This window comes from Rossellomorea aquimaris, from assembly GCF_001877785.1.
Classification (GTDB): Bacteria; Bacillota; Bacilli; order Bacillales; family Bacillaceae_B; genus Rossellomorea; species Rossellomorea aquimaris_A.
Genome location: NZ_MINN01000085.1, coordinates 1 through 56,505, shown reverse-complemented (window position 1 = coordinate 56,505; position 56,505 = coordinate 1). Strand labels below are relative to the sequence as shown.

71 protein-coding genes, 1 tRNA gene and 1 pseudogene (1 of these 73 only partly in view) are annotated in these 56,505 nt (G+C 39.1%); 10 read left to right on the top strand and 63 right to left on the bottom strand.

Going from position 1 to position 56,505, the window contains the following annotated elements; genetic code table 11:
* The 8 genes from BHE18_RS10165 to BHE18_RS10130 all read right to left on the bottom strand — a co-directional run.
* Positions 1–44, bottom strand: the beginning of a protein-coding gene (locus BHE18_RS10165) for a type II secretion system protein (protein ID WP_071618465.1). 274 nt of this gene lie to the left of the window's left edge; only the first 44 of its 318 coding nucleotides appear in the window; the start codon lies at positions 42–44; the stop codon falls past the left edge of the window.
* Positions 28–492 (bottom strand): competence type IV pilus minor pilin ComGD, encoded by a 465-nt coding sequence (gene comGD / locus BHE18_RS10160; protein WP_171910694.1) that lies wholly within the window; start codon positions 490–492, stop codon positions 28–30. Before comGD ends, BHE18_RS10165 begins: the two co-directional genes overlap by 17 nt.
* Positions 467–784 (bottom strand): competence type IV pilus major pilin ComGC, encoded by a 318-nt coding sequence (comGC, locus tag BHE18_RS10155; protein WP_071618463.1) that lies wholly within the window; start codon positions 782–784, stop codon positions 467–469. The genes comGD and comGC overlap by 26 nt, the downstream gene beginning before the upstream one ends.
* A gap of 23 nt (positions 785–807) precedes the next feature.
* Positions 808–1,863 carry a competence type IV pilus assembly protein ComGB gene (comGB, locus tag BHE18_RS10150; RefSeq protein WP_141771854.1) on the bottom strand — a complete coding sequence of 352 codons (1,056 nt, stop codon included), beginning with the start codon at positions 1,861–1,863 and terminating at the stop codon, positions 808–810.
* Complete coding sequence (locus BHE18_RS10145) at positions 1,814–2,209, bottom strand: ATPase, T2SS/T4P/T4SS family (protein ID WP_071618461.1); 396 nt, start codon at positions 2,207–2,209, stop codon at positions 1,814–1,816. The genes comGB and BHE18_RS10145 overlap by 50 nt, the downstream gene beginning before the upstream one ends.
* Before the next feature lie 137 nt (positions 2,210–2,346).
* Positions 2,347–3,177, bottom strand: a complete 831-nt coding sequence (locus tag BHE18_RS10140; protein WP_071618460.1) for a hypothetical protein — start codon at positions 3,175–3,177, stop codon at positions 2,347–2,349.
* A gap of 20 nt (positions 3,178–3,197) precedes the next feature.
* A complete protein-coding gene (locus BHE18_RS10135; protein WP_083573698.1) occupies positions 3,198–4,079 on the bottom strand; it encodes a S8 family peptidase in 882 nt (293 codons plus the stop codon).
* A gap of 191 nt (positions 4,080–4,270) precedes the next feature.
* Positions 4,271–4,531: a DUF4190 domain-containing protein gene (locus BHE18_RS10130; RefSeq protein WP_071618459.1), complete on the bottom strand. Its 261-nt coding sequence runs from the start codon at positions 4,529–4,531 to the stop codon at positions 4,271–4,273.
* 182 nt (positions 4,532–4,713) lie between these two features.
* On the opposite strand from BHE18_RS10130, the gene BHE18_RS10125 reads away from it, so the two are divergent.
* Entirely contained in the window at positions 4,714–4,905 is a 192-nt protein-coding gene (locus BHE18_RS10125) for a hypothetical protein (protein ID WP_071618458.1), read from the top strand.
* A gap of 62 nt (positions 4,906–4,967) precedes the next feature.
* On the opposite strand, the gene BHE18_RS23210 is transcribed toward BHE18_RS10125, so the two are convergent.
* Both BHE18_RS23210 and BHE18_RS10120 read right to left on the bottom strand, forming a co-directional pair.
* Entirely contained in the window at positions 4,968–5,135 is a 168-nt protein-coding gene (locus BHE18_RS23210; RefSeq protein ID WP_171910693.1) for a hypothetical protein, read from the bottom strand.
* Between the two features lie 24 nt (positions 5,136–5,159).
* On the bottom strand, positions 5,160–6,029 hold the full coding sequence (locus BHE18_RS10120; RefSeq protein WP_071618457.1) for a hypothetical protein: 870 nt from the start codon (positions 6,027–6,029) through the stop codon (positions 5,160–5,162).
* 251 nt (positions 6,030–6,280) lie between these two features.
* On the opposite strand from BHE18_RS10120, the gene BHE18_RS10115 reads away from it, so the two are divergent.
* Together BHE18_RS10115 and BHE18_RS10110 are read left to right on the top strand one after the other, a co-directional pair.
* Entirely contained in the window at positions 6,281–6,469 is a 189-nt protein-coding gene (locus BHE18_RS10115; protein WP_071618456.1) for a hypothetical protein, read from the top strand.
* A gap of 201 nt (positions 6,470–6,670) precedes the next feature.
* Positions 6,671–6,940 carry a hypothetical protein gene (locus tag BHE18_RS10110; protein ID WP_071618455.1) on the top strand — a complete coding sequence of 90 codons (270 nt, stop codon included), beginning with the start codon at positions 6,671–6,673 and terminating at the stop codon, positions 6,938–6,940.
* A gap of 209 nt (positions 6,941–7,149) precedes the next feature.
* Here the strand turns inward: BHE18_RS10110 and BHE18_RS22715 are convergent, their stop codons facing one another.
* The 4 genes from BHE18_RS22715 to BHE18_RS10095 all read right to left on the bottom strand — a co-directional run bounded on the left by BHE18_RS22715 (position 7,150) and on the right by BHE18_RS10095 (position 8,836).
* Positions 7,150–7,734 (bottom strand): hypothetical protein, encoded by a 585-nt coding sequence (locus BHE18_RS22715; protein ID WP_083573696.1) that lies wholly within the window; start codon positions 7,732–7,734, stop codon positions 7,150–7,152.
* 61 nt (positions 7,735–7,795) lie between these two features.
* Positions 7,796–8,218 carry a hypothetical protein gene (locus BHE18_RS22710; protein ID WP_083573695.1) on the bottom strand — a complete coding sequence of 141 codons (423 nt, stop codon included), beginning with the start codon at positions 8,216–8,218 and terminating at the stop codon, positions 7,796–7,798.
* A 52-nt stretch (positions 8,219–8,270) separates the two neighbouring features.
* Positions 8,271–8,543 (bottom strand): phage holin, encoded by a 273-nt coding sequence (locus tag BHE18_RS10100; RefSeq protein WP_071618454.1) that lies wholly within the window; start codon positions 8,541–8,543, stop codon positions 8,271–8,273.
* A 14-nt stretch (positions 8,544–8,557) separates the two neighbouring features.
* Entirely contained in the window at positions 8,558–8,836 is a 279-nt protein-coding gene (locus BHE18_RS10095) for a hemolysin XhlA family protein (protein ID WP_440480388.1), read from the bottom strand.
* 114 nt (positions 8,837–8,950) lie between these two features.
* Here BHE18_RS10095 and BHE18_RS10090 point away from each other — a divergent pair, with 114 nt between their 5' ends.
* Complete coding sequence (locus BHE18_RS10090) at positions 8,951–9,142, top strand: hypothetical protein (protein ID WP_071618453.1); 192 nt, start codon at positions 8,951–8,953, stop codon at positions 9,140–9,142.
* Between the two features lie 4 nt (positions 9,143–9,146).
* Here BHE18_RS10090 and BHE18_RS10085 read toward each other — a convergent pair whose 3' ends face one another.
* The 33 genes from BHE18_RS10085 to BHE18_RS09915 form a co-directional block, all read right to left on the bottom strand.
* Positions 9,147–9,284 (bottom strand): XkdX family protein, encoded by a 138-nt coding sequence (locus BHE18_RS10085; protein WP_083573693.1) that lies wholly within the window; start codon positions 9,282–9,284, stop codon positions 9,147–9,149.
* Position 9,285: 1 nt separating this feature from the next.
* Entirely contained in the window at positions 9,286–9,477 is a 192-nt protein-coding gene (locus BHE18_RS10080) for a hypothetical protein (RefSeq protein WP_071618452.1), read from the bottom strand.
* Positions 9,440–9,838, bottom strand: coding sequence for a hypothetical protein (locus tag BHE18_RS10075; RefSeq protein WP_071618451.1), 399 nt, complete (start codon positions 9,836–9,838; stop codon positions 9,440–9,442). The genes BHE18_RS10080 and BHE18_RS10075 overlap by 38 nt, the downstream gene beginning before the upstream one ends.
* A gap of 13 nt (positions 9,839–9,851) precedes the next feature.
* Positions 9,852–13,301, bottom strand: coding sequence for a phage tail spike protein (locus tag BHE18_RS10070; RefSeq protein ID WP_071618450.1), 3,450 nt, complete (start codon positions 13,299–13,301; stop codon positions 9,852–9,854).
* 12 nt (positions 13,302–13,313) lie between these two features.
* Positions 13,314–14,819, bottom strand: coding sequence for a distal tail protein Dit (locus BHE18_RS10065; RefSeq protein ID WP_071618449.1), 1,506 nt, complete (start codon positions 14,817–14,819; stop codon positions 13,314–13,316).
* Positions 14,820–15,144: 325 nt separating this feature from the next.
* Positions 15,145–17,412, bottom strand: coding sequence for a hypothetical protein (locus BHE18_RS10060; RefSeq protein ID WP_071618448.1), 2,268 nt, complete (start codon positions 17,410–17,412; stop codon positions 15,145–15,147).
* Between the two features lie 4 nt (positions 17,413–17,416).
* The gene (locus tag BHE18_RS10055; RefSeq protein WP_071618447.1) at positions 17,417–17,758 is read right to left on the bottom strand and encodes a hypothetical protein; all 342 of its coding nucleotides are present in this window, start codon (positions 17,756–17,758) and stop codon (positions 17,417–17,419) included.
* A gap of 26 nt (positions 17,759–17,784) precedes the next feature.
* A complete protein-coding gene (locus BHE18_RS10050; protein ID WP_032087710.1) occupies positions 17,785–18,174 on the bottom strand; it encodes a tail assembly chaperone in 390 nt (129 codons plus the stop codon).
* 62 nt (positions 18,175–18,236) lie between these two features.
* The gene (locus tag BHE18_RS10045) at positions 18,237–18,779 is read right to left on the bottom strand and encodes a phage major tail protein, TP901-1 family (RefSeq protein WP_032087709.1); all 543 of its coding nucleotides are present in this window, start codon (positions 18,777–18,779) and stop codon (positions 18,237–18,239) included.
* Positions 18,780–18,794: 15 nt separating this feature from the next.
* A complete protein-coding gene (locus BHE18_RS10040; protein WP_032087708.1) occupies positions 18,795–19,184 on the bottom strand; it encodes a hypothetical protein in 390 nt (129 codons plus the stop codon).
* An 8-nt stretch (positions 19,185–19,192) separates the two neighbouring features.
* Positions 19,193–19,534: an HK97-gp10 family putative phage morphogenesis protein gene (locus BHE18_RS10035; protein ID WP_032087707.1), complete on the bottom strand. Its 342-nt coding sequence runs from the start codon at positions 19,532–19,534 to the stop codon at positions 19,193–19,195.
* A 301-nt stretch (positions 19,535–19,835) separates the two neighbouring features.
* A complete protein-coding gene (locus tag BHE18_RS10025; RefSeq protein ID WP_032087705.1) occupies positions 19,836–20,168 on the bottom strand; it encodes a phage head-tail connector protein in 333 nt (110 codons plus the stop codon).
* 4 nt (positions 20,169–20,172) lie between these two features.
* The gene (locus tag BHE18_RS10020; protein WP_058297752.1) at positions 20,173–20,499 is read right to left on the bottom strand and encodes a hypothetical protein; all 327 of its coding nucleotides are present in this window, start codon (positions 20,497–20,499) and stop codon (positions 20,173–20,175) included.
* A gap of 31 nt (positions 20,500–20,530) precedes the next feature.
* Positions 20,531–21,466 (bottom strand): phage major capsid protein, encoded by a 936-nt coding sequence (locus tag BHE18_RS10015; RefSeq protein WP_071618446.1) that lies wholly within the window; start codon positions 21,464–21,466, stop codon positions 20,531–20,533.
* Between the two features lie 16 nt (positions 21,467–21,482).
* Positions 21,483–22,130 carry a DUF4355 domain-containing protein gene (locus BHE18_RS10010; RefSeq protein WP_171910692.1) on the bottom strand — a complete coding sequence of 216 codons (648 nt, stop codon included), beginning with the start codon at positions 22,128–22,130 and terminating at the stop codon, positions 21,483–21,485.
* A gap of 133 nt (positions 22,131–22,263) precedes the next feature.
* The gene (locus tag BHE18_RS10005; protein WP_071618444.1) at positions 22,264–23,214 is read right to left on the bottom strand and encodes a minor capsid protein; all 951 of its coding nucleotides are present in this window, start codon (positions 23,212–23,214) and stop codon (positions 22,264–22,266) included.
* Positions 23,215–23,224: 10 nt separating this feature from the next.
* On the bottom strand, positions 23,225–24,670 hold the full coding sequence (locus BHE18_RS10000) for a phage portal protein (protein ID WP_071618443.1): 1,446 nt from the start codon (positions 24,668–24,670) through the stop codon (positions 23,225–23,227).
* A 10-nt stretch (positions 24,671–24,680) separates the two neighbouring features.
* Positions 24,681–25,967: a PBSX family phage terminase large subunit gene (locus tag BHE18_RS09995; RefSeq protein WP_071618442.1), complete on the bottom strand. Its 1,287-nt coding sequence runs from the start codon at positions 25,965–25,967 to the stop codon at positions 24,681–24,683.
* Positions 25,957–26,394, bottom strand: a complete 438-nt coding sequence (locus BHE18_RS09990) for a terminase small subunit (protein WP_071618441.1) — start codon at positions 26,392–26,394, stop codon at positions 25,957–25,959. Before BHE18_RS09990 ends, BHE18_RS09995 begins: the two co-directional genes overlap by 11 nt.
* Before the next feature lie 139 nt (positions 26,395–26,533).
* Positions 26,534–27,280, bottom strand: coding sequence for a hypothetical protein (locus tag BHE18_RS09985; protein WP_071618440.1), 747 nt, complete (start codon positions 27,278–27,280; stop codon positions 26,534–26,536).
* A gap of 33 nt (positions 27,281–27,313) precedes the next feature.
* On the bottom strand, positions 27,314–27,751 hold the full coding sequence (locus BHE18_RS09980) for an ArpU family phage packaging/lysis transcriptional regulator (RefSeq protein ID WP_071618439.1): 438 nt from the start codon (positions 27,749–27,751) through the stop codon (positions 27,314–27,316).
* A gap of 100 nt (positions 27,752–27,851) precedes the next feature.
* Positions 27,852–28,544 carry a hypothetical protein gene (locus tag BHE18_RS09975; protein WP_071618438.1) on the bottom strand — a complete coding sequence of 231 codons (693 nt, stop codon included), beginning with the start codon at positions 28,542–28,544 and terminating at the stop codon, positions 27,852–27,854.
* The gene (locus BHE18_RS09970; protein WP_071618437.1) at positions 28,541–28,741 is read right to left on the bottom strand and encodes an XtrA/YqaO family protein; all 201 of its coding nucleotides are present in this window, start codon (positions 28,739–28,741) and stop codon (positions 28,541–28,543) included. Before BHE18_RS09970 ends, BHE18_RS09975 begins: the two co-directional genes overlap by 4 nt.
* A gap of 849 nt (positions 28,742–29,590) precedes the next feature.
* On the bottom strand, positions 29,591–30,022 hold the full coding sequence (locus BHE18_RS09965; protein ID WP_071618867.1) for a RusA family crossover junction endodeoxyribonuclease: 432 nt from the start codon (positions 30,020–30,022) through the stop codon (positions 29,591–29,593).
* Positions 30,023–30,028: 6 nt separating this feature from the next.
* Entirely contained in the window at positions 30,029–30,235 is a 207-nt protein-coding gene (locus BHE18_RS09960) for a hypothetical protein (protein ID WP_071618436.1), read from the bottom strand.
* Between the two features lie 4 nt (positions 30,236–30,239).
* Entirely contained in the window at positions 30,240–31,097 is an 858-nt protein-coding gene (locus tag BHE18_RS09955) for a DnaD domain-containing protein (RefSeq protein WP_071618435.1), read from the bottom strand.
* A gap of 12 nt (positions 31,098–31,109) precedes the next feature.
* A complete protein-coding gene (locus tag BHE18_RS23980) occupies positions 31,110–31,373 on the bottom strand; it encodes an AbrB/MazE/SpoVT family DNA-binding domain-containing protein (protein ID WP_058297766.1) in 264 nt (87 codons plus the stop codon).
* Between the two features lie 168 nt (positions 31,374–31,541).
* Entirely contained in the window at positions 31,542–32,399 is an 858-nt protein-coding gene (locus tag BHE18_RS09940) for a recombinase RecT (protein WP_071618433.1), read from the bottom strand.
* Positions 32,399–33,340 carry a YqaJ viral recombinase family nuclease gene (locus BHE18_RS09935; RefSeq protein ID WP_071618432.1) on the bottom strand — a complete coding sequence of 314 codons (942 nt, stop codon included), beginning with the start codon at positions 33,338–33,340 and terminating at the stop codon, positions 32,399–32,401. The genes BHE18_RS09940 and BHE18_RS09935 overlap by 1 nt, the downstream gene beginning before the upstream one ends.
* Before the next feature lie 113 nt (positions 33,341–33,453).
* Complete coding sequence (locus BHE18_RS09930; RefSeq protein WP_071618431.1) at positions 33,454–33,669, bottom strand: YqaI family protein; 216 nt, start codon at positions 33,667–33,669, stop codon at positions 33,454–33,456.
* Between the two features lie 219 nt (positions 33,670–33,888).
* On the bottom strand, positions 33,889–34,137 hold the full coding sequence (locus tag BHE18_RS09925) for a hypothetical protein (protein WP_071618430.1): 249 nt from the start codon (positions 34,135–34,137) through the stop codon (positions 33,889–33,891).
* Positions 34,134–34,652 carry a helix-turn-helix transcriptional regulator gene (locus BHE18_RS09920; protein WP_071618429.1) on the bottom strand — a complete coding sequence of 173 codons (519 nt, stop codon included), beginning with the start codon at positions 34,650–34,652 and terminating at the stop codon, positions 34,134–34,136. Before BHE18_RS09920 ends, BHE18_RS09925 begins: the two co-directional genes overlap by 4 nt.
* 175 nt (positions 34,653–34,827) lie before the next feature.
* Positions 34,828–35,085: a helix-turn-helix domain-containing protein gene (locus tag BHE18_RS09915; protein WP_071618428.1), complete on the bottom strand. Its 258-nt coding sequence runs from the start codon at positions 35,083–35,085 to the stop codon at positions 34,828–34,830.
* Between the two features lie 163 nt (positions 35,086–35,248).
* On the opposite strand from BHE18_RS09915, the gene BHE18_RS09910 reads away from it, so the two are divergent.
* The gene (locus BHE18_RS09910) at positions 35,249–35,635 is read left to right on the top strand and encodes a helix-turn-helix domain-containing protein (RefSeq protein ID WP_071618427.1); all 387 of its coding nucleotides are present in this window, start codon (positions 35,249–35,251) and stop codon (positions 35,633–35,635) included.
* Positions 35,636–35,741: 106 nt separating this feature from the next.
* Here the strand turns inward: BHE18_RS09910 and BHE18_RS09905 are convergent, their stop codons facing one another.
* The 6 genes from BHE18_RS09905 to BHE18_RS09875 form a co-directional block, all read right to left on the bottom strand.
* On the bottom strand, positions 35,742–37,007 hold the full coding sequence (locus tag BHE18_RS09905) for a tetratricopeptide repeat protein (protein WP_071618426.1): 1,266 nt from the start codon (positions 37,005–37,007) through the stop codon (positions 35,742–35,744).
* Positions 37,008–37,193: 186 nt separating this feature from the next.
* Positions 37,194–37,640, bottom strand: coding sequence for a chemotaxis protein CheX (locus BHE18_RS09900; RefSeq protein WP_058297777.1), 447 nt, complete (start codon positions 37,638–37,640; stop codon positions 37,194–37,196).
* Positions 37,641–37,738: 98 nt separating this feature from the next.
* Positions 37,739–38,692, bottom strand: coding sequence for a DNA/RNA non-specific endonuclease (locus BHE18_RS09895; RefSeq protein ID WP_071618425.1), 954 nt, complete (start codon positions 38,690–38,692; stop codon positions 37,739–37,741).
* A gap of 186 nt (positions 38,693–38,878) precedes the next feature.
* Positions 38,879–40,903 (bottom strand): NACHT domain-containing protein, encoded by a 2,025-nt coding sequence (locus BHE18_RS09890; protein ID WP_071618424.1) that lies wholly within the window; start codon positions 40,901–40,903, stop codon positions 38,879–38,881.
* A 705-nt stretch (positions 40,904–41,608) separates the two neighbouring features.
* The gene (locus BHE18_RS09880; protein ID WP_071618422.1) at positions 41,609–42,004 is read right to left on the bottom strand and encodes a hypothetical protein; all 396 of its coding nucleotides are present in this window, start codon (positions 42,002–42,004) and stop codon (positions 41,609–41,611) included.
* Positions 41,997–42,686, bottom strand: coding sequence for an HNH endonuclease (locus BHE18_RS09875; protein WP_071618421.1), 690 nt, complete (start codon positions 42,684–42,686; stop codon positions 41,997–41,999). The genes BHE18_RS09880 and BHE18_RS09875 overlap by 8 nt, the downstream gene beginning before the upstream one ends.
* A gap of 263 nt (positions 42,687–42,949) precedes the next feature.
* On the opposite strand from BHE18_RS09875, the gene BHE18_RS09870 reads away from it, so the two are divergent.
* The gene (locus BHE18_RS09870) at positions 42,950–43,441 is read left to right on the top strand and encodes an ImmA/IrrE family metallo-endopeptidase (RefSeq protein ID WP_235860295.1); all 492 of its coding nucleotides are present in this window, start codon (positions 42,950–42,952) and stop codon (positions 43,439–43,441) included.
* A gap of 54 nt (positions 43,442–43,495) precedes the next feature.
* Positions 43,496–44,956 carry a recombinase family protein gene (locus BHE18_RS09865; RefSeq protein WP_071618420.1) on the top strand — a complete coding sequence of 487 codons (1,461 nt, stop codon included), beginning with the start codon at positions 43,496–43,498 and terminating at the stop codon, positions 44,954–44,956.
* Between the two features lie 59 nt (positions 44,957–45,015).
* Here the strand turns inward: BHE18_RS09865 and BHE18_RS09860 are convergent, their stop codons facing one another.
* Positions 45,016–45,675, bottom strand: coding sequence for a hypothetical protein (locus tag BHE18_RS09860; RefSeq protein ID WP_083573691.1), 660 nt, complete (start codon positions 45,673–45,675; stop codon positions 45,016–45,018).
* Between the two features lie 75 nt (positions 45,676–45,750).
* A pseudogene (gene comGA / locus BHE18_RS09855) lies at positions 45,751–46,461 on the bottom strand (competence type IV pilus ATPase ComGA); the annotation flags it as partial.
* Between the two features lie 529 nt (positions 46,462–46,990).
* Here comGA and BHE18_RS09850 point away from each other — a divergent pair.
* Positions 46,991–47,062, top strand: a tRNA-Gln gene (locus BHE18_RS09850).
* Between the two features lie 361 nt (positions 47,063–47,423).
* On the opposite strand, the gene BHE18_RS09845 is transcribed toward BHE18_RS09850, so the two are convergent.
* Positions 47,424–47,804, bottom strand: coding sequence for a Spx/MgsR family RNA polymerase-binding regulatory protein (locus BHE18_RS09845; protein WP_071618418.1), 381 nt, complete (start codon positions 47,802–47,804; stop codon positions 47,424–47,426).
* 294 nt (positions 47,805–48,098) lie between these two features.
* On the opposite strand from BHE18_RS09845, the gene BHE18_RS09840 reads away from it, so the two are divergent.
* Positions 48,099–48,344, top strand: coding sequence for a DUF2626 domain-containing protein (locus BHE18_RS09840; protein ID WP_032087678.1), 246 nt, complete (start codon positions 48,099–48,101; stop codon positions 48,342–48,344).
* Positions 48,345–48,387: 43 nt separating this feature from the next.
* On the opposite strand, the gene BHE18_RS09835 is transcribed toward BHE18_RS09840, so the two are convergent.
* On the bottom strand, positions 48,388–49,020 hold the full coding sequence (locus BHE18_RS09835) for an MBL fold metallo-hydrolase (protein ID WP_071618417.1): 633 nt from the start codon (positions 49,018–49,020) through the stop codon (positions 48,388–48,390).
* Positions 49,021–49,237: 217 nt separating this feature from the next.
* Between BHE18_RS09835 and BHE18_RS09830 the strand changes: the two genes are divergently transcribed.
* Entirely contained in the window at positions 49,238–49,411 is a 174-nt protein-coding gene (locus tag BHE18_RS09830) for a DUF2759 domain-containing protein (protein ID WP_032087676.1), read from the top strand.
* A 62-nt stretch (positions 49,412–49,473) separates the two neighbouring features.
* Here BHE18_RS09830 and BHE18_RS09825 read toward each other — a convergent pair whose 3' ends face one another.
* From BHE18_RS09825 to BHE18_RS09800, 6 genes are all read right to left on the bottom strand, one after another.
* Positions 49,474–49,788, bottom strand: coding sequence for an MTH1187 family thiamine-binding protein (locus BHE18_RS09825; protein ID WP_071618416.1), 315 nt, complete (start codon positions 49,786–49,788; stop codon positions 49,474–49,476).
* 5 nt (positions 49,789–49,793) lie between these two features.
* Entirely contained in the window at positions 49,794–50,894 is a 1,101-nt protein-coding gene (locus BHE18_RS09820) for a hypothetical protein (RefSeq protein ID WP_071618415.1), read from the bottom strand.
* A 315-nt stretch (positions 50,895–51,209) separates the two neighbouring features.
* Entirely contained in the window at positions 51,210–52,403 is a 1,194-nt protein-coding gene (locus tag BHE18_RS09815; protein WP_071618414.1) for a M14 family metallopeptidase, read from the bottom strand.
* Positions 52,404–52,507: 104 nt separating this feature from the next.
* Positions 52,508–54,382, bottom strand: a complete 1,875-nt coding sequence (locus tag BHE18_RS09810; protein ID WP_071618413.1) for an LTA synthase family protein — start codon at positions 54,380–54,382, stop codon at positions 52,508–52,510.
* Positions 54,383–54,758: 376 nt separating this feature from the next.
* Positions 54,759–55,727: an ROK family glucokinase gene (locus BHE18_RS09805; RefSeq protein ID WP_071618412.1), complete on the bottom strand. Its 969-nt coding sequence runs from the start codon at positions 55,725–55,727 to the stop codon at positions 54,759–54,761.
* A gap of 10 nt (positions 55,728–55,737) precedes the next feature.
* The gene (locus BHE18_RS09800; protein ID WP_071618411.1) at positions 55,738–55,944 is read right to left on the bottom strand and encodes a YqgQ family protein; all 207 of its coding nucleotides are present in this window, start codon (positions 55,942–55,944) and stop codon (positions 55,738–55,740) included.
* Positions 55,945–56,505 lie beyond the last annotated feature (561 nt).

Here is a 56,505-nt window from a genome sequence, read left to right as displayed (position 1 = left end):
ACCAGGCTTTCGGGAAGTGAAAAACCTTTAGAATTCCTGAACATAAAATCTTCCTTGTCCAATTTGAAATGAAAGTTTTATCGTGGTACTCCCGGAATTGAAATACACCGGACCGAACCGGTTTGTATTGCCTGATGCGGTAAAAATGATTTCATTCAGATTATTGCTCTTTGAGAATTTGATGCCGGGAGGAAGAGCCCGCGTAATCATCGTGTTTCCATAATAATCTTTCGCCACATATTTATTTGCATCAGGATAAAACAGCAGGGTCATGGAGGATTGTGAAAAAAAGCTTTGGCTTTGGATGAGGTACAAGTCTGATTGCAGCTGGGAAATGAAAAATTTTTTTCCGGTATGCTCTTTCAGTGGCGCAGTTGAGAAAGCAGCAAACGATAAGAGGACTGTTAGTATCAATATGACCAGGAGCATCTCGATGAATGTATAACCTCCCTGATGCCAAACCGCCTTACTCTGCCGCAACTGTGTCAACATTCCCCTCCGCATCTATGGTCAATGTTTGTCCGTTTGGACATGTTTGATGCTCTTCATTGATATATTTCTTATCAACCAGCTGTGTCATCGTGACCGGTTCCGCATTCCCGTTATCCATCTTATAAGCCTCCACCTGCCCTTCGACCATATTGATGAACGCTTCACATCCTTTCGAATTGATCTTATTGCTCTGACTTGTAACGTTAGGAATGGTAACAAATAAGAGGACTGAGATGACCAATAATACGATCATCATTTCTATCATCGTAAAACCCTTTTCATTCTTTAACATAATGAACCTCCTTCTTGATTCAATTAAATGCCCTGCATCATTTGAAACAGCGGCATCATGATGGAAAAGTAAATGGCCATGATGAATAACCCGACAAATGTGAAGATCGCCGGCTGGATATACTTCAGAAGCCTGTTCCCCTTCTCTTCCAATTCCGAAAAACAAATTTCACTGTACAGCTTCAATTCGTCTGCAAGCCTCCCGTTTTTTTGGCCGTGGGAAACAACATAAGATAGCTCTTCTTGAAAGAAGGGGATCTTAGCGGTGCAATCATACAGCGGCCGGCCTTCTTTAAGTCCTTTCAGCAGGTCCTTTGAAATATACTGCAGGGTCGGACGATACGTCTGCCTCTCAATGATGTTCAGTGATTCAGTGATCGATACGCCGTTTTTCAACAGAAAACTGAGTTCCCTCGCAAAGAAATGTGTCTGCCCATGCTTGATGAAAAAGGACAGCAGCGGGAAATTTGTCAGAAAAGTGATGTGGCCTACCTGGAATAACTTATTTTTGAAAATATAAATGAAGGGGACTGTCATTGATGCAATAAGGATGAACCCCAAAAAATACGAGGGGAAACTTTCGATGAACCAAAAGAGGTAATTGAAATTGTCTGCTTGGTCATAACCTAATGAATGATATAACGATTGAAAGCGCGGAAACAGAATCCTGCTGAGGAGTACCATGAGCATGATAGCAATCAATACCAAAAAGAGAGGATACTGAAGGACCTTCAGTAATTTTTGTCTGCCTTCACTCATTTTCTGCAGATAATCACCCGCTTCTTTAAGGGTGGCACCCATCTCGCCATGATGTTCTGCAAAGTATATCTGTGCTGATACCTGCTTCGGCATGTTGAACTGACGGTCAAATATCGAAGAAATAGGCTCCCCTTTTTGGAGAGAGTTGTTGATCCTCTTTTTTAATTTACCTGAACCGTTCCGGCCAGGCACAAGCAGAAAATCAATTGCTTCTGAAAATGTGTATCCTTTTTCAAGGAGATCACCCGTCCGCTTCAGGAATTTCCCTTGATCATCCATTTTCTTCATGTATCCATTTGCGGAACTCAGAATCCGGAACAAACCCCAATGCCACCCCCTTGTTGATCAGTGTTCGAAGAGTGGGATATTGATAGTATGCATCTTCTCCCCTTGCTTCTTTAATCACTTCCTTAAGAGCACTGCCCGTTACAATTTCATAGACCGATGCCCTTTTCGCCGTTCCTTTGCCTTTACAATCTGCACTGCATTCAGTTTCGCAAATCGCGCATTTGAGTTTTAACAGCCTCTGAGCAGTCACCCCGATCAATGTCTGTTGTATATCATGCCAGTGAACCCCCAGTTCCATCAGCCTGTACACAGCACTTTTTGCGTCTTTAGTGTGTAAAGTTGTTAATACCAGATGGCTAGTGAAAATAATAGAACACAAAATACTTAAAAACTATAGATTCCTTAACAATAACGGTAACAATTTAAATATATACAAAAGACTTAGAGAGTAATTCTCCCTAAGTCTTAATCGGTACCAATAGTTATTTTTTTGTGATGGTTCTTTTAAATCAAATATTAATCCACAAATCTATAGGATTGTTGGACATATGCAGATCTATTAGATTTATTTAAGCTATACAACTTTATTGTACTTGTTAATTCAAAATACTTAGTTCCTGATAACCAACCTAAGCCAGCATGTACTTTATAAGAACCGAAACCATTAATATCGTAACCAACTTTTTCAGCCCGGCTATCAGTTACTTTTACATTAGCATCTTGTATATCAAATAATCCGGAGTAACTCTCCGTTCCACCCTTTGAGACATATCTCATTTTCAAACCATAATCTCCAATTGTGTAATGTGTACCGAGTGATATTTTACCGACTGTTACTCCCCATGAATCGAAAGTAATTGTTGCTGTAAAGCGACGATCACCATATTTTTTAGTGGTGTTTACAAAAGGTGACATTGATTGACCTTGAAGCGAGTATTCCTCACTTTCAGAAATATCACTAACCTGATATTCCACTTTACTACCGTCAGATAAAGTTATTTCAGCGGAGTCAAAACCTGTTTCGTTTACTTTCTCCATATCAATCTTTTCGCTTCCTTTTTTCACTTCATCCATCATTTGCTTATCATATTCTTTTTTAGCTTCTTTGGTAGCATTTTTTAGGATTTCATCAGCAACTTTTACTTTTTCTCCAGTACTAAGGTTTTTAATTTCAGAACTCTTATTAATTTCCTTGATTGTCTGAATAAGTTCATCTTTTGTCTCAATTTTTTCATTCGCTACCAGTTTAGTTTTTACTGAAGGCTCTGCAGAAACCGGTGTGTTTGCAACTAATCCAAATGTTAATGTTAATGTAGATAGACCAATAGCTATTTTTTTAATATTCATCTCATAATTCCTCCCAAATTCTAATTTAATTCAGAGAATGCACTTAAATAATCTTTTTCCTCAATTTCACTTAATAATTTTCTTAGTTCATCATTATTAAGCTCGTTCTTATTATGTTTTTGAAAGTCTTTTATTAATGCAATATAGCCAGTTAGAAGTGCTGTAGCTTGGGATGTGCCTGATGTCATAATTTTTTCTCCATCTAATCCCACCCCCATTATTTCTTCTCCTGGGAAGTTAATAGTTGTGCGAATAGGTGCATTGGTAAAACTCGTAACATCACCATTCTTATCTAATGCTCCAACTGAAATTACCCCTTCATGTCTAGCTGGGAACATCATCTCATCAGTTCCATAATCACCCGAAGAAGCAACTACAGTAATCCCCAAATCTAATGCTTTATCAATAGTTTGAGAAACCAATTTATTAGACTCATAGCTACCCAGGCTCAAATTGATAATAGTACACTTCAAATCTATAGCCTTTTGTATAGCTTCTGCCATCATTGAAGGAGCAATTTCCCCATCTGATTCTATTAATTTAATAGATATCAATTCTGACTCAGGAGCTATTCCTAGAATTTCATTACGTTGACCTTTAATAAGTGAAAACATAATTGAACCATGACCAATGTCATCAATTCCGTTATCAAAACTTGCTATATACTGTATATTTTTTGAATTAGTTTGAAATTTAGAAATCCCACTGTCGATTAATCCAATCTTTTGAGATGAGCCCTTTGAATACCTATGTAGTTCTTCTACATTCAGAAACTCAATATGCCAAGGTTGTTTTTCTTTAACTTTGACTTCTGGATAAACTAAGGGAACTACCAGTCCTAAAATAAATAAAAGTATAAGAAGCTTCGATAATCTGGAAAAACTTTGAAATAATGCGTACATTTAAATTCAATCCTATTGATAGTTACATTTTTAATAGATAAACCTAAAGACCCGTTAAATTTGTCCTGCGCAGAACAGGTATAATATTACACTAATACCATATATATGTAAATAAAAATGTAAAAAAATGTTTATAAAATAACTAATAGCAGATCCTTAAAATGGATCTGCTATTAGTTGCAAATATTTTTTTAAGAAAATAAAGCCGTATAAGCCATTATTCCTAGTAGTAACATAATTGTTTGATATACTGCACCTACAATACTCAACACCAAACCTGCTATAGCAAAGTTCATACCCTTTTCATTTTTATTCTTGATTTCTTTTTTACTAATTACATATAAGATTATTCCTACGATCCCAAAAATAATTCCCCAAATATGAATAAAAAACGAGGCAATGCCTAAAACGAAAGAAATGATAGCTTTACTATTGAAATTTTTATTCTCCATGTTACTCCTCCAAAATCAGTATGAATTTAATAATATCACGTTTAATTTATTTTTTGTACAAAATTTTACAATTAAGAAAGTAAATAGAAAATTTTTATAATGTTTTCAGTTCTTTTAAAGGGACCTGAAGCAAATTAGCGAATCTATTTATATGTAACTCAAGAAAAGGGAGGAATTTGTTAATGAACAAAAAAATGTACTGTCCTAATTGTCAAAAGGCATATTTACCTACTGATCAAGTAGTATTAAACAGAGTAAACACTGTACTCCACATGGATTGTCCAGATATGCAGAATCAACCATACATTGATGAGGGAACGTTTGAAGAAATCGTAAGAAAATATTCATTTTTTGATAATAAACTTCTTAATTAGAAAGAAAAATAAATAAGTTATAATTATAAAAAGAAGGAGAGCATTTAGCTCCCCTCCTTTGATTATTTCTTTTTAGCACTTACAAATATAATTGATGCTAGATATAAAATTGAAACAATTAACCCTAATTGAAAAGATTGTTCGTGGCCAGATGAAATCGATGAAAATGCAACAACGATTATTAAGCCTATGATGAATACAGCTGCTCCCCACAACAAATCTTTAATCATTTATTATCTTCTCCTCTTTTGTCTTTAATAATCAAAAGAATCATATGCTGGCGACGCTTTTTCTAAGTTGGTATTAAAACCTGCTTCCATAGTAACAGATGGAGAAGAGCCTCCACTAAAACCAAGAGTTACATCACTAGCGGATATTTCCAAATGGCCATACTCTGCTACAAGATTTGCTCTCCCTGATTCCTCCGGAGCGCTTACTATTGCCTGAAGTACTACGGCTTCCTCATCTTCACCGAGAACTAAATCTACGTCATACCCTAAACCAGCTTCAGGGTCCACATCATTTCTAATTAATCCGATATAATCTCTTTCTAAATAATCATTACCCATATCTTCTAATGTATAAGCTAAATCATCTTCTAATGTAAAATTATCAGACCATGCAAGTGCAATCACGTCGGTAAATTCATAATTCGGATTTACTTTCCAATCACCCTCCGCATGAAATTGATAAACGTTCTCTCCAACTTGCAAAGCGATTACAGTCATTTCAAAATGCTCTGTTGGCATTGTAAAGGGGACGATTTCTCCCTCTCTAGGACTATTTAACGCATAACTACTTACCTTTTCTACGGATACTATTTCCCCATTAGTATTGTTTAATTCTTGTAAAGACACATCACTCAAATTATATAATTCATCTTTGGAAACTGAATCCGCATATTTAAAATTATCAATAATTTCTTTACGTTCTTCAGCAGTCAAAGACTTCTTTACCTTTCCAGTTTTTTTTATGAGTTTGTTTGCTTCAATTTCTTCTTTTAGTTTTGTTGAGTCCATATTCTTCTCTTCAGTAATTGTTGTGTTTTCTTGTGCACTAACCGAAAAGGTAAAAGGTGAAACAAGAAGTGTAAAAGCAATTGTAGATGCAATTAGTTTTTTCATTTTTTCCCCCAAAATTCAAGTAATTAGTAGCGCTACCGAAAAAATGGTAACATGACAAAAGTTTTACAACAATACCTAGTATGAAAACTAAGCATAAAGTATTATTTCGGGTTTTGCTATTATGGTGAGTATTTGACTACATTTTACAAGTGATTCAATTGACTTGATAAAAAATAACTTACTGGAAATCTTAAATTTATGTGATGAAATTATGATAAAGAAAGAATCTAAACATATTAGAGGTGAGTTAAATGGATATAGTGGATGCATTGGCAGCAAAAGGAGAATTAATAACTCTCAAGGAAAAATTAATTACATTAGGCTTGGAAATAGATGGTGGGAAAGCTAGCAAAGTAGAATTAATAAAACGAGTTGCAAAGTGTGTTGAAAATGTGGAAGAACTAGAGGCAATGGTTAGGTTCGATTACGATGAAAACTAACAAATAGGATTCAGTAAGAAAAATAAAAAATCCCTCTTCAAGTGAAGAGGGTGCAAAAAACATGCCAAGGTTGAAATGTCAACGTGTAACATTTTACCACAAAAACCGACTAATCACATATAGAAACATCACGAATACATCTTGAATTAATTTATTTGGTTAAATGATAATTATACAAAAGACACAGGAGGTAGACATCTTATGAAATTTGAAATGGACTTGAAACTCAGAGTCGATGAAGAAACCCTTTTGATGAAACGTACCTTGGATTGTTCCAAAGAAGAGTTAGCAGAAGAACTATATAAATGGTGCAAGGATTATGAAATGAATGTAGCGGAGTGTGATACAGTGATCGAAAGTTTACTAATAAATGGTGAGGAAGATTTTAAAGAAGAAGTCTTGAAATTAGAGGTGCAACACTTCCTCACCTTACCTGATGACGATGACCCAAACAAAAAACCCCTTCCCTAAAGAAGAGGCAGCACAACTCGTATGCCCATCCGTAGGAAGGGGTTTACTTTGTATGCTAATAGTAGGATAGCCAATCCTACTATTATTCTACCAACAATACTTAATTCACAAACATACTTTTGAGCGTATTTAACCCCTCTCCAATTAGGGAAAGGGGTTTTACTTTATGCCATGTTAGAATTTTGGTGGTGTAGAAATAGTTTTACCCTTTAATAAGCTGTATATTCACCGAACTTGCCTGTAACATATGCGAGATCACCATCATAAATGACTTCCCAGTAACCTGAATCACTGTTTTTTCCTCTCACCGATCCGGTCACCTGGATTGCTCTCCCTTTTCGAATCGTACCGAGATTTTTAGACCTGTGTCGATCTGGGCGATCTTGAATAATAGCAGCTGCAGAAACATTGACGATTTTGATTTCCCCGATTGCTATCGGTCCACTTTTCCTGGATTTAGTCGGCTTCTGCGCGGTAGATGTAGCCGGCTTATGTTCAACCGAAACAAATTTCTCCGACGCTGTGAGATAGTATGTTTCACCTTCGCTGTTCTTGACCTCATACTGCCACGCGTCGCCAACTCTAACTTTACGCACAGCCTGTGGGAATCCGTATCCTTTAGGTAAGTGTCCTGCCACGTCTTTATCCTCCCAGGAAGGCTTTGAGTAATATCTCAAGTCGTCAACCTTCGAACGCACCCAGTTTGTTTTACTGGAATCTGTATTCTCTTCCTTCGCTTCTACGACTGCCGGCTTGTTAGGAGGAATTACGACCTTTGAATCTGTCAGTTCCAAGAGTTCCTTCCACAGGTTAGGATTCGATACCATAGGGGCAGGGCAGTTTTTCCCGGTGACATCAAAGTGGCGAACAAAACGATTTTTGGTGTCTCTCAGTTGTTTGAACTTTCTCTGTAAATACTGATGGACAAGTGCTGTACCCCTCAGGGTAGCGTGAGTCTGTAGCTCTAAGTGTTTGCAACTTTAACCTAGCTGTTCCACCATCATTTGCGCCAAAACACACCTCGTCCAGCGGCACTAATTCGAGAGCTTTGTGCTTATCGACAAAGATATGAGCACTTGCGTATCTTTTATCGCCTTCTGGCAAATCGTCATTTTGGTTTGGAAGTGTCTCGTTAAAGTATTTAAAATGATTCTCCGCTGTCGCTCCATAATTGGCTGTCCAATGATCAACCGCAGCTTGCACCCTCAGTAACTTGATCCCGGTTCTTGTTGTCGGATGCTTTTTTATATGCTTCTCTTTGTAGTTTAACTTAATCACACTAATCTCTCCCTTATTTTTGATATAAGAAAAAGCCCTCCGGAGGAGAGCCCTACTTGTTGCTTGGTTTCACATATGATTTTGCTCTGTTGCTATCCCCAATACCTTTTACAGTTGGATCAGTCACTGCATTAAATACAGACCAGGCGGTGATGGCCAATAAATATGGATTGGTAAAAGCCTTAATGAATAGGTCCCCCACAGATGACCAGGATGTAAGATCCTCCATAGCCAATCCTTGATAAGCCAATAAGGGCAGAAATAGAGCTCCCAATACCTGCAGCAAGAACGTTCTATTGATTAATCTAATTTTCCAGTTAATCAAAATGATCACTCCTTTTAGTTTTGAATAAAGCCATAAAAAATAGCAATCGCTCCCCCGATTACTCCGGAACTGATTGCTGTGATAATGGCACCTGTAATTTTTCTTTTAATCCAAGTGGTATTCTCATCAATTTTATTTAAAGTGTTATTTAAGGTAGTAATCTGCTCATCATGCCTTGTAGTAGTGGTTTTTAGATCACTTACTTCTTTTTCAAGAATTTTGATGTCGCTTTTCATTTCCACAATATCTTTTTCATAGTGGTTCATGGTTTGTGCCTCCTCTGTCTGCTGCAACGGAAACGCCCCCTTTTTTATTTTTCATATGGACTACACCACCTCCTTTTACCAGGTATACTTTTATACACTTCGGAAATTATATGGGTATTCAATCACCAAGGAGAGAAACCCATGAAGAAAACATTACCTTCAATATTTTTAATGATGGTTTGCACATTGGTTCATTACTATTTCACTCATTTGGGACAAGAACGTAATAGAAAACGATTTATAATTAGTGGAATAATACTTACCGTTATTGGTTTGTTTTACTCAACAGCCCAAACTTTGATAATAATTAATTCGGTTAATAAAACAAAATAGAACCTTACGATATAGGGTAAGGTTCTTCAACAATTTCTTCATATTGTGCTGCCGTGATCTTTTCACACTCAACAGCTGTTGCAACTTGCTCTTTTGACCAGAACATCGGATACCACCCTTTTATATACTTGTACCAATCCACCTCACACCACCCCTTTCGTCATCAGGTCATAAATGAGATCTGCCTGCTGCTGCTGACTTTCCTGGAGAGCTGCAGTCGTGGTCATGACTTCGAATGCCAGTTCAGCGTTCTGAGCTTGCAGACGATCTACTTCTTGCGGCAGACTTGTGTCGGACTTAAGATTGCCTTGTTGGATTTTCGGGCTCAGCTTCATCTGGTACCACCCCCGGTTCTACATTTTCTGTTCGGATGACAGGAAAGATCCGGATTTCTTGCTTTAACACATCCACCCAAAGGTGTTTGTGAATTAACCGATTGGTTCCTTCATAAACCGGAAATCCATCAATTGCCTGTATAAGCTCATATGTGTACTCACCTACACTATCTACAATGAACAAGGCATACACTGATTCAGTTCCTTCTGCGATGTCGAAAGTAACCTCTGGAAGCTCATGCCTTCCGGTTTTATCCACGAAAGCCCCGGCAGCCAAGTGGATTTCAGAGTCCAAATACTCCACCTCTAACCCTTCCGTCCACTTTCCTGTATTTTCACATGCCTGTGTGACGATTTCCAATTAATCTCCTCCTTTACGATGGCTCATAAACCACCATCAAGTTAATATCGATCGATATCCCACTTCGGTCACGGTTGGCCGGATTGCCCAGGTACACATCGAAACCCGTGGCGCTTACATTGTATACCCGTGCATTGAAATACGTTGAGTTACCGTTATAAGGTTGAGCCATCACCCAAAAGATATTTTCAGCACCACTGAATGAAAAACTCAACGGTCCAAAGTAATTGCTTGAGGATGATCCAGCCGTAATTTTCGTACGGCCGAACCAAGTCACCAGGTTACCATCAAGTGATCCATGCACGTTTGTAAGTTCAGGTTCAAGCTTTGCTCCTATTGCTGCAAATGAGCCACTTGACTTTGACTTTAATAACGTCTTCATTGGCAAATATGCTCGGTCAGTGAACATTTCGAAGTAGTCCCATCCGTCATCATATGTATCGGATCGGAACATTAACTTACTTGCACCTGTACCGGAACCTGTGTACTGCCAAACCTCGAAACCTGTGCGATGGGTGTTAGCCGGTGATAAGTTGTCACGACCGGTAAGCAAGAGTACATTAGACCAACGAGTACCACCGGAGTCCGTGTAGTTGTTGACACGTATTTCAGGTACATACCCGTTAGCCGTACCACCTTGGTATGTTGATTTTAAAGACAGCGCACCGTCGTCATAGCCAGGACGATTGGCTCCGTATAAGCTAGTAGAGCGCTTATCGTAATCTAATTTTAACCAGTTCTTCGCAATCCCGTCGGAAGACCGGAATCCAAGAACTAAGTGGCTAATGTAACTATGGATGTCAAGTCCAGGGTCTCCGTCTGTAATGTCATAGCCATCACGCATGTTACCTACGAGACTACCGGTTTGATCATATATTCGAAGACCGTCTTCGTCTGCCCGGAGAACCGGTACCCCGTTACGGTATGACTGTAGCACCCCGTCATTTAAGATAACTTTACTACCATTGCCATTATCTGAACTTACTTTTCCATCAAACGTTCCACTGGCCCCAACAAGCTCTCCAGCAAACTTGATGTTTCCGGCAGTATCAAAGTATAGGACATCTTGCCATGATTGGCTGGTTGAGGCTCTTCGCTGGATAACGTATCCCAGAGTAGAATTGGAAACTGTCCGAACCAATCCATCACTTCTGGCAGTTACAAATCCGTCTTGATTCGTAATGCTGACTCCGTTATATGTTTGGCCTTTCATCACAGCGTTTTGATCTGCGTATTCCTCGGCATCTGCTAAAGCATCAAGGTATGCTGCTTCCGAAACTGCATCTGCATGCCCTTTAGCATTCTGCTCTGCGTCTTCTGCTCTTTCGAAGGCGTTGTCTGCTTTTTCCGTTGCTGTTCCGTCCATATCCACACTAACTTCATAGACTGAATATCCAGAAGGAACATTTCCACTTGTCCAGTCAACACCTTCCCAGCCGGTGGTTTGAACGTTCTCAGTAATGTAACAATGAGAACTTGTAGGATATCTGCTTGTATTTACAAAAACCTCAAGATAAACATCATCATAAGTGGTATTTGTTAAGATCCTGGCTTTACTAAAAGGAATGGAAGAACTGTATCGTGAAGAAGAAATAACAGATATCTTCGGATTATTATTGTAATTTACAGTTGCTTCAAAACTAACAGTTTGATGGTTGCCTGAAGTTCGATCGACAAGGATAAACTTCGCGTATGCTCGGCTGCCGTTGTTGACAGCAATTCGATACCAGCCTCCTGCACTTAGTGCATTATGATAATAATAGTTGTTACCGATGGTTGAAAACTTGTCCGAGAAGTTGGTGTTATCGTTGATTTCATTTGGCCCGATCGGTCCTTCCGGGCCCTGCGGTCCACGTTCCCCTTTGATTTTCACCCAATTATACTCGCTTGGATCATTACTATCTGCAGAAGAAAAATCGGTATACGTACCGATATACAATTTATTAGTAGAATCAGAGGTAGAGAACCCCGATGTCCCTGTGGAATCATTCGCCCAAGCTGTATGAAAAAACGGGGTACGACCGTCGTCTCCCGGCTCGCCCGGGATTCCCTGCTCTCCATCAAAAACATTTGTAATGGTAATCCTTCCGATTGAGAGAAGTGAATCTTGAATGACATCTACAGTAAACGTCGCTTTCTCATCAATGTCCGCTGCAGAAACGATGAGGTTTTTCCCGCTATAGTTAAAACCCGATACTGGAATACCGTCTTTATCCCGCTTGTTCCAAACGTAAGTATAATTCGCTCCGTCCTCATCTACTTCTTGGCCAGATAGAAATACCCTGGCTTTTAAAGTAGTAGTTCCGGATCCATTTTTGAAAACTTCTCCGGCACTGGACACCACCGTTGTGACTAACATTCGGGCGAACTTTTTCCTGATTTGATCTTGAATGGAGTTCCAAATGGATTTAACCTCTGCCTCGGTGTATTCAATGTAGTCACCCAGAATGACTTTCTTTTTAGTTTTTTGCGTGATCGATCGTTCTTGGGTATGCACCCGGGCTTCCAGATAAAGAGGAGGATTGAACTTTTCGTCTTTAATTTTGATTATGTCACCGAACCGGATCTTTTGATTCTCGAGTCCTGGCACATGCTCTAAGTCTGTGATTGTCGATTCATATTCCACCATATCCTTAACGCGCTTTTCCAGCTCGTTTTCGGTTAACGCGGTCAGTCTTTCTTCGGTCATGTCCTGATCGGTCGACTGTGGCTCATATGGTTCGATTAAATGCTTCCCGTTCCTTCCCCATCGAGCAAGGGCTTCCTTATCCTCCACCAGGACTTCAAGCCGCGTCCCGTCTTCCCTCTCAGGTCCGAGACCGAGGAGAGCCGTTACCACTTCATCTTTTTCCCGCCGTTTCACTTCGATTAGGTCTTTACCGAAAGTAGCTTCTCTTCCATTCCAATCCCCTACTCTTTCAACCATATCGACATACCGTCCAGTGACTCGATTGCCTTCCGTTTCGATACGAAAAGCAAGTTCTAATCCAAATGTATTGGCAATGCGCTTCAACAGACTGAAAGGATTCGTGTGAGTTTCTATGACAATTTCTTTCGCACCTGCATACGCAATATTCCCGACCTGGTATTCCGTGCCTGATATGGCAAACTGAACATGATTTTCTGCTGAACCGGTCAATGATGTGGGGCTGATTACTTTAGCCTTTTTCAGTTCAAGATAACTTGCTGTAGTATAAACTTCGCTTAGCAAACCCTCTCGGGATCGATACTTTAATGTTTCATTGATGATTAGTTCAACGAATCGATTCTCCTCATCCGGTATGATGACCCGTTTCCGTTTGGTAAGGTGGGAGGCGAACGGCTTATCGGCAAAGGTTGTAAAATCAAATGTCTCCAGGTTATCTTTTAACGATTTCCTGTGTTTGTTGGACAGAATATTTTTTGTCGTAATGATATCTAAAATCTGATCAGTCTGATGCTCTAAAATATGGATCTGCGTCATATTCTACCCTCCTTACTTGTATGACTCTCTATAAGTACCGGAAACATTAAAAGAATTGCTTGGATGGACAATCATCTGATTCTCACCTTTTTTCAACGTAAAATAAGATGCCCCAAAGTCTTTATAACTCTTGGCATCTTCCCCGTTAATTAATATTTCTTCATTTTTATGATCAAATGTAATTTTATCTCCTACATCTGCAATGATCGGAATCTCATCTTCTTTTAAACTATTGATCCGCCAAACTTTAAGGTTGTATATATTCATCCGGGTTGCTCCTGTATTCGGCCACTTTCGGAAGACCACCTGTATTTTGGCTATCTTATCTTCAAATATACCTTCGACAGGGGGAATATAGTGTTGTTGTTGGACATAAACCCTCTTCCCATTCACAATCTTAGCGAAGTAGAACCACCACCGGTTTCCCCGACGTTGCAGTTTCATCAAGCCGTAAAAGTTGTTCCAATTTTTAATGTTACCTGGGGCAGCTGTGTTTATAGGAAAGCGTTGATATTCGTCATACCCTAGTTGAACTCTCCCGTGTATTCGGTCTGACCCTTGGAAGGAATCAGACATATGGATACGGGCCACTTGGCGGTCAAGAGCATCTAATAGATACACTTCCACCATCCCCGTCCCCCAGCCGACATTATTATTCCGAAGAATACAATCCATTTCAAAATCTTGAACTTCTTCAGGAAGAGACTTTACAAGTCCTGGCCCCTGCCACTTTTCGGGAGCTACAGCTGTCCCAAAGCTTTTTGGCCTGAAGCTTCCTCCATCTGTTTCAATCTCACCACGAATATATCCATTAGTCACTGTTGTAGCAGCAGCCCAGCCGGTCAATGTATTCATCAAGTCGGCAAGGATGAGAGTGTATTCTTCTTTAGGGGTACTCTCCACCGGTGCCGGCCGGCCAATCATCATATATTCATCAAATTGATTCTGGATCATGGCAAATGTGATCGGCGCCAGGACTTCCAATTCAAAAACTGGATTGGACTCTGCAGATCCCGATGTGTTGATAACTGCGGAGTCCCCAGCAAAAACAATTGGTTTTTCGGGACCATACTTCTTAGGATCAGAACATAGAAATGTCAGAGTCCCTATCAAACTATTACTGTTTTCTTCCGGCAGCTCATTCACTGAAAGGGAAGCATAATAGACAACATCCTCATCGGTAAAGGAAAGTTCCTTCTTAGATCCACCTAACAGACTATTCAATAGGGTGGTCCGTCTTCTGAAACCCTCGTTTGTCTTGTCACTTATCTTATACTTAACCGTAATTTCTCTTTCTCCCGTACTGTGTTCGTTAGATTCCATAAGTCCATCCATACCAGGCACTTCAAACGTATTAATGCGGTTCGTTAGGTTAGCTCTTCCGGATACAGTCAATGTTGTGAAGCTTCCTTCATCATCGCTTAACGCTGAATCAAAATTAATGCCGTTAAACACCGTTTGGATAGACAAAGAGGTACTTTGTGTACCCCGTTCTGTCAAGTTTACAAATCCGTACATAAAGTACCTCCTATCTAAAACTATTTAAGGTATCAAGCTCCCTTGTTTGGACCTCTGTGATATCATCAACAAAAGTTTGGTATGTTTCCCGGCCCATCTGTAAGTAGATATAGGCTGGTTGTTTGTTATTCACTTTGACTTCTGTGTTAACCGCGCTGCTTACTTGAGCAGTGCTGCTTCTTTTCAGACCCTTTAAACTTGACCGGATGCTTGCTGAGTTTACTGACAGTTCAGGATTAAAAGCTGTCCTGACACCACTTGCAAGTTTAGCAGTCGCACGTACTAGAGGAGACTTAGCTTTTTCAATTGATGTCCGAATTGGACCTTAAAAGTCCATTCTATGAATATCACTCAAAGGTCCGCGCTTGGCAGGAGAGAATGGCCAGAAGTCCCTGACTGCTCCGACTATGTTTTCTACCTTGCTAAGAATCTTCCCTTTCATCGCAGCTAAACCATCGATTGCACTCTGGATAATCGCTTTCCCTGATTCATAAAGATCGATACTTTTGAAAAAATCAGTGATGTTCCATAATATATTTTCAACAAGGTTCTCCATGTTACCAAGCTGATTCCTCACAGCACTGACCATCCCCTCAAAATCTCCAGTTAACAGAGCAACCAAGAAATTTAGAGCATTTTTAAACGTGCTTTTAATAAAGGACCAGACTGCCTTGATATTAGACAATGCCATTTGCATGTAGCTTCTGACCGCATTTAGTAGCTGGCTGAATTTATCGGAAACCCATGAATGGATTTTCGATGCGATATCACTTATCCATGACCAAACGGCCGACCAGATTTTCAAAGTCCATTTCTTCACATTGTCCCAGTTGGCAATGATCAACACAACCAGCGCAATCACCGCAGCAGTCACCCATCCAATCGGGCCAAGCGCGATAAACCAGGCAGCAGCCATTCTTGCAGCATGAAACAAAGCTTGAACACCCATCCATGCCCATTTGGCAACGAAAACTGCTGAAGTTGCTATCATTTTAGCTATTGCAATGGCCATCTTCTGACCGGTAGCCAGTGTCCATGCAGCAGCCACCTTCGCCCCGTGAAGTAACGCTTGTATTCCCATCCAAGTCCATCGAGCAATGAAAATGACTGATTGAGCTATAAATTTCGCCACCGTAGTTACCACTTGGACAACAAACTGTCCTAATGATTTAATCATCATCGAGATTCCGGTGACCAATTTCGCTCGCATCATGCCTGTCTTAAGCCATATAAATGTTGCCATTCCTCCGAAGGCTGTTTTCACAAGAATGATAAGTGGAGTTAATGAAATCAATACACCAGAAAGTGATAGCATCCAACTAATCACCTGACCAATTAACGGATAGGTTTTCATCATTTCTGATGACCAACTTAAGAATCCATTCACTAGATCAAGAATCTTGGATCCCAGTGGAGCCATCCCAACCCCCAGTTGGATTAAGAAATCAGTAAGATTCCCGATCAATGCCATAACTTTTGGCCCGTTTTCTCTCACATACTTGATAAAGTTTTGAAACCCTTTTGATTCTTCTAATTTGGATGACCAGGCTGCGAACCTTTCAGTTAAGCCAACCAGCCCGCCTTGCATATCCTGCGATAGAGGAGTGAAAGCGACCATTAAATTCATGATTCCTTGCATGACATTAAAAAATGATTTCCCCATTGCTTCCATCGATGGACCAACATTATCATTCAGAAATTTAATGAAGTCTTTGAACTCTTTAGTCTTCATAGAAGAACTGAAACCTTTAGAAAGTGTATCGACCGCCTTGATTGCTCCGTCAAAAGCCGGCTTTAAGTTTTTTAACAGAGACTGAAGCTGACTTAGACTCCGGACGAAAATATCCATCACTGGCTTCTCAAACTGCTTTGTGAATTTACCCCAAAACTTGCTGAAGTTTTGAACGGCTTTCAATCCTCGTTGCTGCTCTTTGGATAAGCTAGCCTGGGCTTGCTCGATCTCTTTTAAGATTTCAGCACGTTTTTCTAAATCAGTCGTATTCGCAAGCTCTTCACGTAAGTCCTTAATCGTCTTATTAGCTTCAAACACATCGTTTAAAGCTGACGTCGCTACACTCCCAAACAAGATCGCCCCGGTGCCGGCCGCGGCAAAAGAAGTGACTAAACCTCCAAGAGCCCCAGTTAAACTTGCAATGATTGGTACTAAAGCAGGTAATGCTGCTAATAAACCACCACCAATGAAGTTCCCCGTTACTATTCCAACAGAGCTGATTGTTTTAGCTATTCGATCGATTCTCCCTTGGAACTTATCAACCCTTGCCTCCACTCGGACAATGATTTTTTCTCGAGCGAGTGCTTTAGCCTTTGCACTTAAATTATTGATTTTCCTGTAGAAGCTTACGGTATCAGCATCCACTTCTTTTTCAGCTTTTTTCCTGGTGAATCGCTCCATCAATTTCTTTGCAACTTTGATGTTTCGTTTTAAAGGTTTAATGTCAGCCTTTAATGTTGTATCTTCTGCAGATTCAGATTCTTGTTTAAATCGTTTTGTAACATCCCTAGCTTTTTGAATTGCATTTCTGAATTTCGTTATGTTCGCTTTTAGTTCTGCTTCTACTGAGTAATTGGACATTTAGTCACCCCTTTCTCGAATTTCTTTGTAGGGCAATTTGGGCAGGAGATAAATCCTTCGATGTTTTTTCAATAGACTTCCCTGAAGCTAATTCATCGTCCACTGCTTTCAGCATAGACTCATAATCAAAGAAATCCTTGAACTCTTTAAAGGCATACTCCTCTTTCGGTTTCTTTTCTGTTCCTTTATTTATCTTTGCTTCTGCATTGCGAATGAGGAAAGCTAATTTATGCAGCTTATACTCTTCATCGATTTCCTTATATTCCTGTGCATATCGCTTATAATGAAACTCGGTCAATGTCATCTCTTCCACATCCACCAACCGTTCCATCCTCAGCTTTCGCATTGAATAGATAACCACTTCGTCGTAGGTTAACCCTCTATTGTCTTGCTCGCTTCCTTCACGACTTTCCCCTTTTGATACTCTTCTGGAACGAGCTTTCGGGTCATAGGTTGCTTTCCCAATTCATACATGACTTGCTCTGCGAACTCATCCAGCCCTTCGTTTTCAGCAATATCATTCAAGATTGATTCAAAGTCCTCTTCTGTCTTAGGCTTTTTCTTATCGTGAGCAGTAGCTGCCTGAATCAATTTATACAAACAAATGATATTTCCCGACTGCAGGCCAGGTACCAACATTGTTTCAAGCCCTTGTCCGAGACTTACATTTTCTACTTCTAACCCTAATGAACGATCGATTGTCGTTAATGTCCGAAGTCCAAATGATAGTTCGATGTCTCTTCCGTTAAATGTGATATGCAAAATCTATTCCTCCTCAAATTGTCAAAATAAAAAAGAGGGGGTTCTTCCCCTCTTCGTCCGTCTTATGCTTCTGGAGGTGTACCCAGTCCATCATCAGCAACATCGTCCGCCAGCACGTCATGAAAGACGTATCCTAATGTTTCAATGTCTGCCTCCGGAAGGCTGACACGTCCTTTCTGCCTTTTGAACTGAGTAACAAACGTTCCACTTACCTCTGGATCATCCTCTGCAGGATTCGTTGTTTCCCATTCCGTGATGTAGCCTTGTCGGTATTCAGCTCCAAATGTGAAAGTACCTGGATTAACCTCATCCTCTACTTTATCCGCCAAATCCACTTCCCACATTTCTACTGGATAGTCATCCACAATGGAATCACTTAGCATTGTAAATGTAGGATCCGTTTCAGCCTGAAGTGCCGAGATACTTACTTCATCTTCAAGTGCTCCAGAGCCTGATACGCTGCCATCCTTCGTGACGGTTGATTCCCGGTCGCGGGAATAAGACTTTGAGTGTTCGGTTTGAAACACAAGCTTTGCACCCTCTGCAGCCTCACCGAGTTTCCGAAAATAGAGCACTTTGTGTACTCCTTTTGCTATGTTGGCCATGCTACTACCTCCTTATTAGGTAATTCTGTATTCTGCCTGGATCACTCCATGCAACAGATTGTCAGTCGTTGTATTATCAAAGATTTCATTTGAATCAAGAGAGACCAGCCTCACGTAGTAATTATCGAGTTGTGCCAGCCTTCGCAAGGCCATTTCGAGATTATAAATCATTTCGGCAAAGTGGACTCGATTATTGGCCATCTCCCAAACATGAATGGTTTGCGATAGATTACCGGTGATCACTTGTTTGTTATTTATGACATCAGAACCTACCTGTCCAGCTACATGCACAAATGGATAAGGAACTTCCTCGTCTTTCCCTGGAAGATAATCGTATGTGTTATATCCCAGATTAAGAGAGTTATTGAATACTGCATTGAACAGTTGAATTTTTGGTGACTTCATCTACTCACCTACTTTACAAGTCTATTTAAATCATCAAGGAACTGCTTTTTCTGATTGTAGAATCCAGGAAAGATGAATGGTTGTGCATCCATGAACCTTGTTCCGAATTCCAGGTAGCCGGAGTGTTCGGATTTACTGATTGTTTTACCGACAAGATTACTAACTATCTTCGTTTCAATGTTTCTCTTGGTGTAGCCAGTTTGATAACCTTGAGTAAATTCAGCGTTCTTAACTACCTTCTGAGTCATTTCAATGGTGTTGTTCTTCACGATTGTCCCGACATCACCTTCAATCTCCCTATCCATCCGGTCAAGCTTTGCAAGCAAGGCGTCCAATCCATCTAAGTCCACTCGCTCACCCCTTCCAAAAACAAAACGCTCTCAGACCTGTATGGCACATGCCGGAGAACGTTGTATTTATTACCGTTAATGACAGCTTTATCAACTTCATGTTTATATGGTCTCTGTAGCCTCACAGTGGTGATTTGCTTGTCTAAGGAACCGAATATAACTTTCACTCTTTCCAAGCTGATTGGAGAAGTGTTGCAGGATAATGTAACACCCTCATCCACCTCAACAACTGTCTTTCCGACAGAAGGATCATAAGCCCTGCCTAAAACTTTATGAAGTGTTACCCGATCGGAGTATCTCATCAGAAGAACATTACCTTTCCTGCAGTCTCGGTTTTAGGAATATACGTTTCTAAGATAGACTGATAGGGTTTAAAGTCGTCTTCTGTAAATGAAACGGACCTTCCCTCGATGGATTCTGACTTCATTCCTTCACTACCAATCTTGTTATACCGGTTCACGACCAGCTCCTCAACAATGAACATTAACTCCTCTGGTATCGCTGTCATCCCAGCATTTTGTTTTAACCAGACCAATAATCTAGCTTCTACATTTGCAATCAATCTATCAATCTGGCTGTCTTGAAGGTCATCTTGAACGCCTACTATAATCTTGACGTTTTCTTTAATCGTCATTCAATCACTTCAATTCTGCTTCTGCAGCAATTGCTTCTTCTTTACCCTGAATTTTTTCTCCGTTTGACAGCACATACCAAGGGCCGCCTGTATGCTTCGGAAATTCACTTTCTTCAGGAGATTGATTTGATCCTTCAGGCTCTTGGTCGGCTTCTTCTGACCCCACTCCCAATTGCTCAATCAATGGCTTCCCGACTTTATTTTCTGTGCTTGATAATTCCGAGATCCGTTCCTTGCTTACTTTACCCTTAGAAGGGAAGGTATCTCCCTTTCGATAAACGCGATGATCATCTTCTATATCTCTGAAAGCTCGTATCACTTTGTAAGGCATTCCTAATCATCCTCTCTTTGATAAATGGTTATTACGCTGCTGGGGCAGGACCTGGGACTAATTTAGCAAAGGCTTCATCTTTTATGATCATCAAACCAACATCCATAGTGGCACGCAGGGCAACCATCTCTTGCTCAAACAAGTTGATAGGTGAACCATCCGCGTTGGTAATGGTCGACAGTTGAGCTTCCTCTGAAATTGCATAATCAATGTTAAAAGGAATACCATAACGCAATTGATCAAAATCCCCAGCGTAAAGAGTACCTTTTGAAAGATTAGCAGATTTCAAATCCACTGCCGGCAGCCCATCAATCGTATTGTTTGAACGGTCATACAATGATTGCAATGTTCCATTTTCAGCTTTTTGTGCATTCCTTAAAGCAGTATGGTTTTGCACTTTGGATATCCATGCATTAGGCTCTACATCATTCTCAAAAAGCTCATCTTCTACTGCCAGGATATTGTCGTAAGTGATCCCGTCATAAACGATGTTTTCTGCTGCTGTTACAGATTGTTCAATCGATTGAGTGAATGGGTTTGCTACATTCAGGATTCCTGCTTCATCAAACTTCTTATAGAATGCCTCTGCAATCTTTGGACGCATGATTTCAAAGAAATTTGAAACCCTGTACTGTAGATACTCACGGGAAACTGGTAGAATGACACCCAGCTTCTTGGCCGTCATCTTTACTTGAAGCAAAGTTGGTTTTGAAGTTTGAATCTTCTCAGTCTCACCTACCCAGTAAGCCCCTGGTCCTTCTGCAAAATATTCGAATGTCTTTTCCTTATCCGTCATTTCCTCATAAACGCCCAGCTGCATGATCTTGGATTTTTCCATTACATCATTCAAGATCATGGTGTTGTACTTATCCGGAATCGTCCCATCTTTGGCTTCGTGAACCATTACGTTATCTGGGCTAAATGTTTGTGCGAAAAATTGTATATCCAGTTTTAATAGTTTTGGCATATATGACTCTCTCCTCTTATTTAATGATTCTGTTCTTCCTGGCCATTTCTGCTTTTGAAGTATGGCTGCTGTTGGTTATTTTTGAACTGCCTGTTTCAGGTGGATCCTGACGAAGCTTTTCCTTCACTGCATTATTAACTGCTGCATCGAATTCTTTTTTGATACTCGTCACTGCTTCTTTGATTTTCTCGTTGTCCTCAAGTTTGATAAGAGATTCAGCAAACGCAGCCGGCAGTCCCTCATCTTTTAAATCTGTTTCTACTTCAGAACGAAGCTGCTTGGTGTTTAATTCACGCTCTCGCTTATCAAGAGCTTCGAGTCGCTTCTTAAATTCAGCATCTTCTCTTTCTTTCTGAGTCATCTTGGCATATTGTTCTGCATCCTTTTTGGCATCGGCAATTCTTTGATCGAGCTGGTCTTCCCACTCTTTCTGTTTCTTCTCCAGTGCCTTTGCAAGCTTACGGTCTGACTCAGCTTCAATCTTCTTTTGAAGTTCCTCTTCAGAAAGCTCAAGCTTTGCCGGTGGATCGCTTGGTGGATCATCGGAGTTTGGTGGATCCGCAGGCGGGTCATTCGGCTCGGAAAAATACTGCAGATTTAGTTTCAAGGGTTCAAACTGTTTCTTAAAGGCTGCTGGATTAAACACATTAATTGGTCCTGTCACTTTCATTTCCTCCTAACCCATGAACACGTAACAACACGCAGGTGCCCATCGTTAACGTCCTCACACGTTTTTAGTCAAAACAAATAAGCCTGTTTATAACGTCTGGTGCTTAAAGACGCGCTCACTAAATTTCTTATAAGGTGTATTTATCTTTCACGCTTGCGAAAAATTCCTCTCTCCAGTCTCCCAAGTCAAGAGCCGTTGAACTCCTACAAAACGGGTGCATGGGTGGTGCATTGATGCCTGGCTTCATTTCCTTCACCTTGAATTTTTTCTTATTCAACAGTTTACATTTCTTTGTGGTCTTCCCATCCATTACAGCAACATATTCATATTCAGCTTCATCATCACTAGAAACAGCCTGATAGGATAATTTTTGAGCTTCGACCTGGACCCTGGCAGTTTCAGTGATTAATAACCTTTTAGCTTCAAATGAACTGACATCAAATCGTTCTCGGATTTTTTTGATGTACCTATTTGGATGGACACCACGGACGATTGCACTGTTGATAATAACGTCCAATTCTTCTCTTAAGGCTTCCATATCTCCCCATATCCTTGAAGACCAATTGGCCCCATAAAAAGAAGCTCCAACAATCGATTTAAGAGTTGGAGTGGTGATTGCCATGTTGACTCCTAAGATCCCGGCTTGCCTCAATACTTCAGATATTCCAGCTTGCTCCAGATAATCTTGGAAAGTCTTTTCTTGCTCATTCGTCATTGATACCAGGTGAGCATTTAAATACATCATGAGAAGCTCCTGACGGTTAATCCGCATCTTTGTATTGTAGGTGAAGAGTTCCTTATTCGCTTTCGGGGAGAAGTCCTTCTCCCTCACATATCGTGCAGCTGTTCTTTCAAATGATTGGACATCAAATTCGGACACCCTCTTCTTAGCTTCGGCTAAAGAGATCGTATTCTTTTCTGCGTACCGGGAATAAAAGGCATTGATTTCTTTTTCTACCTCGCTAAGAGCATGATCGATGATCCCTTTTAATTTTCTTGATACCTCTTCATCTTTCATTTGTTCACGCTTGATGTTGTCTCTTTCCCGTTTCACCCAATAACTCTCTTCTTCTGGCATCTACCACACCTCAATTCCTCATGTACTCGGAGGACATCGATTGTCTTTGTTTGGCCCTTTCACTTGTAATTCTCTTTTCTTCCTCTTCTGGATTTTCTACAATCATTGGAATGATCTTCAGTTTCGTTTCCTGGGAGAGCTCTCCTCCAAGTGCATTAAACATGTCTACTGCTTCTCTGGTGCTCTTAGGAAGGTTCGGGGTAAATTTATAGGTTAACCCCTCAAACTCCCCTTTTCCTGCTTCACTCGCCAAGTGCATGACATTATTTATCAGCTTGTAACGACGATTGAGAGACCTTTTGAATAATCGTTCTTTGTTGATCCGTATTTGTTCCAAGCCGAAAAGCTTGTACTTCATCGCTTCACCGGATTGTTGGCCAGCAAAGTTCTCGTCATTCAAGTCCGGTGTATTAGTGAATTTATGAATGTCTGTTTGCAGTCTGCCTTTATATGCCTCACTACCTGACACATCATACTGCTTGTAAATATAATCAGCTTCAACTCGACCTTCAGCACCGTCTGCGTTTTGAGTTGGCTTCAAGAAGATAATATTGGCTTCTTTCATCTTCTTTGCTTCCCCAGCATCCAGTTCCACATTACCGAGAATCTTCAGCATTGCATCATTCAAATCAGTCATATAGTTTGCCGTATCAGATTGAGCTGCATCATACAAATCAATCAAGTCGAGAACATTCTCAAAGTCCCCCTGGCGAAAACGATTGTTACTGTGTTCATTAATTGGTACTTCCCCAAACGGATGGTCAACCTCACTTTTAAGCGTCAGGTTATAGTCACCCATGTTTGAAGTGAAATACGTGTAAATCTTCTTGTCTGTATAAAGGATGACTTTAATCCCTCGTTCGCCACCGTAACCCACCGAGAAGTATCGAATCCCAGCAATCACGTTCTTCTCAATCGTCGTGTCATAGATTAGGAAGGTTTCTAACGGTGAAGACAAATACACTTTGGTTTGATCCTGCTGGTTCCGATGTATCAGCTCATATGCCCGGCCATATATCGAAAGATCAAGAACGATATCTGCATTAAGTGCTGCATCTTCAATTGTCTCGTTGATTTCATTTATTTTTTCCTGAGTGGACTTGTCCTTATGGCGGACTGACACAGGAACCCCAACAAAGAATCCTTGCATGAAATTAGATACATACTTCGCATAATTGTGCTTGGCCCGGTGATCGGCCTTATCATCTTCTTTCCTCCGGTTAGCTGCAGAAATCGTCGTATTCTCCCCAAGATAATAATCGTCCAAGACAGTGAGCCTTGGACGTTGATGTTCAATATGATGTTTTAATATTGCAGACAGTTCCTTTGTATCTTGCACCAGCTCTTCTGCAGACTCGAACGTATACTGAATATTTGCCTCTTTACTGAACCGCCTCTTCTTCCCGGCATTTCCACTTGTGCTTTCTCCAAGCTCAAAATTATTTACGTGATTCATGTTCCACCTCCTATAAACCCAATCCTTTTAAAGCATTGTACGTATCGTCTTTCTTAGCTACTCCCAGATGGTATTGCTCCAGGCTGTAACGGAGTGCATCAATGATATGGTTATTTGCATCAACCGGTGTATTTAGCCACTTACCGTCCTTATCCTGATCAAACGTATACGTATTAAATTCTTCAATCGTGTGTTCACATGTTGGATGAATGTACACCTTGAATCCTTGAATGAATAATATCCCCTGATTCACGCTGCCTTTCCCTTTGACTGAAGCTCGCATCCTTCGAACACCTTTATTAATTAATTCCTGAATCAAACGACGTTCTGCAGAGTCAGCTGTAATGACTGATTTAAGAAGTCCTTTACTCACAATCATCTTGTATATGTCTTCAGTTAACATCGCTTTCTCATAATGTTCATCGTAGATCCAGAGCTCTTTATTCTTAAGATCTACCACGGAGCTCGGTAACGTTGTTGGATCATTCGTAAACCCAAAGTCCATCCCATGAGCCGTTTCTTGAATCTCTTTGATTTTTTGTTGAATATCGAAATCAACCACATGGAAGTTATCGAAGACTAGCCCTTCTGCCACTCCCCAATCGCCATCACAGACTATCCTGGCACGTCGAGGATTGGTTCGATATAGATCCTCGTATCTGGCACGGTCAACATCATCCAGCCATTCATTTACTCTGAAGGTTGTTGTAATAGCAAATGTATCTTTTTCCCGGGTACCTTCATCGAAAAATACTTTCTTAAGCCAATGTCTCTCGGACCACGGGTTAAACGTTACTGTGACTTGCTTAAAAAACTCAGGATCATCATAGCTACCACGTATCGATTCAACCACCGTCCGAAACTTGGCTTCCGTTTCGATCTGGTAGCATTCTTCAAACCAAGCCCAACAAAGGATGCCAACATCCACGGTGATCGAAGTAATCTTCAGTTCATCATCAAGACCCCTGAACAAGATTTTCTGGCCAGTAGGCATATAGGTGATCTCTGGCATCGATTCATTGAACTTAAATAAATGGGCAACCCCTAATTGCGTGGCTGCCCATTTTAAATCAGTATAGGTGGATTGTTTGTTGGTGTTAGAATACCTCCGGACAACTAGTAAGTTTGCCCAGGAATACTTCATGATCCGGTGAATGAAATTTAATGCTGCCGTTTTTGATTTCTTACTCCCCCGGGATCCTTTAACTACCCGGTAAAATTGCTTATTGTTCCAGAACCGGTTGTACCCTCCACCTATCTTCTTTTTAATGGAGGTTCTTTTCTGCTTAGTCTTCATCAGGTACATCCTCCACAAAGACTGGTGTAATGTTCTCTACTTGTTGCTTATCGGTCCACATGACATATCGCTTACCTAAGAGCTCTGCTGCTTTAACTCGATCTTTCAAGTAGGTGTCCTTGTCCTCTAACTGCTGGGCACCTTCTCCTATACCCACTGGTATCTGTTCGGTGTATTCTCCGCGCATCACAGAAGTGAGAAACTGAAGGATCTCATCTTGCTCTGCGATCGACTCTTTCTTCAACTGCTCTAAACGTTCATCAATATAAGATCTCACGTTAGCATTTGTTAGCAGTCTGCTCCCGGAGGCTCTTGCTGCTGAATCCTTTTTTACGTTATTGTAGGCGATTTTATATGAAGCCGATATATTACCCGATTTCACATACTCATCAGCAAAACGTCTTTGTTTTTCAGTTATTTGTGTCATACCATGTCACCTGCCACCTCCTATTTCACAAAAGAATAGCTCCCTACGTTTGTAAGAAGCCTCTAATAGTTTATTGGTTATTACCATATTATCACTTCTAAGAAGAAATACTCTGTCAATATGCTGCCACTTTTCTGCCTTAATAAGGTAACTCTTTTAAGTCTGAATGTAATACTGGCTTTTTTAATTCTAATCTTTCGCACATTGAAATTATTAAATCATGAAACCAATCTGCAGATGTAGGTGAGACATAAATATTTTCAATTAATGTTTTTATATCACAAGATATTGATTTTCCAAATTGTACAGGAGAATCTGCACTATAATCAATTGCTCCATTACTTGATGGCAGACCTAAATGATGGAGTAACCTTAGCTCTTTCTCGTGTTCAAAAGACTTTCTTTTATAAATAAATGGATTAAAGGTATTCCCTTCTGGAACCCAATCTCTTTTAAAGTCAATGTATTTAACTTTCCCAATATAAATACTTTCTTCTGTCTCGCAGAAAGAATCAATCAACTTACCTACAGTTGATTGAATAGCTATCCCTTCTTCACTTTTTAAATACAAATCCCACATGGCCGCAGATTCATACTCATTCATATGCCAACAATTTATCAAGGTAAACTTTCTATCATATCTATTTAAGTTTTCTAATTTTTTAAATATTTTATTATCATTTTTCTCTCCATATATTTTTTCTCGGTAATTTAAACTTTTATTAGCATTAGAGTATCTTCCTTCAAATGGATCCTTAAATTTATCTGATCTTACGAAAAACAAGTGTTGAGAATTAATCATATCGATAAACTTTGTGAAGTCCATATATCTCCATATTTTGGTTGTCTTTTCAGGTAAATCAAAAACAGAATGATGATTATACATTAAACAATCCTTCCCTTACTTTATTTCAAGGTATTAACCTAAATACTCTTCAATTTTTAAAATAAAAGCCAGCTTATAAAATATTCTAGACTTCAATCTATAATACCTTCTTTCACTCATTCCAATTTCATTATATATCTCATAATCAAACACCTCTTCATCTTTAAGATATCGCTTGAATACAATTTCCCTTTCTAATTTATTTAATCGGTTGACTCCCCTCAAAACCCATTTAACGTGTTTGTCTTTGGCCAATTCTAATTCAATTCGCTCAATGGCAGCCTGTTCAGTTGAAGAATGAAATTCATTTGAAAATGAAGGAGGAACAATTGAGTAAGTTGCCGTCACTTTCGGTAACTTGTCTTCGGGAACCATGAGTAAGTAGAAACGATACTTTTCAAAAGCTGACTCAACAGCAGCTTTTGTTTTTTCTCTGTCGATTTCAGGCAGCATAAAAAGTTGTTTATTCATTATTAATCCTCCTCATTTTAAAAAAAAGACACCAATCACAACACCGATAATTCGGTGAGTGATTAGTGTCCTCCAGTTGGCTGGTAGAACTAATTTTAAATTAATCTATTAGCTTATAAAATAAACCGCCATCATTATAATTTATTACTTCTTCAAGACTTTCATCCTTCACCATACCGGAAATTACAGCTCTGATCATTGAGGCTGGTACAGAAGGATAATGTTTTTTTAAGAGTTTGAAAAATGATTTATAGGAAAATACATCTGTATTAAATTCTACTCTAACTAATTCTAATACATCATCAACCATAATACCTTCAAATGTGGAACTAGTAGTTTTTAAGCTTATCTCTTTCTGATTATCAAGGATAGTTTTCAGTTCCTTTACAACCTCAGGATCCCCTCCCTCTTTAATATAACTCTCTATTTGAGAGAATTTACTCTCGTACAGAGTTACCTTTTCATTTAACTCAGTAATGATATCTCTTAATTCATTTAAGGACACACCATTTTCATCAGAGATTTTTTCAAAATCGTTAATCATCCTTTTAAAATGTTTAACTGATTGATTAAGTATTGCAACATTATTTTTATGCCCTGCTACATCCCATAGAGTGATTAATATTGCAACAACTGCTAACACTATAGAAAGTAACGTAGCCCCATTAGAAAGAGATTTTACTGCATCATCAAAACCAACTAACAAAATCCCTCCTAACATCACTAATGCTAAAGAAAGAATAATAACAACATAAATAAAGTGAATCTTCAATTTATCTCTTTCAAAATTCAAAACTCTTCCCCCTCATCAAACTTAACCCGTTTCACTTTGCCCTGGTGAGTAACGATCTTCGTCTCACCATGATCCGGTAGCTCCGTAATCTTCGCCTTTCCATCACAAACCACCACAGCAAAACTTCCTTCTTTATCCATTATATCAATTTCTAGTTTTAAAGTACTAGGGTTAATTTCCAAGTCTGATAGTCTCACCAAGACCCCTCCTGTGTTATAATTAAGTTGGCTGGCCGGGAGAGATCCTGGCTTTTTCTTATTTTATGAAAAATGAATATTTTATCCTAGATATTTACATTTTTCTGTACTATGATTATAGTTATATTAGGTGATGGAATGAAAGAACTAGAAACCTTAGATCGTATAAGAAAATTAGGATTACTTTTCAAAGAATTCTACAGGTGTAAATGCCCTGATCAGAAGCAATTAATTGCTGAAGAAATAAAAAAGACCTCAGAAACAATACGACCTAAAACCTAACCCAACCTGCTACTCATACTTTATGCCTAAATGAATAAATCTACTTACTTTATAAAGAATAATGAAGCACTAGTACCTAAAACCTTCTTAAATAGAAAAATATAAAAATCCCTCTTAATCTTATTTTTGGTAGTATATACCTATAAATATTTTTTGAGAGGTATTAATATGATGTTCTATATTGGTGATAACGTAATTTACAACGATGAAGAGTATTTTGTGCATTTCATTTATGATTCTGAGTACTTAGAAATTTCTAAGGAAAAAAATAAAATGAGCAATTGTATACTCGTTCATAAATCTGAAATCGAATTGAAGAAGTAATAATATACTTCTCCAATATAAACTCCTTGGATGGTGAACTCCTTTGAATGGACTAACTGATTTACCAGAGAAAAAACTAAAGGAATTGTTACATGAGTCCAGAAGAGTTGGGACCTCAGAAGATTTCATTAGATTGATTGAAGCAGCCATTCACCAGAAGAAGTTACTTAATGAAAAGGAAAAGCACCGAATACTAAATTGAAGTCTTAGAAGTCCAAACTAATCTTGCAAGAGAGACGATCCTTACCCCGTCTCTCCTTTTTCTTTTATTGGGACCACCATAATCTCAATCCGCGGTGTCTCGCTATACCACTTGCTGGCCAATAACTCTACAATCTGGCTATCATCCCTCCAGAGAACCCCATTACAAGCATCCTTGATGCCTTTCACGTAATTGTCTACATCCGGCTTTGTCGTTGGCCTCAATTCTCCACTTTCTGCAGCTGCATGTTTCTTTTTGCTGAAGCTCTTTAGCGATGGCTTGAACACCCTGATAAACAACTGCAGTGGCCCTTCCAGTGGCTTCTCAGGTCTATGTTCTGCCGCAACAAGCTTCACATACTTCTTAAACTCCTTCGATTTCTTCGGATCGTATGCTTTAACCATGCCGCCCTTAGAGCTGAACCGCGGCCGGCCTTGGGCAACAGGAGTGCCGTATACCGTAAAATTGATTATCTCCACTTATTCATTTCCCCCTTCGCTTTCCCGGTAATGATTCGATTGGGTAACAACAGCGACTGCAAGCTCATGCCTTAAATCATAATAATTCAAGTCATAAATGCTCTCACCGGTTCGCGCTCTGGTAATACCCAAGGCTAACAGATCATTTATCATGACCTGCGCCTCGGCATTCTGTTTACGCCTAACCGTGTTATACAAAACACCCAATCGATCACCCCCTCCTGTAGGCAAGTAATTCAGCCTGTAGCTTTTCTTTTTCTTTCTCGAAGTCATAGTCATCCGACCCACCGGCAGGGGCATCTTGGCTTGATTGCGACTCCTCAAACCAATCAGGCAGCATTTCCTTCCGGATGGGCCGTACTTTCCCGCCGGCCCTGTTAGGCGGTCGCTGAGACTTGTGCTCCTTGTATTGCTTCTGCTCTGCCTTACACTGCTCCACCGTCCTAATCCCTTTCTGGGACCAGTTTCTAAGGATGGCCTCCACGTACCCCCATTTCTTTGTCCCCTGCTCTACCGCAATCTTCATGGCCTCCAAGACTATCCCCTCTGAAAGATCATCACACCAGCCGACAATCTTTTGGGGTATATAGCCACCTAACACACCAAACCCTTCTTGTTCGTAAAACTGAAATGGATTGGGAGACACACGCGCATCTTCTCCTACGTCATCTTTTAGTTTCGTTTTGTTTTGTTTATGTTTAGGTATGGTCAACCGTTGGTCATCGGATTGGTATCCAGATTGGTATATGGATTGGGTATCGGATTGGTATAGCGATTGGTCAACTGAGTTGACCAATGACTTTACCTTATAGATTGGAGCCTTACCTTTTTTGCCTTTTTCATATTCAATCAGTTCGTTCTCAATAAGCTTTACTCGAGCATTGACCAGCCCTTGCTTTGAAAGGCCAGTCAATTTCTCTACTGTGGAGTTGGGCGCATTGAATCGTTCTTTCCAGCCAGCCATATTGTTTATGGCCATCAGTGTGTGCCATAACGCAATTGCGCTGGTATTAAGATCGTTCAGCAGCAGCCAATCCTTAAAAGCTTTGAGTTCCTTTAGGTAATTCAAACTATCACCCTCTTAAGCTTGTTTAACATATGAAATGGCAGCTTCAATGGATTCCCTGTCTTCAACATTGGTGGCATCCTGTAAGGCCGTCTCGAGCCAGGTTAGTGTATTCTGCTTGGTCACATCAGTTTGATACGGTCTGAAGATGATTCCTCCGTGGCCAATAAACATTTCTAATGGTGTCCCGGTGTGTAACCCTTGGGTTCTCCTGACTTCCTTTGGAATAACGACTCTCCCTAATTCATCGATCTTTCTAACGATTCCAGTTGCTTTCATGCTTCCTCTTCCTTTCTATCGCATATTGCTTTTCTGTTTTGTATTCCTCGCACATGGTAGTGCGGATATCTCTTCATATACTGCAGAACTAACGTTTTGAGTTCTTCCTTACTTTGAGCCTTCTCCCAGATCCATGTCGGGAGAAGGACTTTGTAAGGGACCTCCTGGTTAATCAAAACTCATGTCCATGGCTTCTTGAGCTGAATCTTTCTTGTTTTTCTTAGAAGTGTTTTTTCTTTTCTTTTCCTCAGCCGGCTGTTCTTCCGGAAGATCATAGTCAATGGTGTTGTCATCCTCTTCAGGTGTAATGTCTTTCATTTCACGCTCATCGCTTGGTTCATTCTCTTCAATAACGGCCTTCTGCATTTCGACGGAAAGGATCCCCCATTTTGATAGAAGATTTTTCAGCACCGTCTTCATGGCCATGGCGTCCCAATCATTCTTCCATCCGAAATCTGATTTACTAAATTTCTTCCGGTGCTTCTCGACTGCCTCCTTGGTCCAGTAGACCGTTTTCCTGAATCCATTCAATAGTTCGAAGTAGGCTGCGTAACCTATAACCACTTCTGACTCTCTTTGCTCAAAGTCGATATCAATGTCCTCAGTAAGAGGGTTCCATTTGATCAGCTCCCCCTCATGAATGGGAGTGACGTTTATATACCGATACTGGCCGGTTCTAAGGGCTAACTGAATGTACCCTTTATATCCGAGTTGGAACTGTGCTTTGCCCCCATACGGGACAATCCAGGCATATCCTAGATTCTTATCTACCGGAAGATCCAGAGTGGCCGCGATCATCGCTGAAGAGATAACCGACATAGGCTCTGCTTTCTGCAGCATCTTTTCGCTGTTATAAAGGCTAAGGATCGAGGCGGTAAACTGTGTGGCTCGTTTCCCTAAGACCTCTTCAAATCGTTTGATTACCGAAGGACTCGCCAGCAGCCCTTTCATGGTGGCCCCCTGTGTTGAAGGGGCCTGGCCATTCTTATTTGCTAACTGATTTTTGAGAGATTGATTGGTGGCCATTATTTAGCCTCCTTGATATCAAACCGTCTGTAGGAGCTCTTTTTGATTACTTCCTGATAGATATTAGGAAACTTCTCTTTTAATAGTTTCGTATCCACTCGGTTGGATTCAATTGGTTTCCAGGCTACTTCGTAATTGGAGCAGAATCCTAGCTCGGCTTCTTTTAGTTCGTGCTGCAGGTCATGTTGAATATGCTTCTTTTGCTTTTCCAGTTCACTGATTGTTTTCTTTAGGTCGAAGTATTGAAGGATTTGCTCTTTGTGATTGCTCTTCAGTTCAACCGTCTTTCCTTTTTCTGCAGCAGAGTATTTATCTTTCAAATACTTTTCAGCTGCACTGGATCCGTCTAAAGCCGGCGGGTTTCCTTCGATTACATGGTACTGCCAGAAGTGTTTTTCTGCTTCGAAGATGATATTGATCAGTTCCTCGTCACGTTCGACTTCCTTGCAGATAAATTTGTTACCGCCTATAAGTACCGCGATGTAAGCTTTCGGGTAGCCTAATACCCCTAAATAGTGCTGTACCTGTACCAAATAGGATTCAGGCATCTCTTCACTCTCCCATTCCTTCAGTAAAAACTGGTTGGCTGTTTTACATTCCAGGAGAGTATCTTCCCCGACCACCTTACGGTCGATGTTCGCGATAATAAAATAATGGTCTGGATGCTGCAGGATGGCATTTCGTTTACGTACTTTCTTTCCCATACGTACCTCGAATTCTTTTGCGACCATGTCCTCGAATAAGTTTCCGAAATAGGCTGCTTCGCTTGAAGACTCATCTACATCAACCTGACCGGTCTTCTCAAGCCATAATTCAAAAGGTGTTTTATATTTGTTAAGTCCAAGGATGATGGAGGCGTCTGATCCCCCAATTCCTTTTCTTCGCATTTCCAGCCAATCATTACGTTCCATATGAGTTGTATTAACTAATACAGATGCCATTATTTCCCCTCCAATTGATTTTATTTTCAATGTGCTTTAGAATGGTATAAACTTTTTCTTTTTGAGGTTGACCCCTCTTTCAATTAAAAGACCTGTGTGCCAGCATGGGTCTTTTATTCTGCCGTCGTGAAATGAAATTTGTATTTCTCGATTAAGTAATCCTCTAAATTGTCTTCCAAAATGACTTCTCCGTTATCTGGATCAATTATGATTGAATCTCCTGCTAGGATCTCTTCTCCAAAGAAATCGATACCGTTGTGTTCGGGTTGAGAAACCATATTGGGATAACCTTGCTTTTCAATTTGATTGATGACCGGATGTTGAAGCATTTGTTTCACCTCCTTAAAATGGGTAATGCATGAAAGTTGCATTCTCGATCATGCAAGTTATATAATTCTAATTGCGCATAAAATAGTGAGATGCAGTAAGCTCTGGTGACAGCCTTAGCTTGCTGCTTTTTTACTTTTGCTTCTAAGTAAGAGCGACTTTTCAAATGAAGTAAGCCTTAACCATTCCCCTGCTTTAATTTTCAATTCATTCACTCCTTCCTATCTTCGTTTCAGCATTAAATTCACGAATGTTTGAGTAATGTACTCGAGTTCATCCTGCTTTACTTTCTTTTCTGCTAATCTATCAAGCTCTCTAATTGAGTTGAGCAAATCAACTGTCGAAAGCATGGCTTCTTTATAATTTTCTCCTTGAATGTTTTCCTCTACTGCTTGTAGAGCGTTCCAGGTCCCTCTTTGGTGTTGAGCTGCCTTTCGAAGATCTTCCTTTAAAAATGTTTGTGTGCTCACTTCTGCAACCTCCTCGCTTTTAAGGTCAGTCTCCATTGCTTGAATATCTGGACCATGGAGAACCGATATTCTTTTGTAATCAGAGCGACAAGGTTGATCATGCTTGCTGCAGCATCCAATACTTCGAATACCACTCGTTTCATTTCCTCTCGCTCTGATTCTGTTTGAGCTTGTACTGGTTTGAACCAACAAGCTCTTTCCAAGTGATCCAATGCCTCTGCTGATTCTCTTTTGACTAGGAGCATCATGGAGGTTGGATGGTGCTCAACAAATTCTCCGTTCAGATACGGGATTGATACATCGCCGGCTGATTCGTTCCATCTAACGAAGTAATACTCTTCATCATCGATGGCCTCAGCTGTAATTGATCGCAGATCTTTCGGAAAGCCTTGCCTGCCTGTTTCATACTTGGCAATGCTTTCTCTTGAAATTGGAAGCTTAAACGATAGTTGTTGCTGCGTTAGTCCCTGGCGCTTTCTCGCACTAGCAAGTTCCTCCCCTTCCTTGACTTTCATAAGGGTTGCTCCTCTCTTTACCTATATATGGATTTCAATGTTCAGGCTCATTTCATAAAATGAAGTTAACTTACTTTTTCAGATTTCTTTTTACGCTCTTCAAGGATTCTTGGGACTGATGTTTTTAAGAAGTAGCGTAGGATTTTTTTGATTGTTTCGTCTGATGGTTGATTCATTAAATCACCTCCTTGAATTTAATTACCGAATCGGTAATTTTATTCTCAAAAAAAAGCGTTTCTATTGGGACACCTAAAACTTTGGCGATGATTGCTATCTCTTCAGCGCTAATCTTTCTTTTTCCATTTTCCTTATAGTAATAAGCATTGTACCCATCATATCCAAGAACTTTTGACATATCATCAATGGTAAGGTTTTGATTTATCCTTAAAGATTTTATCTTTTCAAGGTCTATAAGTCGTCTTTGTAATTTCATTTACTCACCTCCTTTTTGTTACCGAATCGGTAACTTTAACTATATAATAAATTACCTTTTTGGTAATGTCAACAAACAAATTACCATTTTGTCAATTTTATTTCTTACCGCATTGGTAAATGATAATCTATATACATAAATACAACGGTAAAGGATGAAGAATATGTCTTCATTGGGAAGTAATATTAGAAAGTTAAGGGAAAAAGAAAATTTGTCTCAAAAAGACTTTGCTAAGAAAATAGGTATTTCAAATGTCGTCCTATCAAGATATGAAAAAGACGAACGTAAACCCGACTACGATATGTTAAATAAAATAGCGGACTACTTTGATGTCTCAGTAGATTATTTACTTGGTCGCGAAGAGAAGGTCAAATCAAAAGAAGATAGCCTTGATGAAGTAAACAAACTCGTTAAAGAATACGGCATCGAACAATTTGGTTTCTTTGATATTGAGAAGTGGAAGGATCTTTCCCAGGAGGATATTGAAGAGATAAAGAAGCATTTTGAGTATGTTGTGTTCCAGGCTAAGCAGAGAAATAAACAAGACTAAAGTATTCACACAAAAAAGCTCAGAGAATATTCTCTGAGCTTTTTTACATAGGATTTTAATTTGGTAAACCATTGTTTTATAAAGAGAAACCTTTTACGCTTTTAATCTAGCGTTTCTTCAACAATTTATTTATGACTTCGTTGATATTTAGCCCAACCCCCATAAAATTCGGCTTCAACTCAAGGAAATCAATTGGTGATTCCTTGTTTAAATCTTCGACATTCTTTTTTATTTCCTCAACAGATTCAGATAGTTTCTCTATTGGATCAAATAACTTTTGTTCAGCATTCGTTAATAGTGCTTCTAGAAGGGTTTTATATTCCTTTAACTTTTGATCATTAGAACGTTTTCCAATAATAATACCTTCAACCCTTGCAATATCGATATTATCTGGTACAAGCCATTTAGCTCTTGTGATATATTCTTTTGCTTTGTCAAGATTGTCTAATTCAATGTAAGCTATACTGAGGATTTCATAAATTGTGGATGTAGTATATATTTGACTTTTCATATTACTATCCTTTAATTTATTTGACCTTACCTGGAGAACTTTGTCCTTAAAAGTATCCCAGTCTATAACAGACAAGAACAAAAACTCATTTGCTACCTCAATAACCTTCTCAAACTGATTTATTTTTGAATATGCAATTGCAAGGCCAAAATAATTATACTCATAGAAGCTATCATTAATATATCCATCTTCATTATACTCAAACGAATCTAAAGACTGTTTATAGAAATATATGCTTCCTTCATAATCCTTCATTGATCGTAATAAATCAGCCATATATCTTTTTGTTACTGCGCTTGTTTCACTTAAAAATAATGATTTCTTGAAATTAATCAATGCCTCTTCTCTTTTTCCTTTAAAGTGGTAGCTTTGCCCTAATAAACGATATAATTCTGGATTATTATATTTTTTAATGGACTCTGTTAGTAGTTGTATTGATTTATTGTATTCCCCAAGAAAATGATATGTTTCAGCTAAATAATAGTAATCTTCTAAAGTCTCACATATCATTTTTTCAAGAAAGGCTTTTCTTTTTGGAAATAAATGATCAGGATTATTAGTAAAGATAAACTTTCCATTATGATTAAATGAGAATAAACTCATACCAAACCCAACTTCCGGTTTAGTGATCACCTCGTATTCATCTACTCTGCACAAACCTTTACAATCTAAGCACTTTTCATAAGAACGATCTTCGTCTTGCCATTGAAAATGTTGCTGACTATTTTTGAAGTATCGCTCCCAACCTTCGCTCCATTGATTTAGTTGATATTTATCACAACAATAATTGCATATATAGGTTTTTGTTAAATTGCATTCAAAGACATATATTCTTTTATTACAAACACTACAATTTTTCATTTACAACTCCCTTACCTCTCTCTTTAATATGTATTGTTCAACACCTATAAATTAATTTTTTTCCTACTTAACTCTATTTCAGTAACCTGTTTTTCTCAGAAGAAAATCCACCAAATTGCCCAAGGTTCAAAAATAACAGTTTTCCAGTAATGCGAAGAAAAACCCCCAATTCAAGGGGGTTCTTAATTAGTGAATAGTCAATATGACATCCATCTCTCCAATATCCAAAATACTCGCAGACAATTTAAGAGCAACCTTATGACCATTGGTTGTGACTTTCCCTTCCACTACAGTTGGAGGGGTAATATCAATTTCTACATCCTCACTATAAATTATTCTGCTTATGTTCCCGGAGATCATATTTCCAAACTCTCCTTGGAAGGACGTGAGCATGTCCCCCTCTACACTGACCCCATACATTTTTTCAGCTATGCTGCTGCTTGTATGTTTCTTTGTCATCAGGTACATAGTTCCTTTTATATCTCCTGTAATTCCAATTACAACACCTAATTCGGTTTTGATATCCTTATCTCTGAAGAGAGTTGGCTTTTCCATTTGTACCTCAAATGGAACTACTGACTTAATTGCTGTTGTTGTTGAATTTAGTAGATGCGTTACTAGTTGACTGGACATACCAACACTCCTTAGTTTTTCTCACTTTTATAGTATCGGTTGGCATGTCAAAGGGTTTTACTATTCTTTATATAATATTTATATTATGTTCTAAAGGCTTACTCCCCTACCATTCCGTCTCCATCATTATCGCGCATGTAAGGGTATAACCAATGATCACTCATTATTGGCATACTAAAACCAGCGTCTTCTGCTTCTTTAATCGTTACCTGGCCATTACCGTTTGTATCAACACTTGAGATATCACCGCTTGGGGTTGAACTTGTTGAAGATGATTCAGCAGGCTCATTCTCTGTTAAACCGAGTGATTCATTTACTTCATCAGGGTTCACATTGTCAAAGGTATCAACAACCTCTTCACCCTTTATAGTATAGGTATACTGATAACTTGATGGAATCTGCGTTTCCGTATCTGGGTATGTGATAATTGCTTCAAAATTAGTGACCCCACCTGCTTTACGGATTACGTCCTCCATATAAGCTTGATCACCATGTCGGTTGAGCGTACTTTCTTGAGGAGTGATATTATAAGCATTCGATACCCCTCCAAGAGAATCAGCAATGATATGTCCTTCATCTAAAATGTCACTTTCTACTCCAGGAACCTTTGCTTCATCGGAGTAGTATCTGCCAGAAGATAAGACTGGTTCGGTACTGTCATCTTGTATAATGATTTCGTCAGCAATGACACGTACCAGCTGCCCGTATTCATTCGTAAATGCCCAATACTCACGGTCCCCAAAACCAATGTCAACGACGACGTTGGGTTCACGGTATCCAGACAGATCACCACCATCAACTTCGATAAGTTCGTATCCCTGGAACAGTTCATCATTCGTTTCAGTTGAGGTTTCTTCTGCTGCTGGTTCCTCTTCTACAGGTTCTTCCTCGACCTTAGTGGTATCTGCTTTGTCACTATTTTCTTTTGTATTTGCCGCGGTTACTTCTTGGTCTGTTTTTTCCTTTGTAGTGGATACATTTTCTACGTCGGCACAACCAACCATAAAGATTGTCGTTAAAAGTATTATTAAATAGTTTATTTTCTTTTGCATTTTGGGACTCTCCTATAACAGTTTCAAATGCTTATTCTTATGGCGGAAATTTAACCGTTACTTGGTATTATATGTGTTAATTGTTTGAGTATTTTATTTTTTAATTTAAAAAATAAAGGATTAGATATTATCCCCCCTCACCTGGGGGGATAACTCGTTAACTGAACGAATGACCATAAATATTAATCAAATTAATAAAGATAATACATCTGAGATATTCTCTTCTTTTTCCTTAATTTTTGTTAAGTATTCAGCTGCAATCTTTTCATCAATTACTTTTGAGAGATCATGTGAATCAATACCTAAACGAATTAGAGTATTTATCATTTTACGATCAGAATCTTGATAATTTATTATTAAGAACTTGTCTTTTTCAATATTTAGCTCGTTAAACATTTTATAAATATTAGGATTTTCCTCAATAACTTTATTTATATTTACATTTCTTCTAATTGAGGATTTCCTCCAAAATTTATAAGATTTATTAATACTTATTTTCTTAATAAGATTTATGTAGGGGTCAATATGGCAATTACAATACAATTTCGATTCCCCCACCTTATTCATTAAAGCATATGAAAAATTTCCAAAACCCACATCTAAATTCATTAGATATTGATGTATAGATAAAAATATCTTATGAGAGGAATCAGAAATTGGAATGTCTGCATCTTTCTTTTCATATTTTTTTATATATTCTTTTGGTAGTCTAGTAAAAAAGAACTTTTGCCCAAATATCGCCCTGTCCAAGTCTTGAAGTATAAAATCATTCAATACATTTTCAGTGTATTTGATATAGTGACTTAGAAATGGACTAATAAATACTTTATCAAAATTGTCTTTATCAATGTCGGCATATATATTTAGCATATTTTCATAGTTTTCAATTTCTTTACTATTCTTAATATGATTTAAAATCTCTGTTTTGTTTTCGTTTAAAGAAATATGGATAGATGAAAAGTACTCCATAAAGGATTTATGTATCCATTTATAATCATTACCAACCCTAACAAACAAAGGCACATTTTCAGTTAAATCCTTGAATAAAGTTCTAGGCTCAATATCTTTATTAAAATTACTTTTATTAACAGTATCCGATATTAAGTTTATAAGTTGCTGATAATTAAAGTCATTCAAGTTTTTAAGTAAGCATACGAAAGCAAACCTTCCTAAAAATCTACTTAATTCATCTAGAGAAAGCCCACTATCTTTTACTCGTTTATATGAACCATCTTTAGTTAAATCATGTTCAAAATAAAGGGCTTCATAAACTTGTTTATAAAATTCTGATTGGTTTACTGGCAATTCTTTTTTTCTTTTATATGTAAGGTATAGAAGAGAAACATATAATGGATTTTCTAAAAATTCTCTATAGTTATTACCACTTTCTTTAATAGAATTAACTAGAGAGTTATGTAGATTCAACTTTGTAATCCCATCAAACTTTTTTATCAAATTAAAAGCTTGTTCATTTTCCAACCCTTTGATCTCAAATTTATTGAAATCAGGAAAGTTTGCAGAGCTAATTGGTCTAGATGTAATAATAAATTTGTTATTACCTGAATTAGCTATAAAATCTTTAATTTCTTTATTGACTCTCTCCAATTCATTGTTTGCAATCTCATCAAATCCATCAAAAAAGAATATAAAGTCTCCTTTTTTTATTAAATCAATTAAATATTCTTTTTTGAACTCTTCCCCGAAATAGTTAAACTTGTTATAAATTTCGTCAAGCAAAGTTTTACCGTTTTTTAATCCTCGTAATTCTATGAAAACTGGAATTTCCATTCGCTGTTCAATAGCAGATAAGAAAAGAAATTGAGAAAGTGTTGATTTCCCCATTCCTGCTTTATCATTAATTAATATTTTTGGGTATTCACTAAAAAAACTTGTGTCAAATTCTTTCATAGGGAAAACCTTGGCATTTTTTTCTGCACTCTCTGTTAGATTAAGCGGTAAATACATTTCTTTTAAAGTAACCTTTTTATCTCTTAAGGCTATTGTCGGCATTGAATTATATTTAATATAACTCTTTACAAAGTAGTCGTTAAATTGAACTGCTAGTTCTTCATATGAATCAATCTTAAATTTTCTTGCCTCACTTAACTCGGAAATTTTTGTCGCGAATTTTGCATATAATAATTTTGTAGATTCAGAGACAAGGGTTTTTGAGGCAGGATCAATTACCATTTGTACATCAAACGGATTCATTAATGTAAATTCTCCTTCTCTTAATATTTTTTATTCTTATGTAAAATATAGCATAAAATTACTATAAATCTAACATTCCCCTGTAAAATTGTGGATTATTTTGGTTTAATAGAGGTACATGACCATTTAGGAGTTGAAATAATTGTTAACTAATGTCTGCCGCACTTGAAAGCTATGACATCACTCCAGTTTTGTGGACTAAAAGAGGTAATTTCATTAAAGAATTATCAGCTTAGATCAATAAAAGAGACTTTAGTTCAGACCATTCGATAAGTTGAAATAACTTGTTAATAAACCAAAAATTTAACTAAATGAAATAGGCCCCTCCTAAAAAAGCGAGAGGCTTATTTCATTTAATAATTCGCGCCAACAGTACCATCTATTGGTGACAGATTGACTAATTTATTAATATTTATTAATAGTAAGAATAGTTGCAAACAACCCTAGTTGTTTGTAGTAGATTATGGATAGAAATATTCAGCATTTTCTGAACCTATAAAATCTCTCTCTTCATTTTCTTTATATGTCAACAGGGTTATGTCCAATTCTTCTTTCATTACAATGCTAGATAACTCCCATAACACTTTTCGTAGCTGGATAACTCGGATGATATTATTTCTATTCGAGCCATCATAAAGTATAAGAATATCGACATCATTATATTCCATATTATTTAATACTGAACCAAACAAATAAAAACGTACATTAGCCGCTTCGGCCTCCGAAATCAATAGGCTCTCCATCATCATCCATTTTAATGTACTTCCAATATTGATCAAGATTAAGTGCCCCTAACAATTCCCGAGGTACAAAAACCCCTATATTTTCTTTTTTCGCCTCTATCTTTACTGATTTGGTATAACCATTCCAACTAGATACCGTCAAAATTGCATTCATATCTGGATACGTCTCTTTAATCTGAATCAAATCAGCAATTCCCACAGTATAGTCATCAGATAAAACTAACCTAATATCTCTTAGTCCAGAATTCCTTTTAATTAAGTAATAGTAATCCTGGATTTTTTCTATACTTTCAACTTTAGAATGAGATAATAATCGGTCTTCAATAAAATTAATACTGTTTTGTCTTGGCTTATTCATCCATACACTCCTCAATCATATTTTTAAACTCTATTGGAAAACGAGGTACAGCCTCTCTATCCAGTCGGCTTTGAGTATTTAACTCAAATGCTTCCGCATGTTCTTTGAATAAATAAAAAGTCTTTTTTTGAGTGTACTTTAAAAGACCTATATTTTTTTCAATAATATTGATTATTTTTCTATTATTTGGAATGATTTTTGTAAGTTTTTTTAATGACCATATATCTGAAACATCAGAAAAAGGATTACTATTCGCCACCAATGATTCAGGACCATACTGCTTATGAATTTGAGAATTTTCCAGTAAGATTATTGCAACTCGTTCACATAATTCATAGAAAGTCTGTACCTCAATATTGGAAAGCGAGAAATTCACTTTTTCTTCATGCCTTCTTTTCCATTCCAGTATATCTTCAACAGCGAAGTTACGGGGTGCCTTATCAATTAACCTATGGTGAGTTGGACATAATAATATTAGATTTTCATATTTATCTCTTTCATTTTCAGCTAAAAATTCAGCACTTCCTCTAGGACCATTCTGGCTTCTAGCAATCACATGTGCCATTTCTCCAAGAGTAATGGAACCCTGCTCAAATGTTCTAGTTAAATCCTCATTACAATATGAACATCTTCCAGCTGCTCTTCCCCATAAGATTTTAAGATCTTTTTCAAGTATTGTCATGTAAAACCTCCTATTTTGGCAGATTAAAACTTCCTTTCCTCATAAGGTATAAAAATTTTATCTTTATTTCAGATAAATAATAACAATACAATATTAACATATATTTACCTATTCAGTTATATTTTTACTTACCAGAATGAATTCTAAATGGATTAATCTATACTAACTGTTGACTAGATTTAGTAAAAGTTTAAACGTATTCGAATATATTTTTTGTTGTTAAACAGAACATATGTTTGTATAATGTTACCGAGGTGAGCAAATTGTACCAGGAACAATACCGCACTACTGAATTAGAAGATTGGGTCTCAACAATGTATAACAAAATGGGGATTACCAAACCATCCCTCATTAATGAACAAACTATTTCACGTTATTTTGAAATCTTCTTAAAAAAGAAACCGATGAACAGTAGCTTTCATATCTTCGGCAGGTATAGGGATATTGTAATTGATGAACGAGAGCCCCTGGAAAAGCAGAGAGAAATATTCTTTCACGAACTATGTCATATCTTAAGACACGCTGGCATTCAAAGTATGATGCCCACTGCATTTAGAGAACTCCAAGAATGGGATGCCCAGCATTTCACTCAATATGCAGCTATCCCCCATCACATGCTTAAATACATCCCATTTCAAGAACATGACGTAGTTAATCAAATGTCCCTAATGTTTCAAGTCTCGCCTGAACTGTGTGAAATGAGGTTAGAACAGGTAAAAAGAAGATTGCAAACAACTAGAAATATTACCTATTAAACTATTTTTTTGTTCTGTATTAGTGTTTATCGTTAAACAAAAGGAAGTGATCAAGTGAAGGCAGCAATATACGTCCGGGTGAGTACAGCAGAACAAGCAGCAGAAGGATATTCTATTAGAGCACAAACTGATCGTCTGAAAGCCTACTGTGTGTCCCAGGGGTGGGAGATATTCGAGTTCTATGTAGATGATGGCTACAGTGCTAAAGACACGAACAGACCAAATCTGAAGCGAATGATGAAGCATATAGAGGAAGGTTTGATTGATTGTGTGTTGGTATATCGTCTCGACCGATTAACACGTTCTGTAAGAGACCTATATACCATCTTAGAAACGTTTGATAAGTATGATTGCAAGTTCAAGTCCGCCACGGAGGTTTATGATACAACCACAGCAATGGGAAGAATGTTCATAACCATTGTGGCTGCACTTGCTCAATGGGAACGGGAGAACACTGGCGAGCGTATTCGTATGGGGATGGAACAAAAAGCCCGTGAAGGGAACTGGGTTATTAACCAGGCGCCTTTTGGATATGAGATTGATAAAAAAAACAAAACGCTTGTCATTAATAAGCATGAGGCTCTATTGGTAAAAAGAATTTATGATGATTATCTCTGTGGAAAGACCATGAGGAATATTGCTATCGATTTCAACAAATCTAACATAACCACTAAATCCGGTGCTATATGGAATGACTTTAAGATTAAGTACATCCTTTCGAACCCTCTTTATATTGGTACCATGCGGTATAACTATCGCACAAATAAAGAGAATTATTTCGAGGTTGAAGACGCACATCCAGCTATCATTTCAAAAGAGACATTCGAGAATGTACAAAAAATCAAAGAAAGTCGCAGAGTCGTTCACCCCCGATCAGCAACCAGCAAGTTTATTTTCTCCGGTATCGCAAAATGTGCCCGCTGCGGTTCTCCCCTGGCTGGAAGGTATGGTTACTATAAGAGTAAAACTAAAAAGGATCATATTTCTCGGCCCAGAAGTTATTACTGTACAAAAAGACGGTTAGGGAAATGCGATCTGCCTAACATTGGGGAAAATCATTTAGAAGTGCAATTTCTGAACTACTTGAACACCTTCAAAATAAATCCAGACATTATTGAAGATGTTAGCGATGAAAAAGAAGATAATGCAAATGAACAACAAAAGAAGGCTCTTCAAAAAGAATTAAAAGAAATTGATAACCGTCGGAAGAAATGGCAATATGCCTGGGTAAATGAAATGATTAGCGATGATGATTTTTCAAGTCGGATCGAAGAGGAAAATACAAAAGAGAATGATATTAAAAATCAGCTATCTTCATTAGAGCCTCGCGGAGAAAAAATGAATACAGAAGATTTGTATGGAATCCTTCTTGATATGAAATCTAACTGGAACCAACTTGAGGCATTGGAAAAGAAAACGCTGCTTCAGATGTTTATGAATAATATTGTAGTAAATAAAGTTGGGACAGGTAGAGTTCCAGAGACTGTAGAAATTAAGGAAGTTGAATTTTATTAATAAAATAATTCCATAAAAGCTCAGGTGCTTCGTATCTGAGCTTTTACTTCGTCAATGCCTTATATAACTATGGGGCTAAACTGTTGAATTGCGTCCTCTTTGAATTTGTCTGTAAATGTATCCCCATTTTTTAATAGATAACGGGTTAACTCTGGTTTTAACTCATACATTAATTCATTGAATTCCTCTATGTAATCCTGATAATATAAGTAGAACTTTTCTAGAAATTTCTTCTGAAAAGCGTTTGTAAGCTCCCCTTTACTTTCATGGCCAGTAAATGGATCCATGATTTTAGGTATATATACAATGTTCCAGGGGGCAGTAAATGAAAATGGATTCTTTGTTCTTCCAAAGATATGTGAAACTTGATAATTCCTGATTTGTTTATATTTAATGGTTGGCTTTTCTTGCCTCGAGTAACCCGTTAAGGCCTTTAAAAGCTTTGTTGGTTCTGCATTATTTGTGGGATCCTTAATAAAGTTATCATGACCAAAAAGTTCTCTGTATAAATCCATGTATAGTTGAGTGCCCTTCGCATCTCTACCGTATCCCCGTACAAAAATCTTTGTATTTCCAGCTACCACTCTTTCTTTGAGCATCTTCCATTCATCAAGTACAGTATCTTTAGGTATGAAAATTGTTTCGTTGATTCCGAAATCAATCATCTCGTTATTCGTTATATTAAACCTCTCCATAAAAACTTTATAACCGTCCAACACGAATATCTCTCCTCCTGAAAAGACTAAACCCAAAATATTTTAACAAAATACATTCAGTTTGAGTTCTATTATATTTACTGGGTGACCTGTAAGCGCTGCCCTGATCGCAGTCTCAGCCGTTTCCCTGTCCCGGATCTCGCCGACCATGATAATGTCGGGGTCATGCCTCAATATGGCCTTCAATCCCGCGGAATAAGTGATTCCCGCTTTTTCATTCACTTGGATCTGAACCATATCTTCGTGATTCTTTTCAATGGGATCTTCTAACGTGATGACATTCCGGTTGAGAGCGGAGGAGCAATGATGGACAAGCGAATATAACGTCGTGGTTTTCCCGCTGCCTGTAGGGCCTGTGAAAATGATAAGTCCATGGGAATACATGAGAAGGGCAAGAAGTTTTTTTGCAGAGGAAGGATAAAGGGACATTTTCTCGAGCGGGACTTGGTACTCCTGTGGAAGGATCCGGATGACAAGGCTTTCTTTGAGGTGATTGGTCGGCAAAGTAGAGATTCTGAGGGAAACGGGTGAGTCTCTGATTGTCATATTGAAGGAGCCGCTTTGAGGTTTCCGTTTTTCCCCGATATCCATCTGCGCCATGAATTTCAGATGGGCGATGAGTCTTTCACCTTGATCATGGGGAATCGATTGAAAAGGGGAGAGCACCCCGGTCTTGCGGAACTGGATGTGGTAATCATTGAGTCTGGGGATAAAGTGAATATCGGATGCATCATTCGTAATGGCATCTTTTAGCATGATTTCTGAAAGAGCTTCTATCGATTGATAGATTGTCGTTACACCACCTTTCTTTTTCCATAACTTATATATACGACAAAAGATTACAAAATCCTTTATCTTTTTGAAGGGGAATGGAAATTTTTTTATGGGTGCACTTTTGAAATATGGTTTGCCTCTGTAATCTGCCTGATTTCAATGAAATCAGGAGTAAACTTAACAAAATATAGGTGATTTTCGAAGGAACCGTGCCCGTTTTAATGAATATTTATGTTTTTTATTGATATTGAACCTGCGGGTGGCGCCAAAATTCTTGACTGCGGAGGGTTTATGATCCTAATCCAGGATTTATGATCCATTCGACAAAAAATACGCGCCAATTTAAAAATATATGATCCTAAATTGAAAAATATGATCCTAATTTGAATTTTATGATCTTATAAGAATCATTCTTATTTAGAATCAACATTAAAGACTCTTTTCGTTCATCCCGCCTCATATTAAATAATCTATCTAAAAAAACTTTAATCACACTGTATATTTTCCATCCAATCTTCTCATACTATCTCTTGTAACACCCCATTGGGCTATAGCCAAGCGGTAAGGCATCGCACTTTGACTGCGACATGCGTTGGTTCGAATCCAGCTAGCCCAGTACAAAAAGCGGAGGCTGCTCGCCAAGAGACGACAAGCATAAGACAGGAACCCCGGAAAGGCGCTCTTTGCCTTTTTGGGGTTCTCGTCTTTTATGACCTCGAGCTCCTATCCGCCGGAGCTGGACATTCGAAAAGCGGAGGCGGCTCGCTCAGGAGCGACAACCGACAAGCATAAGCTAAACTTACCGGAAAGGTATTCTTTGCCTTTTTGGTAAGTTTAGCTTATGACCTCGAGCTCCTAGCCACCGGAGCTCGACATCGCCATGTGGAGGCGGCAAGGCACTTCCTATACCTACCCTTCCCCCGCTAAATCCAAAAGGCGGCCATCCCCAAAAAGATGGCTGCCTCTTCTATTTCTCTCTAACTGCTCTTCTTCAAACTGCTCTTTTTCCCGGAAAAGCTCTTAAGGCCGTCCGGATTGTATCCGACGACTAGCTTCTTACCGTCGGTCAGAAGCGGGCGGCGCAGGAGTTTCGGTTCTTGAATGATCAGGTCGATTACTTTGGAAAGCGGCAGGTCATTCACATCCGTCCCGAGCTGTTTGAATGTCTGGCTTCGGGTGGCCAGGATTTCATCAAGGCCTTCGGTGGTCAATGAAAGTAAGTGGACTAATTCATCACGGGTCGGTGTATCCCTGAAAAGATGACGCTCATCGAAATCTATTGAATTTGCATTGAGCCATTTTTTTGCTTTTCTACAAGAGGTGCAGCTTGGATAAGTAAAGAACGTTAAGTTTTCCATTTGAATTCCTCCTCTAATTGTATAAATAAGCAAGTTACCTTATTAGTTAAATACATTGTATACTTTTTGTACAACTTTTGTACAGTATTTACACTCGGTAATTTATGAATTTTTTTCAAACGCTTCAAAACCTTGCTATTCTCCGGCTGAAGGCGGTTTCGGAATCCGTTTTCATGTTATGAGAGTAGAAATCACGTAATCGTCACAAACTATCATCAAACAGATATTTACTTTTGGAGTAATATTCATTTATAATATTGAATGATGGACTTAGGGTGCAAAGGAGGGTTACATATGGATCGTATGTACAGAGTTCTTGGATTCTGGACTGGAATTTTTGCTGTAATGTTTTATCTTGGCGATATGACAACGACATCATTAATCTTTTTAGGCCAAACAGGATTCTTCATTATGTTAAGCTACTTAAAACTTTCCGAACGTATGTATATTTATATTTTCGGTGCCTATCTGACTGTGTTCTTCGCTGGGTTTACTTACTGGACGACCTTTATGATGACTCCGGGTGCAGGAGGACACTAAAAAAATTCCCTTTAGCATTAATGCTAAAGGGAATTTTTTTCTCTTAAAATCCATTCAGGAAAGGATTGCCGTCCATTTCATTCCCCACCGAAGTCGCGGGACCGTGACCGGGAAGGACTTCTGTTTCTTCCGGGAGAGTGAGCAGATGATCATGGATGCTTGACAGGAGCTCTTGATGGCTGCCCCCTGGCAGGTCACTCCGGCCGATACTTCCCATAAAAAGTGTATCTCCCGCAAATACTATTCCTTCACTTTGTACATAATATGAAAGACTTCCAGGGGAGTGTCCGGGTGTCTTAAAGACGCGGAGGGTAAAATCATCAATGGTAAGAGTATTTTCAGAAGTGATTATTCTGTCGGCGGGCCCAGCTTGAATCTGCCCCATCCCAAATAATCCTGAGCCATTCAGACCTGGATCGGCCAGCCAGTCCGACTCTTTCTCATCAATGTAAACCGGTATATCATATGTACCTCTGATTGTATCGACTGCTCCAATATGATCAAAATGGGCATGTGTCAATAAAATTGCAAGGGGCTTAAGGTTATTTTCATTCAGCCAGCTTACCAGTTTCTCACCTTCTGCACCCGGATCGACAATTAAACATTTGTTCTCATCGTTCCAAAGGACATAACAGTTTGTCTGCAGCGGGCCTAAAGGAATTTGTTTCCATTTCATTTTTTTACCTCCTTTTCCCTTTCGGGGATACCAATATTGTAGCAGATGATGTGTAAGGAGATAAACATCCCGGTGCCATAGAAGTGTCAAACTTTTAGACCTCGACAAACAGAGGAAAAAAATATAAAATGTTAATGAGTGCATTTATGTACATACAATTATTTGTTTTTTGTAAGCGGTGTTAAGAAACTTATTTTCAATGAAAGGGGTCATATAAATGGGTCTTGTAATTATTACAGCATTGGTTACACTATTAGCTTTATTTGCAGTAGTAAGCACATTCAAAAACAAGAATGGTCTTGGAATCGTGTTTTCATTGGCAACATTAGGTGTTTTTGGCTGGTTTACGATTATGACTGTCCTTCACTCCGGATACCCGGGTGGCCACTAAAATCCAAGTAAAAAACCCTCCATCAAGGAGGGTTTTTTATTTTTGTCCTAAATGGCACGGAATCATTTCTCCATATGTGCCTTCACGGAAGCAAGCTTGCCTTCCATAGTCCCCTTTTTATCTCTTCTGTCATCGATCCTGATATTGGTGGCCACACGCTGGATTCCTTTTTGGAACGGCGCTTCGTGAATTTCCTGTATCACTCCGAGCAGGGTGGAGAGTTCCCCTTCTATGATTGTGTTCATCGGAGTAAGCTGATACCGGATATTTCCTTCATCTTCGTGTTTCGTCAGGATTTTCTGAAGATCAGCCACATACGAACTCACACTTGGTGTCTCTGTCCCTATTGGAATAACCGTTACGTCTACGATTGCCATGCTATCTACCCTTCCTCTTTTACTAATTCGACGATGGACGCATCATCGATATCAATGATTTTTTCAAGTTGATTGCCATACAAACAATGAGACCCGTTTGGAGAGCATTGGATTGGTTCAGCAGCAAGATCTGGCATCAGTGTTTCTTCGCTCCCGCCCATCACATCCCATCTTTTCAAAGAAAATGTACCGGTGTATGTATCGAGAGAACCTGCCTCATTTGCTTTAAACGTAATCAGCTCATCCTTATCATCTATCATATCATAGAAAGGAATGAACCAATCAGAATAACGGCTCAGCAAAGCCGACTGGAACTCAGAGAGGATCCCACCGTTTTCATTGATGAATTGATATATGAACTCATCCTCCTTTTCCCCATTGGCATGTACAGAAAGGAGGAAGCGGGGGAAGCGTTCAAAATGGATGCTCTTCATATCAATCGTTTCTTTTTTGCCGTCCAGAATATTTTGACTCACAAGAGGAGCAGAAATACTTATTTCCTCACTGTTCCAGTCCTGATAAAGGACCGATACTTCCGAATTCCATTTCAAAAAGGGCTCTTCAATGTCCAGTAATCTTAGTTCAGGGGAATTCAAGTCCAGTTCAAATACTTCAAAACTCCAGTCCTCTGCAAAGCTTGTTATCAGAAGTTTGTCTTTATTGAACGCATTCCATACGTATGATAATTCTGAAGACGGAATTTCACCCCTGTAAATCTCTTTTCCATTGAGGTCAATGATCGTGATCATCGCTGAGTAGGTGGCAGATGCTGAATGGATGAGGATTCTGCTTTTATCGGGAGAAACCATGGAATGGACATAGGAAGAAGGTATTTCATAAATCTTTTCACTGTCCCCCTTAAAGATGTCTGTGATATAAAAGGAAGCTTCTCCATTTTCATCGCTGACCGTCAATATTTCACGATTGGATAACCAATTGATGTTTTCTATAAATGTCTCGGATGGAATACTGTTTCCATTCACTTTCAACTGTTCCTGTTTTTCAGGTTTCTGTTCATCTGATTGGGGAGTATCAGCGATTTTGGATTGACAGCCCGTAAGCAAAAACAGAATAATCAAAAGTAATTTAAAAACCAATTTTTTCATTACAGACACTCCCCCTTTTCCCATTCTCCGATAATCAGCCTATATGGATTAGTACGTTTCACTAACGAAAATGTTTCAATAATATGATAAAAACATTACAAAAATTTAAAAAATGATGACCAATTGGTTCTGCTCCATCCAGCATCGACAAAGGTCATCATCTGTTTATTCAATTCATGTTGGTCTTCATATAGGTACAGTTTCACAATAATAAAGCTGATGATTCATTTTACTCCTCTTTCACTTAAAAATCTACTATGTTTTTTATATACCAACAGGTAAAAATGACTATTTTCCCAACCGCCGGGCATTAGGTTAGTACCATCTATAGACTGCAGCAAGAAAGATTCCCAATGAATCTCTGTAAATCTCGTCAAACTGTGATAGCGGGAGGGGATTTATCCCCTTGCCAAGCTCCAAAGTAAAAGCTGTTTTTTTAAATTCCTTTATATACCAGTCTTTATAACCCGCATAACTGTCAATGTATCTTACAGACCTGTACCCGCTGACCCGTTCGAAATCTCCGGCGAGCCTCTCAGCTTCTGAAGGTTCCAGCCCTTCATATCCCCAGTAAAACTCCTTGCCCTGCGTGTGTATAGCAAGCATCCGGTCGAATACTTCTTCCTGCGCAAGCCCTGCCATCGCAATCGTCTCAGGTTCTGAAAGGGGCTTATCACCTGGGAAATCCCGGGGGCCCGGAGACTTTACTTCTATCCTTTCTTTTTCAAACTCCCATCTTGCAGGGAATTGTTTATTGAGATCGATTCCGCGAATATTCGCTTTCCAGCCGGTGAAATCAGTGCTTCCCTTATTTAACTTCAACAACTGATCCTTCATCGGTGCAGGCGGCCCCTTCAAGACCAGGTCCACTCCATCGGGGTTCACCATTGGGACGAGTGAGAGCGTCACTCCTCTATAGACAGGCATGGCTTGAATTCCCCTTATCGGGTTCATATTCGTGAGGGAGAGCAGAAAATCATTAAGGAACGTCATCAAAATCGACGTTGTGATCCATTCATTTGCATGAAAAGATGCGTTCATGTGTACCTTTTTCGAACCGTCTCCTATTTTTATTTCGTAAAGCGATTTCCCCAATACACTCTCGCCGATCGAACTCAATTTAATGAATGGATATATTTCTTTCAATCTGGTTAAATCCCTTTGTAAAATATCAGAACTGTACCCCTGTCTTCCATTGACAACCGGTGCCGTCACTCTTGAAGGCAAAAAGATGGTCGAACCGATTTTCAATGCACCGGGATTCATATTGCCATTCAAGAGCAATAGACCATCAACATGTATATTCCGCTGTTCAGCAAGCTTCCAGAATGTGTCTCCCTGTTTAACTGTATAACTCTCTTTGATGAACCCCGGGATTTCCACTTCTGACCCGATTATCAAGCCGTTCGGATCAAGAGATGGATTTGAATCGATGATCAATCCTGCCGGTATATAATACAACTGACTGTAGTACCAGAATGTATCCCCGCTCCTAACATTGATTTTCATTATGAGACCTCCCTGCTATTCATCCTTACTTACTCATATGATTGGCTCATTATTTCATGACAAAAAAAGAGCTTGCGAATCTTATTCGCAAGCTCTTCAATCAATTATTGTTCTTCATCCCTATATTCTGTTTCTTCATAAAAGCGGAGCAGGTCTCCATAAATGACCTTATCGGAATAGTCCAGTTCTTCCGTGACACGCTCTTGATACGGTTTACAGAATTTCATGTCGGTTTTTTCTTCTGTTTCCTTATCCCAGCATTTTTCTCCTGCATAAACATAATCCTTGGTAATGAATCGTCCGTCTCTCAGGATGGTGAAATCTTCATGCTGGTCAGAGAAGATATCGCCTCCGAATTGGATATCTTTTTTCGTGTCGATGCCCAACAGGTTCAAGATTGTCGGTTTCAGGTCGATTTGTCCTGAGACTTTGGATATCGTCTTACCTTCTTGGCCAGGAACATGGATAATGAGCGGGACTCTCTGCAGTTGAGTACTTACAAACGGAGTGACCTCTTTCCCGAGATACTGACTCATTGCCGTATTATGATTTTCTGAGATCCCGTAGTGATCCCCGTACATGACGATGACGGAATTCTCATACAATCCTGATTCTTTCAGGTCGTTGATGAAGTTCTTCAATGCCTCATCCATATAACGCACTGTCTGGAAATAACGGTTTACAGTGCCGTCCTTAGACGTATACGGCTCGATTAACTTATCTTCTTCATCCAGTGTGAATGGGTAATGGTTCGTCAGTGTAATCATTTTTGTACTGAATGGCTTTGGCATTTCTTTCATATGCTGCACTGATTGTTCAAAGAACGGGATATCCTTCATTCCCCAGTTAACGGAATTATCTTCGGTCACTTCATAATCAGGTAAAGAATAGAAGCGCTCATAACCAAGAGAATCATACATGATATCTCGGTTCCAGAAGCTCTTATTATTGGCGTGCATCGCCGTTGTGTAATATCCATTTGCATCGAGCTTTTCAGTCATGGAGTCGAACTCGTTGCCTGAATGGGTGAAGAATACTGCACCCCGGTTAAGCGGGTAAAGGGAATTATCCAAGATGAACTCGGAATCCGACGTCTTCCCCTGCTGCGTTTGATGATAGAAGTTATCAAAGTAGTAACTTTCTCCGATGAAATCATTTAAGAAAGGAGTGACTTCTTCGCCGTTCACTTTACTGTTGATGACAAAATTCTGGAGTGATTCCATAGACACGATGATCAGATTTTTGTCTTTTGCGATGCCGGTCATCTCTTTATCCGGCTCAATGTAATTTGCTCTTACGTAATTATCAATATCCGCGAGCTCGCTGCCGTCCGCCAATGCTCTTTGGGCGGATGATTTCGATTGGAGGAAAATATCATAAATATGGTAGTTGTATGTCCCGATGTTCTTTACCAGCATTTCACGGTCGAACGTTCTCGTGAGAAGCTGCGGCCTTTCTGATTCAGCCAGTCCAAGATTAAAAAATACTAGCGCTGTCGCAACGAGGAAATAAGCTCTCCTGCTTGCCCGGCTGTAATTTTCAAGTGAAAACCATGAAGGTAAAAACTTGATTAACGCGATCAGGACGAAGACATCAAGGAAGTAAAACACATCTTTCCAACTCATGATGGCACTGGCGCTGCCCCCTAAATCGGAGAAGTTGCTTGTCTGGAATAAAACAGGGAGCGTCAGGAAGTCATCGAAGAATCGATAGAAGACTACATTCCCATAGAGGATGAAAGACAATAGGAAACTTGTGATGATCATATAGCGGGTGCGGGATTTATCTTTTTTCATTAAAAGTCCGATTCCGAATATGAACAGTAAGAACCCTAACGGATTCATGAAGAGGATGATTTCCTGGATCGTGTTCTCTATTTTTATATCAAAACTAGTTTTATAGACAATATACGTTTTTATCCAAAGGAGCAGCGCTGCAATAATGACTAATGGTGCCTTTGGAATCTTATTTAACTTCATTTCGTAACCTCCTTGCTACTTACGTGTCCGTTCGTATGTAACATAAAATGTAATAATTTAACTGGAAAAATAAGTAATTTTTAAATTAGAACCATGTGTTATCTTAATACTTTTTTAACAAAACGTCAAACTCAATATCATACAAGACGTGTAAAATAGTATTTTACACCTTATTCTCCTACCCTTACTATTAGACGTTTAAAACAGCTAAAAGTTTCATATTGTAAAACTTTCTTGAAAATGAACCGATGGTCCCGGAAAACACTTAGAATCAATAAGTGATTCCCAGGTCATGAGTCCTCTGCCGAATGACATATCAGTAGCATTTCCCCATAAAAAAGAGCCCCCATAATGGAGACCCATTTATCAGCACTAATTAGATCTTATTTTTTACCAGCCATGCCGCCCCTATCACACCTGCGTCATTGCCCAATGTTGCGATGCTTAAGCCGGTCGATGTCCTGACCGTTGGAAAAGAAAATTTTTCAAAGAAGCTTACTACCGGCTCCAATAATATATCCCCTGCCTGTGAAACTCCTCCTCCGATCACGATCTTCTCGGGGTTCAAAACGTTCCCTAAATTCGCGAGTGCGAGACCAAGATAGAAAGCAAGCTGTCCGACAACGCTTACAGCCAATTCATCATTACTTCTGGCTGCATCAAATACATCTTTGGCACTGACCTCACCTTTTTCATTGCGGATCTCCCTCAATACGGACTGATTTGAAGTTGAATCCAGCTTTTCATTTGCCAGCCGGACAACTCCAGTTGCGGAAGCAACCGTTTCAAGACACCCTGTCTTTCCGCAATTGCACTGAAATCCGCCTTCGGGGACGACTGTTATATGTCCGATCTCGCCGCCGGCACCCTTCACTCCATGCACAATATCGCCATTGGTGATGACGCCTCCGCCTACACCTGTACCTAGTGTGACACAGACAAGATCCTTTGCACCGTCTCCGGCACCTTTCCACATTTCTCCCAGTGCAGCACAATTCGCATCGTTGTCAATGACAGCGGGGAGACCTGTTTCTACTTCCAGCAGATCTTTCAGCGGGGTATTTGTATCCCATCCGAGGTTGACTGCTTCATATATGATGCCTTTTGCCATATCGACCGGCCCGGGTGCACCCATGCCGATCCCGACCAGCTTTGCCTTACTCTGTCCGAGTTCTTCAAGTTTCCGGTCTATTGCCTTAGCTATGTTGACGATGATGTTTTTTCCGTTTTCGGATTTATCCGTAGGGATCTCCCATTTATGTAACAACTCACCGTATTTACTTAGAAACGCTATTTTTGTCGTCGTGCCGCCCAAATCGACTCCGACCAGCCATTGTTCTGTCATCTAATCACCCTTATTTTTCTTGTTTTTCTTTTTCCATTGCAATTTCCTGCCTCAATATCAATAGAGCTGTCTGGAACTCCCTCATTTCAATCAGCTGGGATTTGTAAAGCTCCTTCAGTTCGTCTTCCATGAGCTGCAGGTCTGAAAGACGGTGTCCGGTATAGATGATGGTTCCATAGCTTTTCAAAAACTGCTGGATGTCATAGATCGTTCGCATTCTTACACCTGCTTTCTTTCTTCCCACTAAAGTATATGACAAATCCCGGGTGTTCTCAATTCTTTCTTCATAAAAGTGGTTTTACCACCGCAGTTGATTTCCTCGCAAGACTTTGCTTTCCGCGGGTAGCCCGTGAGCCTCCTGATATGAACGAAACTGTCAAGATACTCATCCCAACTGATATTAGTTTGGTTTTTAGGCAACCTTAAATAGAGAAGCTCTTTTTGACTTCTCAACTTTTTTTATTCCACACATCGCCGCTATCGATTTCCATGCAAAACTTCGCTTTCCGGCGGTTGGTGAGCCTCCCTCACGATAATGGCAGGTTACTTAGAATATCTTTGTTTTTCTCCGGATTTCTTAAGTGTTCAATATAAGAGACACGGCATGGTCAAACAGATACACCCAAATTTAAATATATCTGGAAACACGCGTGGCACGTTAATAGACCGGAAAGGGGTATTTCCAATAATAGGTACTAAAATATGATCGCACCTTTGGATCTCCACAAGCGACATGGTGGTGGACCCTCCCATTTCTCTCGGCGTCTATGCGCGTAAA

Coding starts and splice junctions, on each gene's coding strand:
- BHE18_RS23980 (WP_058297766.1), bottom strand. CDS start 31,373: ATGAAAGCAACTGGAATCGTTAGAAAGATCGATGAATTAGGGAGAGTC.
- BHE18_RS23210 (WP_171910693.1), bottom strand. CDS start 5,135: ATGATTAAAGATTTGTTGTGGGGAGCAGCTGTATTCATCATAGGCTTA.
- BHE18_RS09820 (WP_071618415.1), bottom strand. CDS start 50,894: ATGAAAAAATTGGTTTTTAAATTACTTTTGATTATTCTGTTTTTGCTT.
- BHE18_RS09800 (WP_071618411.1), bottom strand. CDS start 55,944: ATGCGAACGATCTATGACATCCAGCAGTTTTTGAAAAGCTATGGAACC.
- BHE18_RS10130 (WP_071618459.1), bottom strand. CDS start 4,531: ATGGAGAATAAAAATTTCAATAGTAAAGCTATCATTTCTTTCGTTTTA.
- BHE18_RS09930 (WP_071618431.1), bottom strand. CDS start 33,669: ATGCTTCAACATCCGGTCATCAATCAAATTGAAAAGCAAGGTTATCCC.
- BHE18_RS10080 (WP_071618452.1), bottom strand. CDS start 9,477: ATGAAGCTGAGCCCGAAAATCCAACAAGGCAATCTTAAGTCCGACACA.
- BHE18_RS09895 (WP_071618425.1), bottom strand. CDS start 38,692: ATGCAAAAGAAAATAAACTATTTAATAATACTTTTAACGACAATCTTT.
- BHE18_RS10135 (WP_083573698.1), bottom strand. CDS start 4,079: ATGTACGCATTATTTCAAAGTTTTTCCAGATTATCGAAGCTTCTTATA.
- BHE18_RS09890 (WP_071618424.1), bottom strand. CDS start 40,903: ATGAATCCGTTTGATGTACAAATGGTAATTGATCCTGCCTCAAAAACC.
- BHE18_RS10020 (WP_058297752.1), bottom strand. CDS start 20,499: ATGCCTTACAAAGTGATACGAGCTTTCAGAGATATAGAAGATGATCAT.
- BHE18_RS10125 (WP_071618458.1), top strand. CDS start 4,714: ATGAACAAAAAAATGTACTGTCCTAATTGTCAAAAGGCATATTTACCT.
- BHE18_RS09995 (WP_071618442.1), bottom strand. CDS start 25,967: ATGAAGACTAAGCAGAAAAGAACCTCCATTAAAAAGAAGATAGGTGGA.
- BHE18_RS09900 (WP_058297777.1), bottom strand. CDS start 37,640: ATGTCCAGTCAACTAGTAACGCATCTACTAAATTCAACAACAACAGCA.
- BHE18_RS10015 (WP_071618446.1), bottom strand. CDS start 21,466: ATGCCAAAACTATTAAAACTGGATATACAATTTTTCGCACAAACATTT.
- BHE18_RS10065 (WP_071618449.1), bottom strand. CDS start 14,819: ATGTACGGATTTGTAAACTTGACAGAACGGGGTACACAAAGTACCTCT.
- BHE18_RS09940 (WP_071618433.1), bottom strand. CDS start 32,399: ATGGCCACCAATCAATCTCTCAAAAATCAGTTAGCAAATAAGAATGGC.
- BHE18_RS10110 (WP_071618455.1), top strand. CDS start 6,671: ATGAAATTTGAAATGGACTTGAAACTCAGAGTCGATGAAGAAACCCTT.
- BHE18_RS09915 (WP_071618428.1), bottom strand. CDS start 35,085: ATGAAATTACAAAGACGACTTATAGACCTTGAAAAGATAAAATCTTTA.
- BHE18_RS09830 (WP_032087676.1), top strand. CDS start 49,238: ATGGGTCTTGTAATTATTACAGCATTGGTTACACTATTAGCTTTATTT.
- BHE18_RS09920 (WP_071618429.1), bottom strand. CDS start 34,652: ATGAAAGTCAAGGAAGGGGAGGAACTTGCTAGTGCGAGAAAGCGCCAG.
- BHE18_RS09910 (WP_071618427.1), top strand. CDS start 35,249: ATGTCTTCATTGGGAAGTAATATTAGAAAGTTAAGGGAAAAAGAAAAT.
- BHE18_RS09845 (WP_071618418.1), bottom strand. CDS start 47,804: ATGGAAAACTTAACGTTCTTTACTTATCCAAGCTGCACCTCTTGTAGA.
- comGD (WP_171910694.1), bottom strand. CDS start 492: ATGTTGACACAGTTGCGGCAGAGTAAGGCGGTTTGGCATCAGGGAGGT.
- BHE18_RS09880 (WP_071618422.1), bottom strand. CDS start 42,004: ATGAATAAGCCAAGACAAAACAGTATTAATTTTATTGAAGACCGATTA.
- BHE18_RS10005 (WP_071618444.1), bottom strand. CDS start 23,214: ATGCCAGAAGAAGAGAGTTATTGGGTGAAACGGGAAAGAGACAACATC.
- BHE18_RS10025 (WP_032087705.1), bottom strand. CDS start 20,168: ATGACGATTAAAGAAAACGTCAAGATTATAGTAGGCGTTCAAGATGAC.
- BHE18_RS10070 (WP_071618450.1), bottom strand. CDS start 13,301: ATGACGCAGATCCATATTTTAGAGCATCAGACTGATCAGATTTTAGAT.
- BHE18_RS10060 (WP_071618448.1), bottom strand. CDS start 17,412: ATGTCCAATTACTCAGTAGAAGCAGAACTAAAAGCGAACATAACGAAA.
- BHE18_RS09810 (WP_071618413.1), bottom strand. CDS start 54,382: ATGAAGTTAAATAAGATTCCAAAGGCACCATTAGTCATTATTGCAGCG.
- BHE18_RS09990 (WP_071618441.1), bottom strand. CDS start 26,394: ATGACACAAATAACTGAAAAACAAAGACGTTTTGCTGATGAGTATGTG.
- BHE18_RS10140 (WP_071618460.1), bottom strand. CDS start 3,177: ATGAATATTAAAAAAATAGCTATTGGTCTATCTACATTAACATTAACA.
- BHE18_RS09875 (WP_071618421.1), bottom strand. CDS start 42,686: ATGACAATACTTGAAAAAGATCTTAAAATCTTATGGGGAAGAGCAGCT.
- BHE18_RS09935 (WP_071618432.1), bottom strand. CDS start 33,340: ATGGCATCTGTATTAGTTAATACAACTCATATGGAACGTAATGATTGG.
- BHE18_RS10040 (WP_032087708.1), bottom strand. CDS start 19,184: ATGAAGTCACCAAAAATTCAACTGTTCAATGCAGTATTCAATAACTCT.
- BHE18_RS10055 (WP_071618447.1), bottom strand. CDS start 17,758: ATGCGAAAGCTGAGGATGGAACGGTTGGTGGATGTGGAAGAGATGACA.
- BHE18_RS09815 (WP_071618414.1), bottom strand. CDS start 52,403: ATGAAAATCAATGTTAGGAGCGGGGATACATTCTGGTACTACAGTCAG.
- BHE18_RS09980 (WP_071618439.1), bottom strand. CDS start 27,751: ATGAATAAACAACTTTTTATGCTGCCTGAAATCGACAGAGAAAAAACA.
- BHE18_RS10000 (WP_071618443.1), bottom strand. CDS start 24,670: ATGAATCACGTAAATAATTTTGAGCTTGGAGAAAGCACAAGTGGAAAT.
- BHE18_RS10045 (WP_032087709.1), bottom strand. CDS start 18,779: ATGGCCAACATAGCAAAAGGAGTACACAAAGTGCTCTATTTTCGGAAA.
- BHE18_RS09825 (WP_071618416.1), bottom strand. CDS start 49,788: ATGGCAATCGTAGACGTAACGGTTATTCCAATAGGGACAGAGACACCA.
- BHE18_RS09840 (WP_032087678.1), top strand. CDS start 48,099: ATGGATCGTATGTACAGAGTTCTTGGATTCTGGACTGGAATTTTTGCT.
- BHE18_RS09805 (WP_071618412.1), bottom strand. CDS start 55,727: ATGACAGAACAATGGCTGGTCGGAGTCGATTTGGGCGGCACGACGACA.
- BHE18_RS10120 (WP_071618457.1), bottom strand. CDS start 6,029: ATGAAAAAACTAATTGCATCTACAATTGCTTTTACACTTCTTGTTTCA.
- BHE18_RS10115 (WP_071618456.1), top strand. CDS start 6,281: ATGGATATAGTGGATGCATTGGCAGCAAAAGGAGAATTAATAACTCTC.
- comGC (WP_071618463.1), bottom strand. CDS start 784: ATGTTAAAGAATGAAAAGGGTTTTACGATGATAGAAATGATGATCGTA.
- BHE18_RS09985 (WP_071618440.1), bottom strand. CDS start 27,280: ATGTATAATCATCATTCTGTTTTTGATTTACCTGAAAAGACAACCAAA.
- BHE18_RS09835 (WP_071618417.1), bottom strand. CDS start 49,020: ATGAAATGGAAACAAATTCCTTTAGGCCCGCTGCAGACAAACTGTTAT.
- BHE18_RS09905 (WP_071618426.1), bottom strand. CDS start 37,007: ATGAAAAATTGTAGTGTTTGTAATAAAAGAATATATGTCTTTGAATGC.
- BHE18_RS10090 (WP_071618453.1), top strand. CDS start 8,951: ATGAAGAAAACATTACCTTCAATATTTTTAATGATGGTTTGCACATTG.